This window comes from Specibacter sp. NPDC078692, from assembly GCF_040686835.1.
Taxonomy (GTDB): Bacteria; Actinomycetota; Actinomycetes; order Actinomycetales; family Micrococcaceae; genus Specibacter.
The window spans coordinates 1-48,092 of sequence record NZ_JBFBLV010000030.1; the positions used below are offsets into that span (position 1 = coordinate 1).

Sequence of the window (48,092 nt, forward strand, 5' to 3'; positions counted from 1 at the left end):
TCAATATAAATAAATTGGTATCAATAAAACTTGGCACACTATTGAGTTCTCAAACAACAACCACACCCAGCCAACACACCACAAACCAACAAACAGTCCATGACGATCAGTGCCGAGGCAACTTTTCAAGCTTACCCGCATGACTTCCTGGAAGTCAAATCCATGATTTCGACTGCATTCAAACTTGCATTTGAACACGCATCATCGGGCCTATTTTCAAGGCCACATGAGTTTGTCTAGTTCCGGATCTGAACCATTCGTTCAGCGGAGTACTAACAATAGCACCTGCCTGCTGTGAACACAAAACAACAGGCAGGTGTCCAGAAGATGTCCGGAAGTTAGCGAGCAGAGGGGCCCTTCGGCACCAGGTAGAGGGCGCCCAGGGGCGGAACTCGCAAGCGCAGCGAGGCTTCCTGACCATCCCACGCGAGATCTTCAGCCGTGAGCTCGCCAATGTTGCGTACATCAGAACCGCCATAGACAGAAAGGTCTGTGTTGAGAGCTTCTTCCCATCCACCGAGCTGCGGCAAGCCCACCCGGTAGCCCTCATAGGCAACACCGGAGAAGTTGATGATGCACACCAGCGGGTTACCGGACTTGTCCCAGCGAACGAAGGAGAGCACATTGTTTTCTGTGTCGCCTCCGTTGAGCCAGGTGAAGCCCTCGGAAACATTGTCCAGCTCGTAGAGTGCCGGGGTGCCGGCATAGCTTTGGTTTAAGTCCCTGACCAATTCCTGAATGCCGCTGTGGGCCGGGTTCTCTGCCAGCCACCAATCCAGCCCGTGCTGTTCACTCCATTCAGCTTCCTGACCGAATTCGGTTCCCATAAAGATCAGCTGCTTACCGGGATGCGCCCACTGGAACGCAAGGTAGGCCCGCAGGTTGGCCAATTGCTGCCATCTGTCCCCTGGCATCTTGCGGAGCAATGAGCCCTTACCGTGCACCACCTCATCATGACTGATGGGCAGCATGAAGTTTTCCGTAAACGCGTAGACCAGGGAGAAGGTGATTTGGTTGTGATGCCAGCCTCGGTTGATGGGATCCTCTGCCATGTAGGTCAGCGAATCGTGCATCCAGCCCATGTTCCACTTGATGCCGAAGCCCAGCCCTCCACCACTGGTGGGCGCAGTAACTCCCGGGAACGCTGTGGATTCTTCGGCGATGGTGACAATTCCAGGGTTGCGCCGATAAGCGGTTGCGTTCATTTCCTGCAGGAAGCTGATGGCTTCCAAGTTCTCCCGACCACCGAAGCGGTTGGGGCTCCATGCGCCATCATCACGCGAATAGTCCAGGTACAGCATGGAGGCTACGGCATCCACACGCAGCCCGTCGATGTGGAACTCCTCAAACCAGTAAAGTGCGTTGGCGACCAGGAAGTTACGCACCTCATTACGGCCAAAATCAAAGATCAACGTGCCCCAGTCCGGGTGTTCTCCCAGTTGGGGGTTGGCGTGTTCATACTGCGCCACTCCATTGAACTTGGCCAGCGCCCATTCATCCTTGGGGAAATGAGCCGGAACCCAATCCATGATCACACCAATACCCGCTTGGTGCAGGGCATCAACAAGGTGCCGGAACTGGTCAGGGTGACCGAAACGCGAGGTTGGCGCGTAGTACGAGGTGACCTGGTATCCCCACGAACCACCAAAAGGGTGCTCCGAAACAGGCATCAGCTCAACATGTGTGAAGCCCAGCCACTGCACGTACTCGACCAATTCCTTGGCCAGTTCGACGTAGCTCAGGCCCGGCCGCCACGATCCCAGATGGACTTCATAAACGCTCATGGGCGCATTGTGCGGATCGGACTTGGCTCGCTGCGCCATCCAGTCACCATCTTGGAAGGCATACGTTGATTCCACAACGCACGACGCCGTCAAGGGTGGCACTTCGGTGCCATAGGCCATGGGGTCCGCTTTTTGCAGCCACTGCCCGTTCTCAGAGAGAATCTCAAACTTGTAGCATTCGCCAGCAGCAATGTCTGGGATGAAAAGTTCCCAGATGCCACTGCCGCCTAGGCTGCGCATGGCATGGGCGCGCCCATCCCAGCTGTTGAACCCGCCAATGACACGCACAGCTTGGACGCCAGGTACCCAGACGGAAAAACTCACTCCTGATACCTCACCCAGCTGTGAGTGGTAGCGCTGGACATGGGCTCCAAGGACAGTCCACAACGTCTCGTGGCGACCCTCCGCAATCAGGTGCATGTCCAATTCGCCCACCGTGGGCAGGTATCGGTAGGGATCATCGCAGCGGAGCACGCCGTCGGCGTAGCCAACATCCAAGCGATAATCGGGCACCTTCCCGGAGTTTTCAACGGGAACAACGGCAACCCAAATTCCCCCGTGTTCGTGTGTCATTGGGTATTCCCCGGAATCTGTCACCACTTGTACCCCTGTTGCCAGATGTCGCAGAGTACGGATGGTGGCGAAACCCTCACCGCCTAAATGCGCACCCAGCACTGAGTGCGGGGCGTAGTACGTGCCCTCGGAAATTCTTGCCAAGACTTCCGCGTCGACTGCCATCGGGGCCAGCTTATTAAGTCCCACGTCCACACCACTTTCTCTGGTTTCAAACAATTCCCGCACGGCGTTTACCGGCACCCAGACCCAATCGGGCCGGTTTTGCAGTTCATATGCAACCTCATACAGCGCCTTATCCAGCCACAATGCCATGAATAGCGCCGAATCCTTGTCAATTTTCGTATCTGATCCGCTGTCATATCCAGCAATAAATGCCGCAGAACTACTCGCAGCCCACGCTGCCGCAACGGCGCGGGAAGTTGTTCCGGTGTCCGCAGCCTGCGCTCCGGCGTAGTCGAAGGAGCGCAGCATGCCGGCAATATCGCGCAGCACCACATCCACCCGGCTGCGTTCAGCCAGCGGGCGCAGCGGTTCACCTTCGAAGTCCAGAATGTGCCAGCCATCGCCCGGCGCAGCCGTGTCTTGGTGCAGGATCTGGCCCAGGTGCAGATCGCCGTGGATGCGTTGCAGAGGTGGCAATCGCTTTATTTGGTTCAGTCGAGCTAAAACACCCTGGAGTTGCTCACCATACGGCCCGATAGCAGTTCCCACCAGATCCCAGCTGACCTGTAGCCGCGCACTCAGGGTTCCTATGAAGTCAGCAACACCAGCCGAATCCTGCCTGTGCTCGCCTAGGCTTTGCGCCAATCCAAGATGAACCTGCGCCAACGTCTCGCCGATGGCGTGAGCCTGCTCCGTAAAGTCCTTCCCAGCAGTGGCCGCTTCCAGGGCAACGACCCAAGCATCTCTCGCCGCTGGCACGAAGTCATGGACAACGAACAAGGTTGTGTTTTCTCGCCGAGTTTTCACCGCCAGTCGCAGCGCTGGCACTTGGGTAACTGCTTTTTTGTCAGCCAAACCCGAAAGAGCCACACCGATTTCCTGCTCGGGATGGTTCCCGGAATGCAACACCCTGAAGATTTTTACAATCACGGGACGGCCACCCAGCTCAAAGATGACAGAGCTGTTGGACTGTTCAGTCCCGACCACCCGAACCTTGGAAACCGCTCCCAATCCGACCCGACTCACATCAGACCATTGCGGATGCACCCAGCTGTGCAACCGAGCAGCGACAATGGCGGAGGCGCTTGAAGCCTCATCTTGGAAAGAGTTATCCAGCAAATCCAGCCATGCTTGCAAGAATGCCCGGTCCCCTAGACCGTCGTACACGCTCAAGCCTGCTAGGCGACCTACAAACCCGACGGGGATTCTTTCTGGCACAGATGTGCTTTTAGGCTGCTCAGTCGTATGGAAACTCAAGGGAACTTGAAGTAACTGGCTGGATTCCTCCGGTCCAACCCGGACAAACAGCACGCGGAATCGAACCGTCGGGTCCGCGGACGGCAAGTCCAGCTCGCCTTCAAGGGCCAGCTGAGAATCGCCCGCCAACCCGCCCTTGCGGGGGTACCAGCGCTGGCGCGGCAACCATGAAGCCAAGAGAGCTAAAAGCGCCGAACGATCTGAAGAGTCCTTGAGCGTGTCCGCCATCAGTATCCGAACTCCGATCCGTCAATCACCGGCAGTGCCTGTGTTTGGGTGGACAGGGTGTTAGATGACTGCGAACGCACACGCAACCAAAAGAAATCGTAGGACCCCAGCGTCAAGGTGAGGTGGCCGCCGTCGTCAATTCCGGGGAAAATATCGCCACCAAAAACATCACGCAGCCCGCGGCCAGCCAAACCCGGCAGATTCAGAGTGGCTGCGGAGGGGTGCTGGGACAAGTTGAATACGCACAGGACGGTCTCGGGTGCCTCCCCTTCGGCATTGCCCACGGGCAGCACGCGCAAGAAAGCCAGCACGGATTCGTGTGAGGTGTCCACGTTGTCGTAACGGCCTAGGCCAAAAGCTGGGTGGGCTTTGCGGATCTTGAGGATCTGTTTGTTCCAGTGCAGCAGCGAACTGGTGTGCGCCGTCTGGGCCTCAACGTTGACGTGGTTGTAGTGGTACACCAGCGATTGCACCACCGGCAGGAAGAGCTTGCCCGGGTCGGCATTGGAAAAGCCGGCATTCCGATCCGGGTTCCACTGCATGGGTGTGCGCGAGGCATCCCGGTCATCGAGCCAAATGTTGTCCCCCATGCCGATCTCATCGCCGTAGTACAGGAAGGGACTGCCCGGCAGTGCCAGCAGGAGTGCGTTAATGAGCTCAATCTCGGCGCGAGAGTTATCCAACAAAGGTGCCAGCCGGCGTCGGATACCAATGTTGGCGCGCATGCGAGAATCCGGGGCGTACCAGCCCAGCATGGCCTCGCGCTCGGACGGGGTCACCATTTCTAGGGTCAGCTCGTCATGGTTGCGCAGGAACGTTCCCCACTGAGCGCCCTGTGGAATGGCCGGGGTGTTGGCCATGGTCTCCACGATCGGGGCGGCTTTCTGATCCCGCAACGCGCAGTAGAGCCGGGGCATGATGGGAAAGTGGAACGCCATGTGACATTCGGGCACTTCTTCCGTACCAAAGTAATCCACCACTTCGTGGGGCATCTGGTTCGCCTCGGCGATGATCACCCGGCCGGGGAACTCGGCGTCGACCATGGCTCGCAATTCCTGCAGGAACTGGTGGGTGGCTGGCAGATTCTCGCAGTTGGTGCCGTCCTCGGCGAACAGATAAGGAATAGCGTCGGCGCGGAAACCGTCAATGCCTTGTTCCATCCAGAAGCGCACCACATCAAAAATGGCGGCCCTGACAGCGGGGTTCTTGAAGTTCAAATCCGGCTGGTGGCTGAAGAAACGGTGCCAGAAGAATTGGCGACGGATGGGATCGAACGTCCAGTTGGATTCCTCCGTGTCCACGAAGATGATTCGGGCGTCCTGATATAGCTCAGTGGTGTCGCTCCACATGTAGAAATCGCCATAGGGGCCCTCCGGGTTTTCCCGCGACGCCTTGAACCACGGGTGCTGGTCAGAGGTGTGGTTGATGGGCAGATCGATGATGATCCGCATGCCACGTTCGTGCGCCTGGGTAACCAAGGATTTGAAATCTCTGATGGTGCCGTAGGCTTCCATGACGGCGGTGAAATCGCGGACGTCGTAGCCGCCGTCGAGCAGGGGCGAATCAAAGAATGGCGGCACCCACAGGCAGTCGATCCCCAACCATTGCAGGTAGTCCAGGCGGGAAATCAGCCCAGAAAAATCCCCGGCCCCGTCCTCGTTGGCATCGGCAAAACTCTGCACCAGCACTTCATAAAAGACGGCCTTCCGGTACCAGTGCGGGTCGTGAGCCAATCCGGGCGCGTTCAAGTTGAACTGCGGCGCACTATTGGCATGTGGGAAGGCCATGTGTCATCTCCTAATGTGCAGGATATGTGCTGGTTCTAGGTGTGCATCGAGGCGGAAGTAGTTTTTCTTGCCCCAGTTCCAGGTGGCACCGGTGACCAGATCATCCACCAGGAACGTGCCATCCGGGGACAACCCGTCCAGCTCCAAGGCATCCAGGTCAAGGGTCACTTCGCCTTCACGCATGCTGTGCGGGTCCACATTGATCACCACAATGATGGTGTCCTTGCGGGCAGACTCCGTGGCTGTGGCGGCAATGTTCTTGTGTTTGCTAAACACCAGCACCGCATCATTGGAGCTCTTGTGCAGGCTCAAGTTTTGCAGATCCAGCAGGGCCGGGTGGGCGCGACGGATGGTATTGAGCAGCGTGACAAAGGGGGCCAGCGATTTCCCGGCAGCTTCGGCCGCGGCAAAGTTCCGGTCCTTGAACTCATACTTCTCATTGTCAATGTTCTCTTCGGACCCCGGCCGGGCTACGTGCTCGTAGAGCTCATAGCCGGCATACATGCCCCATAGCGGACTGCCCATAGCGGCGAGGATGGCACGGATCTTGAACGCCGCCGGCCCGCCGTACTGCAGGTATTCGGTGAGAATATCCGGGGTGTTGACGAAGAAGTTGGGACGGAAATACCCGGCCGATTCCCGGCTCACATGCACCAGGTATTCTTCGAGTTCTTCCTTGGTGTTGCGCCACGTGAAGTAGCTATACGACTGCTGAAAACCAGCCCGCCCCAACGCGGCCATCATGGCCGGACGCGTGAAAGCCTCAGCCAGGAACACCACATCCGGGCTCTCGGCATTGATGATGCCAATGAGCCATTCCCAGAACCAGACCGGCTTGGTGTGCGGGTTATCGACACGGAAAATCCGCACCCCGCGCTCAATCCATAGGCGGACAATACGCAGAATCTCGGCGCTGAGCCCGGCAGGATCGTTGTCAAAATTTAGCGGGTAAATGTCTTGGTACTTCTTGGGCGGGTTTTCCGCATACGCAATGGTGCCATCCACTCGAGTGGTGAACCACTCCGGGTGCGCCGTGGCCCAGGGATGATCCGGAGCGCATTGCAGCGCCAAATCCAGCGCAATCTCTAGCTCCAGCTCATTGGCAGCCGTCACAAACGCAGCAAAATCCTCCACTGATCCCAGATCTGGATGAATGGCGTCGTGACCACCAGCCGCCGAACCGATGGCCCACGGCGATCCCGGATCCTGTGGCCCGGCCACCAACGAATTGTTGGGACCCTTGCGGTTGATGGTGCCGATGGGGTGAATGGGCGGCAGATACACCACGTCAAAACCCATGGCCGCGACGGCGGGAAGACGGTTGCGAGCCGTGCGGAAATTGCCGCTGGTCCACTCCCCCGTCTCAGGATTGCGACGTGCGCCTTCCGAGCGCGGGAAGAACTCGTACCAGGCGCCACGTCCGGCGGCATCGCGCTCCACCAGCAGCGGGTATTCGCGGCTTACCGTCACGTGATCACGCAGCGGGAAACGTTCGACGGCGGCACGCACCTCTTTGCCTGTGCCGCCGGCTAGGCGGTCATTGGTATTCAGGGACGAATCCGCCAGGGTGCGCGATGCCTGCTTGAACACGCTGGCGGCTTCCGGTGCGGTGGCTTTGGCTTCCTTGGCGGCGTTGCCTAGCAGCAGCGCACCTTCGGCCAGCATGACCTCAACATCAACATCGGCGTTGATCTTCACTTGGGCGTTGTGGGCCCAGGTGGCAAACAGATCGGTCCAGCCTTCGACGACGAAGCTCCACGTTCCTTCGAAAACGGGAGTCAGCACGCCTTCCCAAGAATCGGTACCTTTCGCTCCGGGCGTCATCTTGGCGCGCTGGACTTCAGACTTATCCGGCGCCAAGAGCACGGCCGTGGCACCCAAGGCGTCGTGGCCTTCACGGAAAATGACGGCACTGACCCGGACATCGGCGCCACGGATGGCCTTGGCCGCAAATTTGCCGTCTTCAAGAACGGGCTGGACGTTGGTGATGGGAATCCGGCCAAAGCGCAGACCCTGCTGCGGATCCGCGGGCACAGTTGCTGTGGTGGGCACAGTTGCTTCGGCGGGCACAGCGGGGGTGATTAGTGCAGCGGCAGGCGAGGGGACCGGCGTCGTACTCGATTTTTCGACGGCGGCAGGCATGGCTGCGCGTCCGGCGGCGTTGGCGGGCACATTTCGCGAAGGCTTAGAAGTACTCACAAACTGAACGTTAGCGACTCCCGGCCAAGATTGCTAAGGTCGCCCGCCATGTAGACGCGTTGGGCCGTCATACGGGGACGGAATTGCCGGTTCGGGGCCGCCTTCGGGCGTGGCGCGTAACAAGCAGCGAATTTGTCACATTTTTGCTCAGCGCGCGGTCGGAGTGGGCTAGTGTGACCGGCATGAAGGCAATTCGCAGATTCACTGTACGCACTGTTGTCCCCGCGCAGATCTCCGCGCTGACCCGGTTGGCGACCAACCTCCGCTGGTCCTGGCACGTGCCCACCCGCGCCCTATTTGAGTCCCTCAGCCCGGAGCTGTGGGAAAAATCCCGCCGCGATCCGCTCGCCATGCTCTCCGCCCTCTCGCGCGAACAGCTGCAGACATTGGCCGCTGATCCAGACGTGGTGGCCCGCGTGACCGCAGCGGCCAGCAGCCTGGAAAAGTACCTGTCCCAGCCCCGCTGGTACCAAAGCCTGGGCGCGGATGCTCCTGAATGCATCGCCTACTTCTCCCCCGAATTCGGCATCACCGAGGTGCTGCCGCAGTACTCCGGCGGACTCGGAATTCTGGCCGGCGACCACCTGAAATCTGCTTCCGATCTGGGTGTTCCGCTGATCGGCGTTGGACTTTTGTACCAGGCCGGCTACTTCAAGCAGTCGTTGTCCAAGGACGCCTGGCAGCAAGAAAGCTACCCGCTGCTGGATCCTGACGCCCTGCCGCTGACCTTGCTGCGTGAGGAGGACGGCACACCCGTGCAGATTCACCTTCCGTTGCCTGATAACCGGTTGCTGCGCGCGCATGTTTGGCGTGCCGATGTGGGCCGGGTCCCTCTGCTGTTGCTCGATTCCAATGTTGCCGAGAACGACGACGCCGCCCGTGGGGTCACCGATCGGCTTTACGGCGGCGGTGGCGATCACCGTCTGACGCAGGAACTGCTGCTGGGCATGGGCGGGGTGAAGGCGTTGCGCGTTCACGCCCGTCTCACCGGCACTGCTGCGCCGGAAGTTTTCCATACCAACGAGGGGCACGCAGGCTTCCTCGGCATCGAACGCATCCGCGAACTCATGGACCCGGCCATCACGCCGTCGCCGCTTTCGTGGAGCGAGGCGCTGGCGGCCGGCCGCGCGTCGACAGTTTTCACCACGCACACCCCCGTACCGGCAGGGATTGACCGCTTCCCGCGCAGCATGATCGAGCACTTCTTCGCGGGTTCTCTGGCGCCGGGCGTTCAGGTCCCTGAAATCCTCGCTCTGGGCGCTGAGAATTACGACGGCGGCGATTCCGAGGTGTTCAACATGGCTGTCATGGGCCTGCGCCTAGCCCAGCGCGCCAACGGTGTGGCCAAGCTGCACGGGGTTGTTTCTCGCGGCATGTTCTCCGGGCTCTGGCCAGGCTTCGATCAGGCCGATGTGCCCATCACCTCCGTCACCAACGGCGTGCACGTGCCCACCTGGATTGACCCGCAGCTGGCCGCGCTGGCGCGGGACCGCTTTGGCGCCGAGGTAGTGGACGGCCCGGATTGGTCCAAGGTGTACGAGGTCAGCGACGCGGACGTCTGGGCCATGCGCCGTCGCCTGCGCTCTGCCCTGGTCGAGGACGCCCGGGCCCGCCTGCGCTCTTCGTGGAAGAAGCGCGGCGCCGCCGACGCCCAGCTGGCCTGGACCGATTCCGCCCTGGATCCGGACGTGCTGACTGTTGGTTTTGCGCGCCGCGTGCCCACCTACAAACGGCTGACACTGATGTTGCGCGACCCCGCCCGGCTCAAGGCACTGCTGCTGCACCCGGAGCACCCGATCCAAATCATCATCGCCGGAAAATCGCACCCCGCGGACGACGCCGGCAAGAAAATGATCCAGGATTTGGTGCAGTTCACCGACGATCCCGAGGTGCGCCACCGCATCATCTTCCTGCCCAACTACGACATCGCCATGGCCCGCACCCTCTTCCCCGGCTGCGACGTGTGGCTCAACAACCCGCTCCGACCGTTGGAAGCATGCGGCACCTCCGGCATGAAGGCCGCCATCAACGGCTCGCTGAATCTGTCCGTCATGGATGGTTGGTGGGATGAAATGTACGACGGCGAAAACGGCTGGGCGATCCCGACGGCCAATACCGGGGCAGACGAAACGGAACGCGACGATATCGAGGCCGCCGCCCTGTATGAATTGTTGGAAACTCAGGTTGCGCCGCGCTTCTACGGCGAAGTGGTGGCTGCTGCTGCCGGGGCTGCAGGACCCTCTCAAGCACACGACGGCGGACTGCCGGCGCACTGGATTTCCATGATCAAGCACACCATCGCCCACCTGGGTCCGGCCGTTTCGGCCAACCGCATGGTGGCCGAATACGTGCAGCGTTTGTACCAGCCAGCGGCTGCTGCTGGGCGTCTTGCTCGCGCCGAGAACTACGCCTCGGTGCGTGAGCTTGCGGCGTGGATTGATCGGGTCCGGCCCGCTTGGCAGGAAGTCCATGTGGAACATGTGGAATCCTACGGGCTCACAGATGAACCGCAAATTGGTGAAACCCTGCAGGTCCGAGCCCACATCATGTTGGGATCGTTGAACCCCGCGGATGTCCAGGTCAACGTGGTGTACGGCACGGCCGGAGAAAGCGATGATCTGAGTTCAACACAGACCCTGGCGCTGGACTCGGTGCAGGACAACGGTGGTGGCCGGTACCAGTACGCGGCCGATCTGCTGATCGACCGATCCGGCGACTTCGGCTATGGCGTTCAGGTGCTGCCCCGCCATACGTCACTGGCTAACCCGGCCGAGCTGGGGCTGATCACCACAGCGTAAGATGTGACCCCCGGTGATTGAGCCTGCCGGTGGCTGAGCCTACCAAAAGCCCGGCCCAGCTACCGCCAAGTCCGGCTACCGCCGGGTCCGCCGCTCGCAGAAAGATTTTTTAGGGCTCGTTCCTCGCCGAAAAAATCCGTGCTCACTATCCGGCCCGGCGTTCGCCGGGCCGGATAGTCCGCTCGGCTGTGGTGGGAACCGGTGGGGACTACGTGCCGGAAAGGTCGTTCCGGAAAATCTGGACGGTATTTGCACAGGCGCGCACGGCGTCTCCTGCTTCGATCAGCGGTTCCGAACGGGACAGCGTGAAGGTGGGTTCGCCGTCGTCCGTCCGAATCGGGGCCTCCGTGGTCATACGCAACATATAGGGCCGCGGCGTGCCGCCGACCTCACTATCGGGATCACTGAAGCGCGGGTTCGCTGGGAGCACCACGTCCTCATCCGTGATGCCGGTGTTGAAGACGACCAAGCCGTCCACCGCGCCATCCGGGGATCCCATGAGCATGGTGAGCACGCGTTCGTGCGGATTTCCCCAGGCTTCCGGGGTCATCGGTTCGCCGTTGGCTCCGAACCAGTGGATGAACGCTTGCCCGCCACGGGTGGGGTAACTGCTGGGCTGGGCGGCGAGGAAATCCTTGCGGATCTTCAAGAGGCGCGTGGTGGCCGCGAGCATGGTCTTGGCCTCGTCGTCCATGGTCCAATCGACCCAGGCGATCTCATTGTCCTGGCAGTAAACGTTGTTATTTCCACCTTGGCTACGGCCAATCTCATCGCCCGCGGTGATCATGGGGACGCCCAAAGCTAGCAGCATGGTGGCCATCAGGTTGCGGCTGGTCCGTGCACGCTGGGCCACTGTGTTGGGGTTGTTGGTGATGCCCTCGACGCCGTGGTTCCAGCTGCGATTGTTATTGGTGCCGTCGCGGCTATCCTCCTGATTGTCCTCATTATGCTTGTGGTTGTAAGCGGTGAGGTCAGCCAAGGTGAAGCCGTCATGGGCCGTGATCAAGTTGACCGTGGCCATGCGGCTACGCCCCGAGGCGGCAAACATCGCGGCCGAGCCGCCCAATGCATCGCCAAACTTCGCCAGCCCATTGTGATGGTACCCGGCCAGCATCGCAGCCCGATCGGTGAGCCAGACATCGCGGACATTGTCACGGAAAGAATCGTTCCAATCGGCCCAACCGGTCGGGAAATTACCGGTCTGCCAGCCACCGTAGCCAACATCCCACGGTTCCGCGATGAGCTTGGTGGAGGCCAGCACGCCGTCGGTAGCTGCTGCGAGCAGGAACGGATGGTTGTTATTGAAGGCGTGCTCGCCGTCGCGCGCCAATGACACGGCAAGATCGAAACGGAAGCCGTCAATATGGAATTCTTCAACCCAATAGCGCAGCGAATCCATGGCCATCTTGATGACGTGCGGATTGCTGAAATTCAGGGTGTTGCCACAGCCTGTGGTGTCGTAATACTGGCCGTCGCGCATACGGTAATACTGCTCTTCGGCGAGGCCACGCCAACTGTACGACGGGCCGCCGGAGCCACCCTCGGCCGTGTGGTTGTAAACCACATCGAGGATCACTTCAATACCCGCCATATGCAGCAGCTTGATCATGCCCTTGAGCTCGGCCTGCACAGCCTGCGGCCCGGCCGCCTGCGCCGCAGCACTGGCGTACTGGACATGCGGGGCAAAGAATCCCAGCGTGTTGTAGCCCCAGTAATTAGTCATGCCCGTGCCGTGCAGATGTGGCTCGTCAATGTGGAAATGCACCGGCAAAAGTTCGACGGCGGTCACCCCCAACTCCTGTAGGTGCGCAATCATCGCGGGGTGCGCCATACCGGCGTACGTTCCGCGAATATCTTCCGGCACCTCTGGGTGGAGCATGGTCTGGCCCTTGACATGGGCTTCGTAAAACACGGTCTCGCGCCACGGCGTGTTGGGACGCTTAACAGTGCCCCAGTCAAAGCCCGAATCCATCCGCACCGAAAGGTACCGGCTCACGCCGTCAGCATCGGTCTGCTCATCGATGTACCGGCCATACGGATCCAGCAAGAGCTGCACGGCTTCGGGATCAATCAGGAGCAATTCCTCCTGGGTGGCATCCATATTCGTGTAGAAGCCGTAGCGCGTTCCCGGCGGCATGTTTTCCACCAAACCGTGGTGCACGCCGTCGGTCTTATCCGCCAAGAGCACTGCTTTCCAACCGCCGCCTGGCGGCTGGAAACACAAAATCACATCACGGTAGGCAGGCGAATACACCGCCACATTGGCGGCAGTCTGACCATGTTCTCTGGGAATGGAGCTGACGCCCAGAGGATAGTGGCGCGACAAGGCCGCACCCAACGTGCTGATCGCCTCAATGACGGTGATAGCCATGGCTAGCTTTGGGCCGAGCGTTGCTTAGAGATCTCGTACAGCGTGATGCCGACTGCCATGGAGGCGTTGAGTGATTCCATGGCCGAGTCGATCGGAATGGAAACAATTTGATCGCAGTTTTCGCGCACTAGGCGGGACAGGCCCTTGCCCTCAGAGCCAACCACAATGCACACAGGCTCCTGCGCCAGTCCCAGAGCGGGCAGCGAAACGTCGCCGTCGCCGTCGAGCCCTAGAACAAAGAATCCCATCTTCTGGAAGGCGGCGATGGCACGGTTCAGGTTGGGAGCCTTGGCAACGGGCACGCGGACGGCGGCACCGGCGCTGGTCTTCCAGGCAGCTGCGGTCACACCGGCGCTGCGACGCTCCGGGATAATGACGGCGTGGCCGGAGAACGCCGAAACGCTACGAATGATGGCGCCGAGGTTGCGGGTATCGGTGATGCCGTCTAGGGCGACGATCAGCGGGGCGTTGGCGATGTGGCCCTTTTTCCACTGGCCGATGATTTCGCTGGCCTTATCTACCGCATCTTCGTAGTCGTACGGCGGAATCTGCAGTACTAGGCCCTGGTGGATGGCGTCTTCGGTGAGGCGGTCCAGCTCAGGCTTGTGGGCTTCGAGCAAGGGGATGCCGCGTTCGGTGGCCAGCTTGATGGATTCGCGCACGCGCTCGTCCATGTCAACGCGGACAGCAACGTAGAGCGCCTTCGCGGGGATGCCTGCGCGCAGCGCCTCAACCACAGAGTTACGGCCGGTCACGAGCTCTTCGGTGGCCTTGCCCTTGGGGCCGCTATTGCGGCGCGGGGAGTTGCTGGTGCCAGCACGCTTGGCAGCGGAGCGATCGGCAAGCTCCTTGTTCTTGAACGCTTTGTGGTACGTACGCTCTTCAGCCTTAGGGGTAGGACCCTTGCCCTCGAGTGCCTTGCGACCAAGCCCGCCAGTGCCCTTGAGGGGACCCTTCTTGAGCTTACGAACGGCGCCGGAACGGGGATTGTTGGCCATGGTGAAACCCTTAAGATTGGTGCGGCACCTGACAACAGGCACCGGCGTACGTCAAACTAAACTGTCAAACTATTGCGTCAGCGGGCACATTTTTGGCACGCCGGATAACGGGAAACAACAAACCCGTAACTAGTAGCTTACGGCCTCGATGCAAATCCCGCGCCACATCCACGAAAAAGTGGCACTTCTCACCGCTGCCCGTGGCTGTCTTCTTCTCCCGGCAAGGCCCATCTGCTATAAGCACCGGCTTCTCGGCAAGGCCCGGCGCGGGAGGGTTGAGGCGAACACTGCGCTAGCGTCCGTGATTTTTCAACCATTGCTGCGATAGCATCCGTGGGGGGGGGCTTTTTGTGGGGCTATTTCTTCAGGGACCAGCTGGAGCCTGTTGCGGAGTCTGCAACCTCGACGCCAGCTGCTGCCAGCAGGTCGCGGATCCTGTCCGATTCGGCCCAGTTCTTCTCCGACCGGGCCTGAGCACGAGCTTCCAGCTGGGCCTTGAGCAGGACTTCCAGCGCGGCCAGCTCGGCCGTTCCGGTGCCGCCCGTGTGCCACTGCGCGTCCAACGGATTGATGCCCAGCGCATCCGTCATGGCCATGGCAGCGAGGAAACCCGCCTCCACGCCGGCGTTATCTCCCGCCGTCAGGGCCGTGTTGCCGGCCCTGACGGTTTCGTGCAGCACGGCCAGGGCAGCCGGGACGTTCAGGTCATCGTCCATCGCCGCACGGAAAGCCGACGGCAGCGTGTTGTTGAACCAGCCAAATTGGCCGTCCGGGTACAGCCTGGCACGGGCTGCCCCCATGAACGTCTCGATGCGGTCGACGGCGGCCGCGGCCTCCGTGAGCGAGCCCGGACGGTAGTCCAGCACCGAGCGGTAGTGTGCCTGACCCAGGTAGTAACGGACCACGAGGGGCCGGGCGATCTCCAGCATTTCGCGTGGGTTGATGGTGTTGCCGATGGACTTGGACATTTTTTCACCTTCATAGGTGACCATGCCGTTGTGCATCCAGAAGTTGGCGAAGCCGTGGCCTGCCGCCTGGGACTGGGCCATTTCGTTTTCGTGGTGCGGGAAACGCAGATCCAGCCCGCCGCCGTGAATGTCGAACTCGGTGCCGAGGTATTTGGTGACCATGGCTGAGCACTCAAGGTGCCAGCCGGGACGGCCGGCGCCCCATGGGGACTCCCACCGGGCAGTCTCCGGATCGCCTTGTTTATGACCCTTCCACAGCGCAAAGTCGCGGGGATCGCGCTTGCCCCGGGGGTCGGCGTCGGGCGCTGCCTGCATGTCATCAATGTTCTGGTGCGTCAGCGAGCCGTACTGCGCCCAGGAGCGGACATCGAAATAGACGTCGCCGGATTCATCCAGGGCCGGGTAGGCGTGGCCGCGCTCGATCAGCGTGGCAATGAGCGCGTGCATCTCCGGAATATGGCCGGTGGCGCGAGGCTCGTAAGTGGGCTTGAGGATGCCGAGCGAGTCGTAAGCATCCTCGAAGGCCTGCTCGAATCGGTAGGCGAGGGCCCACCACGGTTCGTTGTTTTCGGCGGCCTTGACGAGAATTTTGTCGTCAATGTCCGTCACATTTCTAACGACGGTGACGTCGTAGCCGGTGGTCTGCAGCCAGCGGGTGAGCTGGTCGAAGGCGAGGGCAGAGCGGACGTGGCCAATGTGCGGCTCGCCCTGGACGGTGGCGCCGCAGTAATACAACGAAACCTGCCCCTCTTTGAGCGGGACGAAGTCGCGGATAGCGGCGGTGGCGGAGTCATGGAATCGCAGGGTCACGGCTCTAGGGTATCCCTTCAGAAAGATTTACGGGTGCTCGTGCTGGATGACCAGGGCGGTGGCAATAGCGGTGATGCCTTCGCTGCGGCCGGTGAATCCCAACCCGTCGGAGGTGGTGGCACTGACGGATACGGGCGCTCCGGCGGCAAGGCTCAAGGCGGCTTCTGCCTCGCGACGGCGGGGTGAAAACTTGGGCCTGTTGCCAATGAGTTGCACAGCAACATTGCCAATCTCAAAGCCTGCTTCACGCACAATCCGGGCCGCCTCCCCCAATAATTTCGCACCGGATGCGCCGGCGTATTCGGGGCGGTCGGTGCCAAAGTGGGTGCCGAGATCGCCTACTCCGGCTGCCGAAAATAGGGCGTCGGCAGCTGCGTGGGCTACGGCGTCGCCGTCGGAATGGCCGCTAAGTCCGCGTTCGCCTTCCCACAGCAAGCCTGCGAGCCAGAGCGGAGCGGGGGAATGATCGGGGGCGAAGGCGTGCGTGTCGACGCCGATGCCTGTGCGGGGCAAGATCATGGGCTTAGCCTTCAATCCATCGGGGGCGCAGCGGCCCTTCCAGCAGTGCCTCGGCTAGCAGCAGATCGGTGGGCGAGGTGATTTTCAGGCTGTGGGTTGAGCCCTGCACCACGAACACGTCCTCGCCAAGGGCTTCCACCAGCATGGCGTCGTCGGTGATGGCTGCTAGCTCGTCGTCGCTGAGTGTCAGGGCGTGAGCGTGAGCCTGGCGCAGGGTTGCGAGGTCGAATCCTTGGGGAGTTTGGACCGCTCTCAACACGCTGCGCGTGGGCGTGCCCACCACCTTCTCCACGCCGGCGCCCGTGGCGGGCAGAGTTCCTGGTTCCACGGTCTTGATGGTGTCCACCACGGCCAGCGCCGGGATGACGGCTTTGGCACCATCGCGCAGGGCTGCTGCTACGCGGCTGAAGACTCCCGACGGCGTCAGCGGCCGGGCGGCGTCGTGAATCATCACGGTGGTGACGCCCTCCGCCAAGCTGGCCAAGGCTGCGGCCACAGAGTCCGAACGCTCAGCTCCACCCTCGACAACGGTGAAAAGGATACCTTGAGCCTGCGCCAGCTCGGCAGCGGTCTCACAAATGGTCACCAGCTCGGTATCCTCGGGCGGAATGGCGACGCAGATTTGGGCCGCCACACCTGCCTTGACCACGCCACGAATCGCATGGAGCAGCATGGGCTGACCAGCCACCGGAACGCGGGCTTTGGGAACACCGTAGCCTAGGCGCTGCCCGGAACCGGCTGCAACAATAACAACGGCACAGGAGCCTGTCTTGACCTCAATCATGTTCTCTACAGTAGTCCGGTGGGCCCGGTCTTGGTCTAGACGGTACAACTTTGGGCCACCCATGCAAAAACCCCCACACCAAGAGGTGCAGGGGTTTGCATGATTTTCTGGTGGCCGTTAGGAGGCCAGAACCTCGTCCAGCACTTCTGCTGCCTTGTCTTCGTCAGTCTTTTCCGCCAGGGCAAGCTCGGAAATCAGAATCTGACGCGCCTTGGCAAGCATGCGCTTTTCACCGGCAGACAAGCCGCGGTCATGATCACGGCGCCAGAGGTCACGGACGACCTCGGCAACCTTGATGACATCACCGGAGGCAAGCTTTTCCAGGTTGGCTTTGTAACGGCGAGACCAGTTAGTGGGCTCCTCCGTAAACTCGGCACGCAATACTTCAAAAACGTGCGCGAGACCTTCCTTGCCTACAACATCTCGGACCCCAACTAGGTCAACGTTCTCCGCAGGGACTTCAATTGTCAGATCCCCCTGGGCAACCTTGAGCTTGAGATACATCTTCTCTTCACCCCGGACAGTGCGCATCTTGATCTCTTCGATCTTTGCCGCACCATGGTGTGGGTAAACTACTGTCTCGCCGACCTCAAAAAGCATGTGGATTCTCCCTTTCCAATACTCCTAGTTTACCACGGTTAACTAGCCACTCCCTTGAGTTTCCGCAGGTCAGGGGCGACCAGAGCTACGCTGGCGGCGCAATTGTTCCAACAATTGTAAGAATTCTCCATCCCTTGACTATCGCGCCTCAAAGTGCAGTGGAGCACTACCGCTATTCGGGCTCAGGTTTAGGCCCCGGCGGCGGAAGCATGCTTTTGGCGAATTTGCGGATAAGCTGGACAAAGATATTTTGTCTTTTCCATGAGGAGTTACTGACGTGAGAATCGCTGCCGGCATTCGCGGTACCAAACGAGCGCAACGCTTAAGCCTGATTGCCGCCATCGGCATTGGCGCCATGGCCTTCACCGGTTGCAGTGCCATCAACCAGCAAAGCACCACCATGGTGTACTCCGCATCTGATGGAGTTCGCCTAGATATGGGCCAGCTGGAACTGCGCAACGTGCTGATCATCTCCGAAGCAGCGGGTGGACCGGGCCGGGTTGTCGGCACCTTCTATAACCAGGCTGATTCAGACATCACCTTGACCATCAGCGGCGCCCAGGGCTCGCAGACGGAAATCACCGTCGAGCCCGGCATTCCGCTGGTCCTGAATAGCAAGTCGGATAAGTCGATCCTGAGCACCATGGATCAGGCCCCGGGCAGCATCGAATCCCTTGAACTTCGCCAATCCGGTGCCGGTTCCGAGACCGCAACCTTGAAGGTTCCTGTTCTGGATGGCACCTTGGTCGAGTACAAGGACCTGGTTCCCAGCGCAGAGCCCAGCGCCACAGCTTCTGCTGACGCCAGCGCCGAGGCTTCTGCTGCAGCTTCTGCGGACGCCAGCGCCGCACCTAGTGCTGAAGCTACCGTAGCCCCGTAATTCTGTAGTTCAGCTCAGCAAGTTCGCGTTACAGCCGTTATTGGAGCGCACATCTTGTTGCAGCACTAGTTTTTTCTGAAGTGCAAGTGGGACCGGTTGTCGTTGAGACAACCGGCCCCCATTTTTTTGTCCACCCACAGCCAGCACCCGACCGCCACCTATTCCAAATCGCAGATCGCGCGATGAATTCGCGATTTTTGCCGCATCAGCTGCAGTTTGGATCCGGGGTAAAGCTAGAAGCAGGGCAAGAAACCGCATCAGCTGTAGTTTGGATCCGGTCGCAGTGCTTCCAGCGCGGACGCTGACCCGGAATAAGCGACTCCGGGCGGGCACTGGATTGGAATCCTGTGCCCGCCCGGAGACGTTCTTCTACCGGCCTTTGTTAGTGACTGGCCGACATTCTACAAGCTCATTCTCCGCCTAGTAGGTGACAATGGAACCGCCACCATCAGTGACCTGATGCTTGACGGCGGTCTTGGTAGAGGCATCGAGCCACTTCAGTGATTCGGCCGATGCCTCGGGGTCCATGCTGCGTAGGGACTGTGAACCGTTCTTGGTCAAGTAAGCCGGTAGCCCGCCCATGGAGATTTCCGCGTTGATATCCGGGCCGAGGCGAGCGATGACATAGAGGCCTTCTTCCTCAGCCATGGTCAGCAGGAGGTTGATGTCCCTAATACCCGTGAAATCAAACTGGCCAGATTCGGTGGAGTGCAGGCCCCAGAAGAAGTACAGGGACACGGCATTAAAGCCGCTGCCCAGTATCCTCGGGAACATGTCAGGTCAGTCGTCAGTACCGGGCAGGCGCCAATGATGGAATTCGCCATCATAGCCTTGACACAAGGCTCAACCGCTACGGTTCCAGCTTGTAACCCAAGCCGCGCACTGTGACAAGATGCCGCGGGCTGGCTGGATCCAGTTCGATCTTGCTCCGCAGCCGTTTCACGTGGACATCGAGCGTTTTGGTATCGCCAACATAGTCAGAACCCCAGACCCGATCGATCAGCTGTCCGCGGGTGAGGACCTTGCCAGCATTGCGCAGCAACATTTCCAAGAGCTCGAATTCCTTCAGTGGGAAGGAAACATTCTCGCCGCGTACGCTGACCACATGCCGCTCAACATCCATCCGCACCGGTCCAGCATTCACTGTGGAATCCATGAGCTCTTCGGGCTCGCCCTGTCGCCGCAGCACAGCCCTGATCCGGGCGATGAGCTCCCGGGAAGAATAAGGCTTGGTGACATAGTCATCGGCACCCAATTCCAGCCCCACCACCTTGTCAATCTCCGAATCCTTGGCCGTGAGCATGATGATCGGGACACTGGAACGCTGACGCAAGTGCTTGCACACCTCGGTTCCACTCATGCCCGGTAGCTGCAGATCCAGCAGGACCAGATCTGCCCCTGAGCGCTCAAATTCCACCAGTGCGTCCAGGCCGTTGTCTACAACAGAGACCTCATAGCCTTCCTTGGACAGCAGGAACGACAAAGGGTCGCTAATGGAATCCTCGTCCTCAACAATCAAAACTCTGCTCACGCTCGTTGCGCTCCTTTAGATCAATCCGGGGTGCCGGTCACTACGCAGATGCGTACCGACGTCGGACGTTTGGTTGGAAAGTTGGGGCAGCCGCACGGTGAACGTGGAGCCCAGCTTGGGGGCCGACCACAGTGTCACCTCGCCGCCATGGTTGTTGATGATGTGCTTGACGATGCTCAGGCCCAGCCCGGTGCCGCCCGTGTGGCGCGAGCGGGCCGTATCGACCCGGTAGAACCGCTCGAAAATCCGGTCCTGCTCCGCGGGACTCAGACCGTCACCCTGATCGGAGATACTGACAGATACGACGTCGTCAGCCACCGACAATCCGATCCCCACCTGGGTGTTTTCCGGGGAATAGCGCACGGCGTTGTCAATTAAGTTGCGCAGCGCGGTCACGAGTTGGGAGCGGTCGCCATAGACGTCGGCGCGCTTTCGGGGCCCCAGCGCGATGGTGATGTTCCGGCTCTGCGCCGGCGATCTAGTGCGGTCCACGGCCTCGGCAATGACATCGTTTATGTCCACGCTCGTGCCAACCAAAGCCACGTCCTTGCCCTGCACCCGCGAGAGCTCGATGATGTCCTGAACCAGAGCCGCCAGCCGCGCGGATTCGGTCATCATGCGCGAAGCGAAACGGCGGACCGTGGCCTGATCTTCCGGAGCCGATTCCAGCGCCTCGGCTAGCAGCGAGATGGCACCCACTGGCGTTTTCAGTTCGTGCGAAACGTTGGCCACGAAGTCATTGCGGACAGCTTCGGTGCGGGCAATTTCGGTGCGGTCATCCGCCAGGAGCAGGATGTATTCCTCCCCCAACGGAGCCACGCGCACCTGAATGACCAGAGTTCCCTGGCCCGGCGCGGCCCAATGCATGGGGATCTGCTCGACGGGGGTGACTGCAGGGGCTGTTGCTCCGGGCGCGGCGGCGGTTGCGCTAGTACCAGCCGCGCTAGTTACTGCGGGAGCCGGCGTCGTGCTTGACGGTCCCTGAGGGCCCGGATGAGGATGGGCAGCGCTGGGTAAGATGACGCGCGGCAAGATCAGGTCGCGTTCTTCAATGACGCCCGCGCGGCGCACCCGGTGGGCGAGCTCAATCAGTTCCTGGTGGACCACGGTATGACCGCGCACCAGACCAAAGGCGTACGCGCCGGGACTGGCCCGCACCACGCCGTCGACCGTGTCAATAACAATGTAGGCCTTGCCCACAACGGAGAGGACCTCGGCGGCACCATCAGGCAAAGTGGGTTCGCCAATGTCCACGGTGTGTTTGCGCGAACGCTCGCTGATACTAAACGCGAGCATGCCAAAAACACCAAGGGCCAGGCCAATAAGCCCGGCCGACACTCCAACCAGCAAGGGATCCACACCACAACCCTATGTGCTGGCCGCGGCAATTTGCGCAAAACGGGGCCGGGAGCGTCCCCGTTCAACTAACGTTCACCTTGGCGTGCTGTCTCGTTCACGTGCGGGTGGCATGCTATTACTCATAACAGACCCATTTGGGCTGCCCTTGAAAGGAACCACGCGTGCGCAAAGTATTCCAGGCCGAGCTTCACCAAATTGGTGAGGGGCTTATTGAGATCTCCGAATTGGTTGGCGAGGCGGTAAAGAAGGCAACAACAGCTTTCGCCGCGGCCGATCTCCAGAGCGCCCAGGAAGTTATTGCCGCAGACGCTCGAATCGATTTCCTGCAGAATGACTTGGACGAGCGCGCCATTGACGTATTGGCGTTGCAGGGCCCGGTTGCCAGCGATCTGCGCATGATCGTTGGCTCGTTGCGCATGAGCGCCTCGCTGGAGCGCATGGGCGATCTGGCTCGTCACATTGCCCAGTTGACCCGCCTGCGTTACCCCAACCCGGTGATCCCGGCGCCGCTGACGGAAACGTTTGCCGAAATGGCACGGCTGGACATCATCATCGCCGAAAAGGTCACCGAGCTGCTGGATTCCCGGGACTTGGAGCTGGTGGGCCATATTGCCGCTGCCAAGATTGAGATCAACAAGCTCCACAAGTCCGTGTTCACCGTCATGGGAGCCCCGGAGTGGGACGCCTCCGCTGCGACCACCGTGGATGTCACCCTGGCCAGCCGCTACTTCGAGCGCTTTGGCGACCATGGCGTCTCCGTGGCCCGTAAGGTCTCCTACCTGGTGACCGGCGAATGGCAGCCCGAGGATTTCCTAGCCGGCTAATTCCTGGCCGGCCGCAGCTGAAAAATGCGCCCGTCCCCCATTAATGCGCCCGATCTACGGGGCGCATTTGTGGGGGACGGGCGCATTTTTGCTTGGCGCACGCGCCGGGGCGTGAGTTGGGCTCGCTTAAAGTTCGACGGCGGGACGTCACCTGTGAAAGGTGACGTCCCGCCGTCGTTCTTCACCGCCTCCCACCGCTCGCAAGCTCGCGGCGGGGCCCTCGGCGGCTCTCTTAGGCGTTAGTTACTTCTTGCCCTGGTTGGCAACAGCCTGGATGGCAGCCGCGGCAGCATCGGCGTCCAGGTACTTGCCGCCGGGAGTGATGGGGGCGAAGTTCTCATCCAGTTCGTAGACGAGCGGGATGCCGGTGGGGATATTCAAGGAGGCGATGGCCTCGTCGGAGATGCCGTCCAGGTGCTTGACGAGGGCGCGCAGCGAGTTGCCGTGCGCGGTGACCAGAACAGTCTTGCCAGCCTTGAGGTCAACCTTGATGTCTGATTCCCAGTACGGCAGGAGGCGGATCAGCACGTCCTTGAGGCACTCGGTACGCGGCAGGGCGTCGCCCAGATCGGCGTAACGGGGATCGTGGGCCTGTGAGAATTCGCTGTCGTCGGAGAGGACCGGCGGCGCGGTGTCGTAGCTGCGGCGCCAGGTCATGAACTGCTCTTCGCCGAACTCGGCGAGCGTCTGGGCTTTGTCCTTGCCCTGCAATGCACCGTAGTGGCGCTCGTTCAGGCGCCAGTCGCGCTTGACGGGAATCCAGCCGCGGTCGGCCTTGTCGAGGGCCATGTTCGCGGTGTTGATGGCACGCTTCAGGAGTGAAGTGTACAGCACGTCGGGGAGCAGGTTGTTCTCCACCAGCAGCTCACCACCGCGTGCGGCTTCGGCGCGACCCTGATCGTTCAGGTCAACATCCACCCAACCGGTGAACAGGTTCTTGGCGTTCCACTCACTGTGGCCATGGCGAAGCAAAATCAGCGTATAAGTCATGGTTCCATCCTACCGGGCGGGGGCGGAGGGCTCGAATTACTACGCCACACTGAAGCTGCGTACGGTTTGTCCGTAACCATGCGCAGCTCTTTGAGTGGCGTGTGGTTACGACCAAACGGTGCGCAGCAGCAAACAGCATCGGACCCAGCAGCAAACAGCATCGGCACCCATCGGATCCGGCACGGTATAAACGGCGCAGCACCGCCAAATGTGTCCGGTCACACAACCCCGCAAAGGCGGTTTCGTCAAATCCGGTCACGCGCGGGAAATAAAATTTTCTAGTGGTTCAACGTGCGCAAAGGGTCAAGGGTTCCTCGAGCAACCCCTCAGCAGGTCCAGCCCAAGGCATCACGCAACAACGCGGCAAGCCTTTTGGCAACGCCACCCGCGGCACCACCAATCCCAACCGACTACGCCGCGTCGACCGCTGGCTTGCCGGGCCCCAAGCGTGGCGGCTGAAGTGCGAAAGCAATCCGCTAGTGGTGGATTTAGGGTACGGCGGCTCCCCCGCAACAGCTGTGGAACTGTATTCACGCATCCATGCCATCTGCCCCGAAGCACATGTGACCGGCATTGAAATTGAGCCTGATCGTGTCCGCATCGCCAAACCCTTGGAGCATGAGGGACTCGATTTTCAGGTGGGCGGCTTTGAAATTCCTGTTCCCGGCCAGGCCAGCATGGTGCGCGCCTTCAACGTGCTCCGCCAGTACGACGAAGCCGATGTCCGCCTCATCTGGGACACCGTCTGCGCCCGACTTGCCCCACAAGGCATCTTCATCGACGGCACCTGCGATGAGATTGGCCGGCGCAGCACCTGGGTGGCTTTGGGCGTTGACGGACCCCAATCCCTGACGATTTCGCTGCGTTTTGGCGACTTCGAGTTACCCAGCGATGTTGCCGAACGGCTCCCCAAAGCCCTGATCCACCACAATATGCCGGGCGAAAAAATCCACGGCTTCCTGCAAGCTCTGGACAAGCATTGGCTCTCAGGCGCGTCCCTGGCGTCCTTCGGCAACCGGCAGCGGTGGCTGCGCATGTGCCAGAAAATGTACGACGACGGCTGGCCGGTTGTCCGCTCACCCTCTCGTTGGCGTTTGGGTGAGTTGACCATCGCGTGGACGGCTGTTGACCCAACCGCAACCGTGGACTTCACTAGCTAGGAACGGCCACGACGGCTTGTGATGAGCGGAGCAAACCATGAGCGATGCAGCACGTCCGGAGGTTCTCCATTTGGCAGCTTTCGCCGATGGTCACGGCGGAGGAAATATGGCCGGGGTGGTTCTCGCGGCCGCAGATCTTAGCGATGCAGAGATGCTGCAGACGGCCAGGGACGTCGGCTACTCGGAGACAGCCTTTCTCACCAGCGGCCTCGATGTTAACCGTAGTGCTCGGATCCGCTACTTCTCCCCCGGCGCCGAGGTTCCTTTTTGTGGCCACGCCACGGTGGCAACGGCTGTTGCTCTCGCCGAAAAATATGGTCCCGGCCCGTTTTCTCTGATCACCTCTGCCGGTGAAATAGTTCTAGATACGTTCGTTTCCGAGAAGGGCATGACGGCCTCTTTCATGAGCGTCGAGCCATCCGTCACCCCGATTTCACCCACGGTATTGTCCCGTTTACTGGGGCTACTCTCACTCAACGCAGCGCAGCTACATCCGGAATATCCAGCGGCGCTGTCCTATGCCGGAAATACGCATCCAGTGCTCGTTGTCCAAGAGCAAGCCAACTTTGATGGCTTCGTTTTTGATGCGGATGGACTTCGGATCTTGATGGACGAACAGGGGTGGGCAGGGACCGTTACAGTCTTGTGGGTTTCAAGCACCGGAGCTAGGGAAGCCGGCTCTCAAGGATCCGATGCTATGGAACTTGTTGCCAGAAATTTGTTCCCCGTGGGCGAGATTTTAGAAGATCCTGCGACAGGTTCTGCCGCCGCATCAACAGGGGCGTATCTACGAAGCTTGGGAGCTGTAAAAACACCGTCGACCGTGATCATCCGACAAGGCGCGCATGTGGGACGGCCCAGTATTCTTCATGTCAGCATCCCTGCCCAAGGCGGCATAAAGGTGAGCGGGACGGCCACTCGCATTCGCTGATCAGGCCACCGGCTCAGGCCCACCTGATCAGGCTCACCCACTCGGGCCCACCTGCTTAGGAGATTACCAGGAGGAGCCGCGGTTGTTTCCGCCGCGCCCGCGTCCGCGTACCTCGGCCAGGGCCGGACGAACATCGGCCAAATAGACGCCTGCTGCGGTGACGCCCGCAAGAGTGAACAGCATCATCATGCCCATGGGCGGCACCGTCAGATTCATAATGGGGCCAATGATGTAGAGGAAGCCAAAGAAACTGGCACCACCAGTCAATGCCGTCCAGAACGTCTTGTTCCGCTTGTACACTCGCTCAAAAGCGGTCGGTGGGGTACGCAAGCAGTCGGCAAAGGCCCACACCTGAATCCCTAGGGCCAGCAGACCAAGGGCAACGAGGATGAAGAACTCCACAAAATTCAAAAGGTTAGACACAGGCCCAGCTTACAGCCCAGTACTGGAAATAGTCTGTGCCGAGTGGGCCAATGCCTGCTCCAGATCCGTCCAGAGGTCTTCCACGTTTTCAATGCCTACGCTTAAGCGCAGCAGGTTCGCCGGAACAGAAGCTGGTTCGTTGGCGTGACGGCGGCGGCGCTCGATGAGTGACTCCACGCCACCCAGTGAGGTAGCAGGTGTCCACAGCCGCAGCGCCTGGACTACCGAGTCGGCGACTTCTTCGCCTCCGACAATCTGAATACACAAGATCGACCCAAAGCCGCTCATCTGCGCCTTGGCCCTAACATGACCCGGGTCCGAAGGTAGACCGGGGAACAAAACCTTCTCAACGCCGTCGTGCATGTCCAGACGGTTGGCCAGCTCGAGGGCACTGGCCTGCGAGCGCTCGACCCGCAATGCCAGAGTGCGCAAACCGCGCAGGGCCAGCCAGGCTTCGAACGGCCCGGCGATGGCGCCATGGATGGAACGGTGGTGCAGCAGCTGCGCGCGGATCTCGGGGTTGGAGGTGGCCAGCGCGCCCATGATGACATCGGAATGGCCGGCCAGGTACTTGGTCACCGAGTGCAGTACGACGTCGGAGCCCAACTCAAGCGGTTTTTGCACGAGAGGGGTGGAGAAGGTGTTGTCGGTGACCACCAGTGCGCCGACGGCCGCAGCGGAGCGGCACAGAACCTGCATGTCTGCGACTTCCAGCATGGGGTTCGTGGGACTCTCAAGCCAGAGCATGCTGGCCGCCTTGTCCCCGGCTCCGGTGAGGGCTGCGATGACCTCGTCGTTATTGGCGATGTCCACGGTCCGCAAGGTGAAGGAACCCTTGGCTGCCATTTCCTGCGCCATGACCAGCGCGCCCTGATAGGAATGGGCGGGCATGACCAGCACGCCGCCCGCAGGAATCAGTGAGAGTGCGGCAGAAACAGCGGCCAGTCCGGAGCTGAAAATGAGCGCTGGCAGTGTTGCACCCTCCAACTGGGCCAGCGCGTCTTCCAACGGATCCCAGGTGGGGTTGGAGTAGCGCCCATAGGCTCGGTCGCCATCCACCACGGTGCCGGTGCCCACATAGGTGGAGGAGAGCACGATCGGCGGGTTGACTGGGGTGTCGTGCCCACGTTCGGGGCGTCCGGCCGCAACAACGACTGTGTCTGGGCTGAGATGGTCTGGGTGCGAGGCAGGCTGGTAGCTCATATTTTCCAGAGTAGACCGACAGTTCCCGGCAAGGGGAATTTCATGACGCGCTCAAGGGTGGTTTTATGACAAATTACCCCTCCCTCCTTTTGATAATGATTCTCATTAACGTTAGCATCGGGTTATGACCATCACAGAAAATACCCATCCACCCATTTCTACGCCCGCTGCTTCGCCCACCGCGTCGCTCACTTCTCCGCCCCGGCGATCCCCTGCGCCGCGAGGGACCGCACTGCGAAGTTCAACCCTGGCAGGCATGGCGCTCGCGGCAACTCTCGCGCTGGTTTCGTGCGGCAGTGCGCCTGGCGCCCCTGGCACTACACACACCGAGACTTCCGCCAACCATGCGTCGGGCAATCACGATCACGAGAGCACTGAGGTTGAGACCCCCCCAGTCTCGGCTAGTCCTCACGCACGACGGCGGCATGACAGTTCTCGACGCAAGCACCGGTAAGCCTGTGGCTGAGCTGGATCTGTCGGGCTTCAACCGCGTCAATCCCGCCGGTGATGGCAGGCATGTTCTGGTGTCCACCACGGGAGGATTCCAGGTTTTGGATGCGGGCAGCTGGTCTGAGGCACATGGCGAACACCACCATTACTTCACGGGAACCCCAGCCCTGGAAGAGCTGAAGTTTCCGGCAACCACGCCCGGTCACGCCGTCAACCATGGCGGTGTGACAGCCCTGTTCGATGACGGCACCGGCGCTGTCAATATTTTCACCCCCTCAGATTTGGGCGGCGATTCACTACCTCCCACACAGGAGTACAAGACCAGCGCCGCCCATCATGGTGTGGCCGTGCAATTGACTAACGGCCGATTGCTGGTCACGGACGGAACCAGCGAGAGCCGTAAGGGTGCAAAGCTTCTGGACGCACCGGACGCTAAAGGTGCCCGCGCCGTTCTGGCAGAAAGCTCAGACTGCCCCGGCGTTCACGGCGAAGCGACAGCCAAGGGCGAGGCCCTGGTTCTTGGCTGCGAAGACGGCCTACTTCTCATCAAGGACTCCACGTTCACCAAGATCGCCTCCCCGGACGCCTATGGACGAATTGGCAATCAAGCCGGCAGCGACGTCTCCACAGTAGTTCTGGGTGACTACAAGAAGGACAAGAACGCCGAACTGGAGCGCCCAAATTCGTTCTCGCTGACAGATACGGCTTCCGGAAAGCTCACGCTGGTGCCGATAGATTACTCGTACTCATTCCGCTCACTTGCCCGCGGGGGGGACGGAGCTGCGTTAATGCTTGGCACCGACGGCAAACTGCACGTCTACAACCCTGACACCGGAAAGGAGAGCGCAGCCGTGGACATTGTGGCTCTTTGGGAGGAACCGTTGGATTGGCAGCAGCCACGTCCAGCCATCTTCTCGGATGGATCCGTGGCCTACGTGAGTGACCCGGCAAAAAAGCTGGTCCACACCGTGGATCTAGCCTCGGCCAAGGTGACAGCAAGCTACCCGCTGGATCATATTCCCAATGAAATCACGGGAGTCTCCGGCCAAGCGGACTCTGCCCACGCGGCCCACTAGACCAGCACGCCCAACCACCCACTCCTCGGTCCGGGCTTCACTAACCGCCAGCGGCTAGTGAAGCCCGGACTAACTGTTTCAAGAGCACTCCCGCGCCAACAGGACTACCCCACCAACGTCGCAGCGGTATCCGCCACGACGCAACCTTGGGCCAGCGTCACGATGCGTCCAGCCTGAGCCGCATCAGCATCGCTGTGCGTGGCCTCGATAACGGTGACACCACGCGCAACCTCTTGGGCGATGATGTCCCGGATGCGCGCCTGCGTTTGAGTGTCCACGCCAGCGGTAGGCTCATCCAATACCAGCAGCTGCGAATCCTGAACCAGGCCTTGAGCCAACAGCACACGTTGGCGCTGGCCACCGGAAAGCTCACCCAGCTGACTGCGTGCAATATCGCTCAAGCCCAAGGCTTCCAGGGTGCGATCCACCGCGGCCAGCTCCCTCACCCCCAGTCGGCTCAGCCATCCGCGGTTACCCCAACAACCCATAGCCACTGCCTGCCGAACAGTCAGTGGTAACGATTCCGGCGCCGAGCTACGCTGCAGCACCAACGCCGGGCGCACCCCGGGCATCGCAAGAATTTCGCCCCGCGAGGGGCGGAGGACTCCGGCAAGCAACCCGAGCAGAGTGGACTTCCCCGATCCATTGGCGCCTTGAATAGCTATCAACGTTCCGGCGTTGAGACTCAGATTCATCCCGTCCATGACCACACGATTCCCATAGGCGAACGCAACATTCCGCAGACTGATCACGCTCATAACACGTCCCCTCTAATTGATAATGATTCTCATTATAGTATGCTGATGGAATGCACTGGCTCCTTGACCCCTTCACCGTTTCCTTTGTCCAACGTGCCGCCCTGGGTGGATTCGCGGTGGCCCTGCTGTGCGCCATCGTCGGAACCTGGGTGGTACTGCGAGGCATGGCCTTCATCGGCGACGCCATGTCCCACGGCATGCTCCCGGGCATCGCCATCGCTGTGTTGCTGGGCATCAATCCCGTCATCGGGGCAGCGGTCAGCGCGTCAGCCATGGCGTTTGGAATCTCGGCCATGTCCCGTCAGCGGCGTCTCTCTCACGACACCTCCATCGGTTTGCTCTTCGTGGGCATGCTGGCGGCAGGCGTCATCATCATTTCGCGCTCGCGATCCTTCGCCGTAGACCTGACAGGCATCCTTTTCGGCGACGTTCTGGCCGTCACTTGGTCCGATATCTGGCTCTTGTGCGGCGTATTGGCTGGCACGGCTGCGATCGCCACGGTTTTTCACCGCCCCTTCGCTGCCCTGACTTTCGACGCGCGGAAAGCCGTCACCTTGGGCATGCGTCCCGGGCTGGCTACCACTGTCCTCTTACTCCTGGTCACCGCGGCCATGGCCAGTTCTTTTCAAGTGGTGGGCACACTGTTGGTCTTTGGCTTGCTCATTGCCCCACCGGCCGCCGCGCTGCCGTGGGCCAAATCCATTCCAGCCATCATGGCTATCGCCGCAGTCCTGGGCTGCGTTGCGGTCGCCGCCGGGCTCCTGATCTCTTGGCACGCGCGGACCGCCGCCGGCGCCACTATCGCAGCGTCCGCCGTCGCACTGTTCTTTGCATCCAGCATTCTTGCCTCCAGCGTCCATGCCTCCGGCACGGCCCACGCTGCGCGGCTATTCCTGCACCGAAAGGCACTCTCCGCATGACCTGCCACAAAACCAGACGACCTTTCATCACCGCCATGGCCCTGACATCACTGGTGACATTGGCCGCCTGCGCCAGCACGCCCAACGCAGAACCGGGACTCGAGCCAGGGCCAGGACCGGACAGCAGCGCTGTCCCGCACGGCTTCGTTGCCGGCGCCACCGAGGCCGACGAGGCGCAAATCCGTTTGAGTTACCTTTCGGCCGATTCAGGGAACATCACCATGATCGATCCACTCACCGGCGAGGAAGGATTTAGCACAGCTGTCCCGGGAGCCACTTCCTTGAGTCACGACGGCAGGTACGTCTTTGTCCGCACCACACCCAACGCGTCCCTGAAAATGATTGACACCGGGGTCTGGACCCGCGCCCATGGCGATCACAGCCACTTCTACTCCTCCGCCGCGCACACCGTAGAGACCGATTCATCCTTGCCACCAGGGGCCGCCATAGGGGACGGCAACAAGGTGGCCATTTTCGATGACAGCACAGGCACCACCTCGGTCCTGCTGCGCGAAGCACTAGACAAAGGCGAGGCCAAGATAGCGCTCAGCATTCCAGGGACACCGCACACCGGACTGGCGGTCCCTTACAAAGGACATGTGCTGGTGACAAGCACCCCGGGTAGCGATCAGCTCCCCACCTCGGTCTCCGTCTTTGACAACGCTGGTTCCAGCGAATCCCTCGTGAACGCCACGTGCCCATCACTACGCGGTCACGCCATCACCAGTTACGGCGTGCTGTTCGGCTGCAGCGACGGTGTACTTATGGTCAGCGACGACGGCGGTTCTCTCACGGCTGCCAAGATCCCGTACCCTAGCACTCACCCGGGTACGAACCCGGGCGAGCGCATTGAATCCTTTGGGCACAGGCCCGGATCCAGCGAACTGACAGCGCTGGCGGGCACGGCCGGATTGTGGCACCTTGACGCAGCTGCCCAGAAAATCCAGTTCATCAAGAGCCCCGAACCTCTCGTTACCGCCGGCAACGGCACCCCCGCCTTGGCCGTTGGCACGAGCGGAACGGTTTACGCCTTCAATACCAAGACCATCGCAGTGGAAGCACAAGCGGACCTCCTGCCCGCCACGAAAACGGGCCAGACGCCGTCGCTCGTGGTGGACAATAACCGCGCCTACCTGAGCCACCCCGGCACAGCAAAAATCTACGAACTCGACTACCGCGACCACTTGCGTGTGGCGCGCACCTTCCCCACCAGCACCACACCCGCGCAACTCGTGGAGACCGGACTGTGAGGGGCCTGGGCTTGAAAAGAAACAGCATGAGCGCAAAAGCCAAGATTGCTCTGGCAGCGCTCCTAGTTGTCGCCGCCGGAGCGCTCCCCGCCTGCTCAACCTTCCCAGATGGGAACGGGCAGGCAAGTGAGAAGACCGGCAGCGACAAGGCCACCATCATGGTGACGACGAATATCCTGAGCGACATCACGCGCAACATTGTCGGTGACACGGCCGACGTCGTGGTTCTCATGGAGGCGAACGCCGATCCGCATTCATTCGGGGTTTCCGCGTATCAGGCGGGCCAAATGGAGCAGGCTGAACTAATTGTTTTCAATGGTCTGGGGTTGGAGGAAGCGGTGCTTAACCACGTCACCTCGGCTGAAAAGCAGGGCGTTCCTGTCCTCGAGGTGGGCGCTGCGATCGAACCGCTGTCGCATCGGGGCGCAGCGGCGGGCGGCACTCTCGATCCGCACTTTTGGACCGATCCGCAGCGCATTCTCACAGCCATTACGGTCATTGAGGAGGCCGTCGCCCAGCATGTGAGAATCGCTAATCCCCAAGCGCTGCACAGCAATGCCGCCAGCTACCGTGCCGAGGTGGCTGAGCTGGATGCCTGGATGGCTGCGGAATTTGCCGCCGTGCCATCTGACCGGCGCAAGATCGTCACCAATCACCATGTGTTTGGTTACCTGGCGAACCGCTTCGATCTAGAGGTAGTGGGCGCCGTCATGCCCAGCGGCACCACGTTGGCCGCACCCAGCGCCGCCGATCTCAGCGCCTTGGCCACCACCATTCGTGAGGCCGGCGTTCCCGCCATTTTTGCCGACACATCCCAGCCCGAAAAGCTCGCCGAGGTCTTGGCGCAGGAGGCAAAAGTGAAGGTGGAGATCGTTCCGCTGTTTTCCGAATCCCTCAGCGCCCCGGGCGAGGGCGCGGACAGCTATCTCGAAATGATGCGAACCAACACCACCCGTATGAGGACCGCACTAGCGCGATGAGCGTTCGGCGCAGTGGCGCTGTCGCGTGGTGCCGCTGTCTCGCGTGGCTACTGGGCACGTCCGGGTCTCGCAGCTGGCCCCTGTGCCTGTGGATAGTCCCAGCGCGCCCAAGGAATCATTCAGTTTGGGCCGGTAGGCTTATGGCGTGACTGATTCCCCCGCTCTTTCTGCCCCCGCCGCGCCTACACTGGGCCTTTTCATCGCTTTTGAGGGCGGGGACGGCGCCGGAAAATCCACTCAGGCCGCGTTGCTGGCCAAGGCCCTGTCCGACGCCGGCCGCACAGTTCTGCGGACCCGCGAGCCAGGCGGGACTCCCGTCGGCGAAAAGCTGCGCTCCTTGGTTCTGGACCATGGGCAGGGTGAGATCGATGCCCGAACCGAGGCACTCATTTTTGCCGCCGCACGTGCAGCACATGCCACCCAAGTCATCTCCCCCGCAGTGGCCCGCGGCGAGATTGTCATCAGCGACAGGTACGCGGATTCCTCGATCGCCTATCAAGGGGTGGGCCGGGGATTGGGCGCCTCCGCGATCGAAAAACTCAACGACTGGGCCACCGGCGGCTTGTGGCCGGATCTGACGGTTTTGTTGGACGTCTCCCCCGCTGCTGGCCGTGAACGCCGCACTGCCGGCGAGGCTGCAGAGGACCGGATGGAATCCGAACCCGACGGCTTCCATGCTGCCATTCGTGCCGCCTTCTTAGAACGAGCCGCAGCCACCCCGGAACGGTACCTGGTCCTCCCTGCAGATGGAGCCATTGACACTTTGGCCCTCGCCATTGCCGAACGCGTGGCCATGCTGCTCTCGGAGCACGGCGACGGCGCCGGGCTGTCCGGGCTCTCCGGGCTCTCCGGGCTCTCCGGGCTGTCCGGCCACGCCAACCACGCCAACCACGCCAACCAGGAGCGCGCATGAGCGTCTGGGTCGACCTGCAAGGTCAGGAATCGGTGGTGACACAGCTACGGCGGGCCGCCCAGTCCGGCAACCCCACGCACGCATGGCTCTTGACGGGCCCGCCGGGCTCCGGCCGCTCCAACGCAGCCTTAGCTTTCGCGGCCGCGCTGGTGTGCGAACAAACTGAGCTCAACGCCCGAGGCTGCGGCGTATGCAAGGCCTGCCACACCACCTTGGGCGGCACCAACGCCGACGTCACCTTCATCGCCACCGAAAAAACCACGATCACCATCGAAGAGGCGCGGCAACTGGTCCGCAAGGCACACGACAGCCCCTCCTCCGCCCGCTGGCGCGTCATCATTGTGGGCGACGCCGACCGCATGGCCGAACGCACCACCAACGTCCTCCTCAAAGCGATCGAAGAACCGCCGCCGCGCACCATCTGGATCCTGTGCGCCCCGAGCCCTGCCGACGTCCTAGTCACCATCCGGTCCCGCTGCCGCACCCTCACCCTGCGCCTGCCACCGGTTGAAGACGTGGCTGCGTTACTGGTGCGCCGCGACGGGATAGAACCGGCACTAGCTCTTACAGCCGCCCGCGCAGCGCAAAGCCACATTGGCATCGCCCGCCGTCTGGCGCAGGATACTGGCGCCCGCAAACGCCGTGACACCACCGTTCGGCTGCCCCTGAATCTGCGCGATGTCACCACAGCTGTCATGGCCGCCGCCGCCCTGTTGGCTCTGGCTCAGGACGAAGCCTCCTCCTCCAATGAAGAGCGTGACGCCGGCGAGAAGGCCACGCTGTTGCGGAACCTTGGCGCACCCGAGACCGGGACGTTGCCGCCGCCTATGCGCGCCCAGGTTCGCGCCTTGGAAGAGGACCAGAAACGCCGCGCCAAGCGCTCGGTGACGGACCACCTCGACCGGGCCCTGACGGATCTGCTCTCCTTCTACCGGGATGTGCTGGTACTGCAGCTCAACGCCCGAGGAGGCAACGGCGTCGAACTTGCCTCGGTGGAGCTGGTCAACGAGACCCTGCGCGCGGAGCTGAACGAATTTGCCCGCGGCTCGCGCGCCGAAGCCACCTTGGTGCGCATGGATGCCATCAACGCCGTCCGCAACCGCCTGACTACCACCAATGTTGCCCCACTGCTGGCTCTTGAAGCCATGGCAGTCAGCCTGCTCTAAGCCATGAAGGATTTTTCTATGACTGCCCGTAATACACGACGGCGCCACCGCCACTTCCTCAGCCTGTCCCTCACCGCCGCAATGGCTGTGCTGGGCCTGATGCTGGGATCGTGCTCGGTGCTGGCGCCGGAACAGCCTACCGTGAGTTCCGCGGACCCGACGGTGGTGGGCGATGTGCCCGAGGACCTGGCCGATTTCTATACGCAGGCGGTGACGTGGACCTCGTGCAGTGGCGGATTCCAGTGCGCGGAAGTGGAAGTGCCGATGGACTATGAGAAGCCGTCTAAGGAATCGATCAAGCTTGCGGTGACCCGGCTGAAGGCCAGCGGTAAACGGCAGGGCGCCATGCTGGTCAACCCGGGCGGTCCGGGCGGATCCGGGGTGGACATGGTCCAGGACGCCGCACAGGCCTACTTCTCCGAGAAGCTGCGCGACGCCTACGACGTGGTGGGCTTTGACCCGCGCGGGGTGCAACGCTCGGCGCCCGTGAAGTGCCTCGACGCTGCACAAATGGACGCTGCCCGCCAGCAAACTTTCGATCCGTCCACCGACGCCGGCATGGCCTCGTTGGAAGGGGAAGCCAAGCGCCAGTCCGAGCTGTGTAAGGATAATTCCGGTCCGTCACTGCCGTTTGTGGACACCGTCAGCGCTGCTCGCGACATGGATATTCTGCGGGCCGTGGTGGGAGACCCGAAGCTGAACTACATGGGCTTCTCCTACGGCACCAAACTGGGCGCCACCTATGCCGGCTTGTTCCCCGAACGGGTGGGCAAGTTCTCCTTGGATGGCGCCATGGACCCGTCGCTGGACATTGATCAGGTCTCGATGGGCCAGGCCGTGGGCTTTGAAAAGGCCCTGCGGGCGTGGGCTGCTGATTGCTTGGCCGGATCCGATTGCCCCGTGTCCGGAACCGTGGATCAGGCGATGGCTCAAATCCGCGATCTCAACGACGTCTACACTGCCACACCCCAGCAAACACCTGAAGGCCGCGTCGTGACGGGCACCGAATTTGGCGGCGCCTTGGCGTTTGGCATGTACTCCACGGATCTGTGGGCACCCCTGACCGGCGCCTTGAAGCAGGCGTTTGCTGGTGATGCCTCGGGCATGCTGATGCTGGCAGACTTCTCCGCCGACAGGGACTCCGACGGCCAGTACAACTCCAACACCGCTGCAGCGTTCACGGCCATCAACTGCCTGGACTACCCGATGAACTCGGACATTGCCCATATGCGTGAACAGGCCAAATTGCTCAAGGAAGCCGCTCCCACGTTTGGGGATTTGCTGGCCTACTCCGGATTGAGCTGCAAGTTCTGGCCGTATGAGGCAACGGGCAAGCCAGCCGCCATTTCTGCCGCGGGGGCTGGCCCGATCCTCGTTGTTGGCACCACCGGCGATCCGGCGACCCCCTACGCATGGTCTGAGGCTCTAGCCAAGCAGCTAGATTCCGGAGTATTGGTCACGTGGGAAGGCGAAGGTCACACCGCTTACGGGCGTTCCAATGCCTGCCTGACCTCCGTCGTGGACGACTACTTCGTGGACGGTAAAGTTCCCGCCGAGGGAACTCGCTGCTAATTTTTCGGGTGTTTGGGGGCGGGCGGATTTTGTACATCAGGCCCGGTCATATTAGAGTGGTTTCTTGTGTTCGGTACTTGATCCCGTAGGGGTAAAAACCAGCACAGGCCTCCATAGCTCAGTTGGTAGAGCGTTTCACTCGTAATGAAAAGGTCAACAGTTCGATTCTGTTTGGAGGCTCCACGAAAACCCCGCCACGGCGGGGTTTTTTGGTTAAGCCGGCTTCGGCTTGCTGTCCAACGTCAGCCGTCGCTGTAGCCAATTGCCCGGAGCTGCTGTACCCAAGCCCGAAAACCAAGCCCTCGAAACTGCAAGTGATGCGATTCCGCCAGACCGACCACTTTCAAACTGCAGCTGATGCGACAAATCCGCGATTTTCACCGCATCAGCTGCAGTCTCGAATCGGCAGAGTCCCAACAAACCGCATCAGCTGCAGTTTCAAACTGTCCGAAGTGGCGATACCGGAATGCTGGGCAGGTTGAGCACCGGCGTAAATCGATCCGTGAGCTTTGGTCGTTTAGGGAGCTCTAAACGACCAAAGCTCACGGATGAATTCTGGGCACCCTGCTTCGGACCCTCGTCCCCGCGTCCCCGGGCCTCCTCGGACCTCGGGCGGACCTCGGACCTCGGGCTCCCTCCCCGCGGACTCACCTCCAGGTTTTCGACCCTCAGCGCCGCGCCACGGGTCTACCATTGGCCCATGGAGGGAATTTCCCAGCCCTTGAATGCCCCGCACCGGCCACCGGCGCGTGAACCTGGCCGCGTCCACTGGATGGAACTGTTCTTCGATTTGGTGTTCGTGGCATTCGTGGGGCAGCTGGCCCACGGCATTCATGGCGATCCAGGCTGGCCCGAGTTCGGCACCTACCTACTACTCTTCTTCCCAGCGTGGTGGGCGTGGGTCAACATTGTCTCTGTCATCAATCTCCTGCCCTCCCTCACCTCAAGGCAACTGGGCATTGCCATGCTGCTGGCTATGGCGGCGACCGGCCTCATGGCCGCCTCCGCACACGAGGCCTTCGGCGATCGGGCATGGGCCTTCTCACTAGCAAACTGCGCGTTAAGGGTGCTCCTACTGCTCTTATGGCTTTACCAGCACCGGCAAATGTCCACTGTCCCGTCCTGGCGCATCTGGATCTACAACGGCGGAACGGCGGCCTTGTGGCTCATTGCCGTGTTCCTCCCGTTCCAGGCGGCCGTCATCCTCTGGGCGCTGTCCATCACCATCGAAGTGGGCATGGTCGCCATCAGCAGCCGACTCGGGACCCAAAGCGGGCTGGCGGGCATCAACGTGGAGCACGCTGCCGAACGTCTTGGACTGTTCGTTATCATCGTGCTGGGCGAATCGGTGTTGACCATCGTGACCGAGATTTCGCAGGACTGGGCCCCCGGTCCTGGCTTGGCCGCATCGCTGGGTTTTGTCATCGTGGCACTGCTTGGCTGGGCCTTCTTCCAATACGGCATGGGCACTTTGTCCTCCGGATTGGAGCACTTGCGCGAACGCGATGATTTCGCCGGAATCCTGCAAACCACGCTTTTGATGCCGTTCGTCATGGTTGTTGGCGTCACCTCAATTGCTGCCGGCATCGCCACGGCCATCCCGGAACCATTCCACCCGCTACCGTGGGGCGCCGCCATCTCCATCGGCGGTGGCGTGGCCCTCTTCTACAGCATCAACGCGGCCGTCTCTCTTCGTTACGGCCAAAATCCGCGCTCGGTCTTGGCTTGGGCAGCTCCCATGGTCGCGGCCGCGCTGGTCCTGATACCGGTCAGCACAGCGGTTCCAGCCGTCGTCGGACTTGCCTCAGTGGTGGTGCTCCTGGCGCTCGTGACGACCTATGTTGAAGTCAAGGCACGACGCCGGGCACGTTAGTCCCAGGGGAAGATGACGCCTTCGCCCACTACTTTGAGCGACAACTCGGTGCCGGGGCGGGCAAGCATCGCGTTCCAATGCCGGATGGTGATGATTTCCCCGCCGACTGGTTGGTGCGGATCGAGGGGGTGTTCGGCGTCGACTTTGATCGGCTCCAGTTGGATGCGGACGGTGGTTTCGGGGCCGAAGTAATCAGTGTCGACCACGCGCCCACGGATGGGGCCGCCGTTGGCGATGCGGATTTGTTCGGGCCGCAGCATCAGGTGCACTTTGCCCTGGACTGGTGGGCGGCGTACCGGGATTCCGCCGAGCGAGCAGAGCGCCAGGGAGCCTTCCATCCATGCTTCGATGATGACTGCGTCTCCCAAAAACTCTGCCGTGGCCCGGTCTGAGGGGCGGGTGTAGACGACGAAGGGGCTGCCGATTTGAGCTAATTTCCCATCGCGCATAACGGCCACTTGATCAGCGAAACTGAGAGCCTCGGCTTGATCGTGCGTGACGAGGATGGCTGTCACCCCAGCCTGTTTCAGCGTTTGGGAAACCGCACGCCGGGTAGCAACGCGCAAACCTGCATCGAGCGCACTGAACGGTTCATCCAGCAACATCAGCTCCGGCTGGCGAGCCAACGCCCGCGCTAGGGCCACACGCTGCTGTTGGCCGCCGGAAAGTTGGTGCGGGCGGCGCTTGGCATAGGAGGCATCCATCGACACCATCTCCAGCAATTCCCCCACGCGCACCGATGCAGCCTTGCCCCGCAATGGCAGACCAAAGGCGATGTTGGCGCCCACGCTCAAATGCGGGAACAAGGCCCCGTCCTGAGCCACATAGCCAACACTGCGTTTGTGGGCCGGGTTCCACTGAGACGGCCCGGCAACTTCTTTCCCGCCGAGTGCGATCCGGCCCGAATCCGGGGCTGAGAAGCCTGCGATGAGTCGCAACAATGTGGTTTTGCCTGAGCCGGAGGGCCCTACGATCGCAGTGGTGCGACCTTGGACAACGTCCAAATCCACACCTTTAAGGACCTCGGTGCTGCCAAAGCTCTTGCGGACATTGCTGATTTGCAAATGGGCTGGAACATCACTGGTGGCTTGGACAAAGGTTCGGCTCTCGTCTGTGCCGGGCAGGGGGCCGCCCACCATGCGTACGCGCGTGGCGGAGCCGCCAGTGGTGACGCCGCCCGTGACGCCGCCAGTGGTGACGCCACCCGCGGCGGAGCCCATAGCGGAGCGTCCCGCATGGCGCCCATTGGGGTGCGGAGCTTCGTCGGCCGCCGGCATACCGGGCTGCTTGGGGTAGGTGGTCATTGGCCGGCCGCTTTCTTGGATTGCACGAACAAGAGATATGTCATGGGGGCCGAGAGCAGAATCATCAGCAAGGCGTAGGGGGCAGCACCCATATAGTCGATCTCGCTGCTCAGCGACCAGAACGCGGTGGCCAGCGTCCGGGTGCCGTTGGGGGCCAGCAACAAGGTCGCCGTCAGCTCATTGACGATCCCCAGAAACACCAGAGCCGCGCCACCGGCAGCTGCCGGCGCCGAGAGCCGCAACGTCACACGCAAAAACGCCACCAGCGGTGGCTTGCCCAAAGACTGTGCAGCCTCATCGAGCTCATACGGCACTTGAGCTAGACCTGCACGCAGGTTCACCAAGGCTCGCGGCATGAACAACAGCGCGTAGGCAAACACCAGCACCAAGGAGCTTTGGTAGATTGCTGGCACGTTGTGGACGGTGATGGTCACCAGCGCCAGCGCTACCACGATGCCCGGCATGGAACTAGAAATATAGTTCACGGCTTCCAGCACCTTACTGACAGCTCCGGCATGGCGGACCACCAAATACGCCAGGGGAAAAGCCAGCACGATGGTCAACAACGCCCCGGCCAAACCATAGCCAAAGGTTGAGAGCAACGTTTGCAGCAGATCCGAGCGTTGCCAGATGGCCGCTCCCCCAGCAATGAGCCAGCGACCCACATGCCACAACGGAACACCAAGGGCCAGCACCGAAACGGCGATCAGAGCAAGCTGGCTGGGCCCCTGGAAGAGACCAAGCGTCAGCCGGCCGGGGCTCGACTGCACGCCAGCACCCACCCGCGCATACCGGGCGCTGCCACGTGCCTTGGATTCGGCCAGCAGGAGCAGCAGGCAAAACACCACAAGGACGCTGGCGAGCATGTTCGCAGCAGCCCCGTTGAACGTGGAGCGGAACTGGTCATAGATGGCGGTGGTGAAGGTGTCGAACGCGATCATGGCGAAGGCGCCGTACTCGGCCAGAAGGTGCAAGGACACCAGCAGTGCCCCTCCGGCCGTTGCCAGCCGAAGCTGCGGCAGCACCACACGGAAAAAGATCCGCCACGGCCCAAGCCCCAACGACGATGCCGACTGTTCCAACGCCGGGTCCAGTCGGCTCAGCACGGCAGCAACGGGGATGTACACCAGCGGGAAATAGGACAGCACCGAGATCAGCACACCGCCAAAGATCCCGCCCAGAGACGGAATGGCGCTGACCCAGGCATAACTGTTGACGAAAGCCGGGATGGCCAGCGGCGCCGCGAGCAGGACAGCCCACGCCTTGTGTCCGGCAAGGCTGGTGCGCTCCACCAGCCACGCACCACCCACGCCAATCACCACGCACAACGGCACGGTGATGAGCACCAACAACAGCGTATTAAGCAGCAATTCGCCAACACGCGGACGGAACACCAAAGTAGCTACGGTGTCCCACCCAGTGGTGGCGGTAGCGCCCACCACAAACCCCAGCGGTAGCAGGGAGAACGCGGCAATCACCAGACAAAGCACGACGACGGGCCAAGGGCCGAGGCGTGAACCCCGGCCCCCAGCCCACTTGGCTAAGTTGCGCTTAGCCAAGCTGTTGGCACCCAGCCCGGGCGCCGTCGTCGTACGCTGTTTGGAAGTCATTGAAACTAGAGTAGACCTGCCTGCGTCATGAGATCGGTAACCTGCGCAGAGTTCAACTTGGCAGGATCGATCTTGGGGGCTTGCAGATCGGCCAGCGGGGTCAGCTTGTCATTGGCGGCAACGTCAGAGCCCACCGGGTACTCGAAGCTTCCGCCGGTCTGCAGCACGGTCTGGCCTGCCTTGCCGGTGACGTACTCGAGGAACTTCTGTGCGCTGGCTTGATGCGCGCTGGAGGCCAAAACGCCACCGCCGGAGATGGAAACGAAGGCGCCGGGATCTTCATTCTTGAAGTAGTGCAGGGCCACGTTCGTGGAGTTCTCGCCTGTCTTGGCCTGGTCCCCAAAGTAGTAGTAGTGGTAGATGACGGCGCCTTCAACCTCGCCCGCATTGACAGCCTTCATGGCCGTGCTGTTGCCCTTGTAGGACTTGAAGTTTTCCTTCATGGACTTCAGCCAGGACAGCGTAGCGTCCTCACCCTTGAGCTCCAACATGGCTGAAACGATGGCCTGGAAATCAGCGCCCGACGGCGACGCAGCCCAACGGCCCTTCCACGCAGGATCGGCTAGATCCATGATGGATTTGGGCAGCTGGGCTTCGGTCAGCTTGGTCTTGTCGTAGGCAAAGACGGTGCTGCGCGCGGCAATCCCGGTCCACTTGTTGGTGGACGGACGGAACTCGGCGGGAACCTGCTCCTGCACCTTGGCGCTGGTGTCAGCGAAGAGGCCTGCGTTTTCAACCTGCGTCATGGCCGGGGAATTCTCGGTGAGGAAAACATCGGCCGGGGACTTGGCACCCTCAGCGATGATCTGGTTACTCAACTCCAGGTCGCTGCCTTGACGCAGGGTCACCTTGATGCCGGTTTCCTTGGTGAACTCGTCAACCCACGCCTGGGTCAGTGATTCGTGCTGGGCGTTGTAGACCGTGATGGCGTCATCCGCACCGCCGGCAGCGCCAGTGCTTTCCGACGGGGTGGTGGAGCCGCCGCAGGCAGCAAGGGCAAAAATGGATGCGCCTGCAATGGCGGTCAAGGCACTTTTACGCAAAGTCTTCAGGGTGGGCCAGGTCAGCATGGGGGCCTTTCGGCGGTAGAAACAATTAGCGAAGGTAATTTGATCGTAATCGATCCAAGGGCAGGCTAACCTCTCAAATTGCTATTTGTGACGCAGCTCACCATGTCGCTGATGGCTTTTTTAGGATTGTTGTGTCTGCGAGACAGCTTATTGCTGGGTAGGTGACGTTCCGTGGAGCAGTTCCCCTGCACGGGCGACATGCTGACGCACCAGATCGGCTTTTAGTTCCACCGCTTGAGTAGTGCCCACGCCCAGACGCAGCAGCGCCAAGGACTCAGCCGTCGCCGCCAGCGCATTGCCGGCCCGGGACAGTTCCCGGTGGACATCGTTGAGATAGCCGCCGGTCCCGGTGGGGATTTCCATGCCCTCGCTGGGGCCAAGCAGCTGCGCTTCCATGGCCAGGCTGCGCACTACGGGCAGGAGATCAGCGAGCTGGTCCGCAAGCCTCACCATGGCTTCGTAATGATGGGCCCCGGACACCGTCGTCCCATCGGCCGGTCCCGACGCAGCTGCCGACTCCGTTTCTGCCAGTCCCTCAAGCATTTGGTGGAAGCGGTCCAAACCGCGGCGGAAACGGTCGTGGGCGCGGCGCCACACGCCCTTCCCGAGTTCGTTATCGTCCCGCTTGGCCTGCCGGCCTGCACTAAAAAGTCCCTTGAGCATGCGCGTCAGAGGTACTGTCCGGGGCCGCCGGAATCGGCGCCGCCGGCCGAACCGTTATTGGCCGTGCCGTTACTCGCCTCGCCCGGGACAACCTGCTGACCACCTGAGCCCGCTGGCGCGCGCTGCGGCTCACCGTTGGGGCCCACCACCACACCGGGAGCAATGACGGTTCCGGGCGGCAACTGGTGCAGGGCCAACCGGGACGCCGTCTGTTGATTCATCATGGCCTGAGCCGCCATAGTGGTCTGAATGCCGTGGAAGAGTCCCTCCAACCAGCCGACCAGTTGCGCCTGAGCAATGCGCAGCTCGGCATCCGTGGGCGTTCGCTCGTCAGTCAGCGGCAGGCTGAGCCGGTGCAGTTCTTCCACCAGTTCAGGTGCCAGCCCGTCCTCAAGTTCGGCAATGGAAGCGTGATGAATCTCGGCAAGGCGGACCCGTGCAGCGTCATCCAGCGGCGCACTCTTCACCTCATCCAAAAGTTGCTTGATCATGGTGCCAATCCGCATCACCTTGGCGGGCTGGTCCACCATCGCCGCAACATTGGCCGGCTTCTTGGGCTTCTTTTCGGTCGGAGATTCCCCCGCAGGGCGCTCCTCCGTGCCGTCTGCCGTGGTGTCCATGATCTGTCCTTCAGCCGCATCATCTGAGGCCGGGAGCTGCGCCTTTTCAGTCATGCTGCCAGTCTCTCACGGGTACGCAAAACCCGCCCGCACGGACCGCTATTGCCCCGCCCGGGTGCCGGTCGGGCGGTGGTCGGGTGGCGGTCGGGTGCCGGTCGGGTGCCGGTCGGGTGGGAGGGGCGTTCCGCCGTCGTGCATGGCCTTAAACACCGATGACGTGGCACACCGGCGAACGTGGGGGAAATTTCCCCTACGTTCGCCGGCTTGCCACGTCATGACAGCGGAAAATCTAGCAGCAGCGACCTTCAGGGTTGGCGTCCTGGCGGTCTGTCTTGTCGCGCCAGAACTCCTTGATATTCATGGGCTCGGTGGCGCAGCCGGTGGCCTGGTGGTGGTCAAGGTACAACTCGTAAGAATCCTCGCCGAGGACGCCCTTGAGGTACTTGTTGACCGCCGCCAGGCCGCGGCCGGCGCTGCGCAAGAGGTCCATGATTAGTGTCCGGACCGTGCCGACTGCTTGCCGGATTCTGCCCATTCCTTCACGAGCGCCTTCTCGGCGGCGTTGGGAAGGACCGAGGCCGGAGCGAAGATCCGTGATGCTACAGCCGGGTCTTCCTTGCTGGGTCCGCCGCCGGCCTTGATGGCGCGGATGGTGACCAGGATGGCCGTCGCAATGACAATCAGGGACAGCACCACGAAGATGATGGACAGGCTGCCCTGAACGAAGGTGTTCCGGACAACGGCTTCCATAGCCTCGACGGTTTTGGCCGTACCGTGACTGGTTTCGCCGTTAGCCAGCGCAGTCTTGAACGCGGTGTGCTGAGCCCAGTAGCCCACGGCCGGGACCGGCGAGAAGATCTTCTGGAAGGAAGCCACCACTGTCACGACCGTGACGAAAGCGAGCGGCAGCGCCACCATCCACAGGTACTTCACGTGCGTGTTCTTGGAAACGATCACCAGACAGACGGCCAGCGCAATGGCGGCCAGCAGCTGGTTGGCGATGCCGAAGAGCGGGAACAAGGTGTTGATGCCGCCGAGCGGATCGGTGACACCCATGATGAGGATCGCACCCCAGCCAGCCACCATGATGCCCGTGGTGATCCACGACCCCAAGCGCCAGGAGGTGTCCTTGAACTTGGGAACAAAGTTACCGATGGAATCCTGGAGCATGAAGCGCGCAACGCGAGTTCCGGCGTCGACCGCGGTGAGGATGAACAGAGCCTCAAACATGATGGCGAAGTGGTACCAGAAGCTCATCATCGCCTGACCACCGGCCACCTGCTGCATGATGTGTGCCAGACCGACGGCGAGCGTGGGTGCGCCACCGGTGCGGGAGACGATCGACTCTTCACCGACATCGGCCGCGGTTTGGGCCAGCGTGGCCGGATCAACGTGCACGCCGGTCAGGCCCAGCGAGTTCACGAACGCCGCAGCACCTTCAATGGTGCCGCCGGTGGCTGCCCCGGAAGAGTTCATGGCGAAGTAGATGCCGCGGTCAATGGACAGCGCCGCGACGAGCGCCATGATGGCCACGAAGGACTCCATGAGCATGCCGCCGTAGCCAATGTAGCGGGCCTGGCGTTCCTTTTCAATCAGCTTGGGCGTGGTGCCGGAGGCGATCAAGGCGTGGAAGCCGGACAGTGCACCACAGGCGATGGTGACGAACAGGAACGGGAACAGTGCGCCGGAGAAGACCGGACCGTCGCTGCGGCCTGCAAATTCGCTGAACGCCGGGACGTTGATGGTGGGGCGGACCAGCACGATGGAGCCGGCCAGCATCACGATGGTGCCGATCTTCATGAAGGTGGAGAGGTAGTCGCGCGGGGCCAGCAAGAGCCAGACCGGCAGGACTGCCGCGATGAAACCGTAGATGATGATGGCCCAGGCCAAGGTGGTGCGGTCCAAGTGGAATGTGGCAGCGCCCCATTCGGTGGCTGCGACCATGCCGCCGCCAACGATCGCGGCCAGCAACAGTACGACGCCGATCAAGGAGACTTCCATGACCTTGCCTGGACGCAGGTAGCGCAGGTATACGCCCATGAACAGTGCGATCGGGATGGTCATGGAGACCGAGAAGACGCCCCACGGGGATTCGCCCAACGCGTTGACAACAACCAGCGCGAGGATTGCGACGATGATGATCATGATCAGCAAGGTGGCGATGAGGGCAGCGGTGCCGCCGATGACGCCGAGTTCTTCGCGAGCCATCTGGCCCAGTGAGCGTCCGCCGCGGCGCATGGAGAAGTGTAGGACCAAGTAATCCTGAACAGCACCGGCAAGCACGACGCCGACGATGATCCAGATTGTGCCGGGCAGGTAACCCATTTGGGCTGCCAGGATGGGGCCCACGAGGGGGCCAGCGCCAGCAATAGCGGCGAAGTGGTGGCCGAAGAGGACGTTGCGGTCGGTGGGGACGAAGTCCTTGCCGTCGGCCTTGTACTCGGCCGGAGTGGCGCGCTTGTCATTGGGTCGAACCAGGAACTTCTCAATGACCTTGGAGTAGAAACGGTAGGCGATCAAATAGGTACATACTGCGGCGAAGACGAACCAAATGGCGTTGACGGTTTCCCCACGGACCACGGCCAATACAACCCAGGCGACACCGCCCAACAATGCAATAGCTGCCCAAATGGCAATCTTGATCGGGGTCCACTTGTGCGCTTCGGCCTCGGCTTCGAGGTCGACGGCAACGGGTGGCAGATCTGGATCCTGGACTAAGACATCGGCTGATTGCTCAGCCCTGTTCGACGGCAATGTCATGTTTTTCCCTACGCTAAGACTTCACTTACGGCCTTTTGAGAGTAGGCATAGGTTATGGGTCACAGTACCGATGTGGCGTCAATCATGCTAACGAAGCGGCCAGTGGTAGTAACTGTGCGACGAGCGGCCGAATGGGCGCCCAGTGGGCGTGTTGGGTCGGAGCTGGGCTGGTGGCTGGGTAGGTGCTGGTCACAATGAAAAACTTGGGCTGATGTTAGCCACGAATTCGGGTGTGTAACTACCGATTTTGTGGCTAACACCAGCCCAAGTTGTTTCTAGGCGAGACATTAACGAGATCTCGGTGCGCTCAGACCAGGACCACGATGGCGAGCGCGCCTAGTTGCAGCCACGGAAAATAGCGAAAGCCCAAACAGCACAAGTCGCTCTCGCGCCTTACCATTGAGCCCCACGTGGCTGGTGATCCTAGGCGGGCAGCGCTGCGCACCCGTCAACAGCTAGAGCGTCAACGGCTAGAGCGTCAACGGCTAGAGCGTCAACAGCACCTTGCCCACGTGTTCTCCGGAATCAAGGTATTCGTGCGCGGCCGCAACCTGCTCCAGCGGGAACGTCCTATCCACCATGGGCTTGACGGCGCCGCTGGCAACCAGTGGCCAGACATGCTCGCGCACACCTTCCATGATGGCCGTCTTTTCCTCGATGGGCCGGGCGCGCAAGGTGGTGCCAATGATGGCCGCGCGCTTGGTGAGGAGGGCACCCAGGTTGAGCTCCGCCGTCGCACCTCCCTGCAGGCCAATGACCACGAGGCGGCCGTAGGTGGCCAGGGCGGCCACGTTGCGGGCTAGGTATTTGGCGCCCACGACGTCGAGGATCACATTGGCGCCGCGGCCCTCCGTGAACTCCTTGACTCGTTCCACGAAGTCGTCGGTGCGGTAGTTGACCGCTAAATCGGCGCCGAGGTAGCTAGTGAGCATGGCGACCTTCTCATCGCTGCCGGCCGTGGCTATGACGCGGGCCCCGGCAGCCTTGGCGAGCTGGATGGCCATGGCGCCAATGCCGCCCGCGCCGCCGTGGATGAGCACTGTTTCACCGGCCTGCAACTGCGCTGTCATGAAAAGGTTTGAGTGAACCGTGGCAGCAACCTCGGGCAGCCCTGCGGCGGAAATCACATCAATTCCCTCGGGCAAGGGCAGCACTTGACCGGCCGGAACACACACCTGGGCCGCATAACCGCCCCCTGTGAGTAAGGCCACAACCTTCTGGTTAATGCTGAACGGCTTGGTCACGTTCGCGCCAAAGGCGGCAATTCGGCCGGAGACTTCCAATCCCAGAATCTCGGAGGCACCGGGCGGCGGAGGGTAGAAACCGCGGCGCTGCTGCACGTCTGCACGGTTGATTCCCGCGGCAATCACGTCAATAAGCACCTCACCCGGACCCGGCGTCGGCGCAGGGACCTCGGATATAGCCAGAACCTCCGGCCCGCCGGCACCCGTTGTAACAATCGCCTTCATAACCTTCTCCATTGCCGTTTTCACCCTGCGAATCTTCAAGAGGGCCGCCACTCATTTTGGTGGCACGGCCCTGCCTATGAAACACTACTAGGGTAAGGAAGGTTGTCCGAGCGGCCGATGGAGCTGGTCTTGAAAACCAGTGTGCGGTAACCCCGTACCAAGAGTTCGAATCTCTTACCTTCCGCGCTAGAAAAGGGAAGTAATCTCATCACGAGATTGCTTCCCTTTTCGCGTTTCTCTGCCTCCCTCCGGGTCGAAGCGGATTCGAGACAGCAGCTACGGCGATTCCGGCGTTCGAGACTGCAGCTAATGCGCTAAAAATCGCCGATTCGTCGCATTATCTGCGATTTCAACTGCGGAGGACCACCGGCGCCTCAGCTTCGGGTCCTCCCTGGATCGATCCGACTCTTCTATGTCTGTCAAGCCGCGTTTTGAAGGGTTCTATTTTTGGCTGACGCGGTGAGAATGCGGAAGACGTTTCGGGCTAGGTAGCGTT

At 61.3% G+C, this 48,092-nt stretch carries 37 protein-coding genes and 2 tRNA genes; 15 read left to right on the forward strand and 24 right to left on the reverse strand.

Annotation, left to right across the window (positions count from 1 at the left end; translation table 11 throughout):
- Positions 1-338 precede the first annotated feature (338 nt).
- Genes glgB through AB0O97_RS16730 form a run of 3 tightly spaced genes read right to left on the reverse strand, consistent with a single transcriptional unit; the run spans position 339 to position 7,936 of the window.
- A complete protein-coding gene (gene glgB, locus AB0O97_RS16720) occupies positions 339-4,007 on the reverse strand; it encodes a 1,4-alpha-glucan branching protein GlgB (RefSeq protein ID WP_363884168.1) in 3,669 nt (1,222 codons plus the stop codon).
- Entirely contained in the window at positions 4,007-5,794 is a 1,788-nt protein-coding gene (treS, locus tag AB0O97_RS16725) for a maltose alpha-D-glucosyltransferase (RefSeq protein ID WP_363884170.1), read from the reverse strand. Before treS ends, glgB begins: the two co-directional genes overlap by 1 nt.
- 3 nt (positions 5,795-5,797) lie before the next feature.
- Positions 5,798-7,936, reverse strand: coding sequence for an alpha-1,4-glucan--maltose-1-phosphate maltosyltransferase (locus AB0O97_RS16730; protein ID WP_363884211.1), 2,139 nt, complete (start codon positions 7,934-7,936; stop codon positions 5,798-5,800).
- 239 nt (positions 7,937-8,175) lie between these two features.
- Here AB0O97_RS16730 and glgP point away from each other — a divergent pair, with 239 nt between their 5' ends.
- Positions 8,176-10,791 carry an alpha-glucan family phosphorylase gene (gene glgP, locus AB0O97_RS16735; protein ID WP_363884171.1) on the forward strand — a complete coding sequence of 872 codons (2,616 nt, stop codon included), beginning with the start codon at positions 8,176-8,178 and terminating at the stop codon, positions 10,789-10,791.
- A 208-nt stretch (positions 10,792-10,999) separates the two neighbouring features.
- Here glgP and glgX read toward each other — a convergent pair whose 3' ends face one another.
- The 6 genes from glgX to AB0O97_RS16765 form a co-directional block, all read right to left on the reverse strand.
- Complete coding sequence (gene glgX / locus AB0O97_RS16740) at positions 11,000-13,162, reverse strand: glycogen debranching protein GlgX (protein ID WP_363884173.1); 2,163 nt, start codon at positions 13,160-13,162, stop codon at positions 11,000-11,002.
- Positions 13,163-13,164: 2 nt separating this feature from the next.
- Positions 13,165-14,160, reverse strand: coding sequence for a 23S rRNA (guanosine(2251)-2'-O)-methyltransferase RlmB (gene rlmB / locus AB0O97_RS16745; RefSeq protein WP_363884175.1), 996 nt, complete (start codon positions 14,158-14,160; stop codon positions 13,165-13,167).
- Positions 14,161-14,516: 356 nt separating this feature from the next.
- A complete protein-coding gene (cysS, locus tag AB0O97_RS16750; protein ID WP_363884177.1) occupies positions 14,517-15,938 on the reverse strand; it encodes a cysteine--tRNA ligase in 1,422 nt (473 codons plus the stop codon).
- A 27-nt stretch (positions 15,939-15,965) separates the two neighbouring features.
- On the reverse strand, positions 15,966-16,457 hold the full coding sequence (gene ispF / locus AB0O97_RS16755; protein WP_363841474.1) for a 2-C-methyl-D-erythritol 2,4-cyclodiphosphate synthase: 492 nt from the start codon (positions 16,455-16,457) through the stop codon (positions 15,966-15,968).
- A 4-nt stretch (positions 16,458-16,461) separates the two neighbouring features.
- Complete coding sequence (gene ispD / locus AB0O97_RS16760; protein WP_363841477.1) at positions 16,462-17,241, reverse strand: 2-C-methyl-D-erythritol 4-phosphate cytidylyltransferase; 780 nt, start codon at positions 17,239-17,241, stop codon at positions 16,462-16,464.
- Positions 17,242-17,358: 117 nt separating this feature from the next.
- Positions 17,359-17,841, reverse strand: a complete 483-nt coding sequence (locus AB0O97_RS16765; protein WP_363841479.1) for a CarD family transcriptional regulator — start codon at positions 17,839-17,841, stop codon at positions 17,359-17,361.
- A gap of 277 nt (positions 17,842-18,118) precedes the next feature.
- Between AB0O97_RS16765 and AB0O97_RS16770 the strand changes: the two genes are divergently transcribed.
- The gene (locus AB0O97_RS16770) at positions 18,119-18,721 is read left to right on the forward strand and encodes a hypothetical protein (protein ID WP_363841482.1); all 603 of its coding nucleotides are present in this window, start codon (positions 18,119-18,121) and stop codon (positions 18,719-18,721) included.
- A gap of 420 nt (positions 18,722-19,141) precedes the next feature.
- Here AB0O97_RS16770 and AB0O97_RS16775 read toward each other — a convergent pair whose 3' ends face one another.
- The 3 genes from AB0O97_RS16775 to AB0O97_RS16785 all read right to left on the reverse strand — a co-directional run bounded on the left by AB0O97_RS16775 (position 19,142) and on the right by AB0O97_RS16785 (position 21,611).
- Positions 19,142-19,495, reverse strand: a complete 354-nt coding sequence (locus AB0O97_RS16775; RefSeq protein WP_363884179.1) for a beta-galactosidase — start codon at positions 19,493-19,495, stop codon at positions 19,142-19,144.
- A gap of 76 nt (positions 19,496-19,571) precedes the next feature.
- On the reverse strand, positions 19,572-20,252 hold the full coding sequence (locus AB0O97_RS16780) for a response regulator transcription factor (RefSeq protein ID WP_363841488.1): 681 nt from the start codon (positions 20,250-20,252) through the stop codon (positions 19,572-19,574).
- A gap of 15 nt (positions 20,253-20,267) precedes the next feature.
- Positions 20,268-21,611 carry an ATP-binding protein gene (locus tag AB0O97_RS16785; RefSeq protein ID WP_363884181.1) on the reverse strand — a complete coding sequence of 448 codons (1,344 nt, stop codon included), beginning with the start codon at positions 21,609-21,611 and terminating at the stop codon, positions 20,268-20,270.
- Between the two features lie 161 nt (positions 21,612-21,772).
- Here AB0O97_RS16785 and phoU point away from each other — a divergent pair, with 161 nt between their 5' ends.
- Positions 21,773-22,435: a phosphate signaling complex protein PhoU gene (gene phoU / locus AB0O97_RS16790; RefSeq protein WP_363841491.1), complete on the forward strand. Its 663-nt coding sequence runs from the start codon at positions 21,773-21,775 to the stop codon at positions 22,433-22,435.
- Positions 22,436-22,678: 243 nt separating this feature from the next.
- On the opposite strand, the gene AB0O97_RS16795 is transcribed toward phoU, so the two are convergent.
- Positions 22,679-23,425, reverse strand: a complete 747-nt coding sequence (locus tag AB0O97_RS16795) for a phosphoglyceromutase (protein ID WP_363884183.1) — start codon at positions 23,423-23,425, stop codon at positions 22,679-22,681.
- A gap of 347 nt (positions 23,426-23,772) precedes the next feature.
- Between AB0O97_RS16795 and AB0O97_RS16800 the strand changes: the two genes are divergently transcribed.
- Both AB0O97_RS16800 and AB0O97_RS16805 read left to right on the forward strand, forming a co-directional pair.
- Positions 23,773-24,585 (forward strand): class I SAM-dependent methyltransferase, encoded by an 813-nt coding sequence (locus AB0O97_RS16800; RefSeq protein WP_363842164.1) that lies wholly within the window; start codon positions 23,773-23,775, stop codon positions 24,583-24,585.
- Positions 24,586-24,622: 37 nt separating this feature from the next.
- Entirely contained in the window at positions 24,623-25,516 is an 894-nt protein-coding gene (locus AB0O97_RS16805) for a PhzF family phenazine biosynthesis isomerase (RefSeq protein ID WP_363884184.1), read from the forward strand.
- Positions 25,517-25,579: 63 nt separating this feature from the next.
- On the opposite strand, the gene AB0O97_RS16810 is transcribed toward AB0O97_RS16805, so the two are convergent.
- Entirely contained in the window at positions 25,580-25,939 is a 360-nt protein-coding gene (locus AB0O97_RS16810; RefSeq protein ID WP_363841500.1) for a DUF2516 family protein, read from the reverse strand.
- A 9-nt stretch (positions 25,940-25,948) separates the two neighbouring features.
- Positions 25,949-27,142 carry an aminotransferase class I/II-fold pyridoxal phosphate-dependent enzyme gene (locus tag AB0O97_RS16815; RefSeq protein WP_363884186.1) on the reverse strand — a complete coding sequence of 398 codons (1,194 nt, stop codon included), beginning with the start codon at positions 27,140-27,142 and terminating at the stop codon, positions 25,949-25,951.
- A 344-nt stretch (positions 27,143-27,486) separates the two neighbouring features.
- On the opposite strand from AB0O97_RS16815, the gene aztD reads away from it, so the two are divergent.
- Entirely contained in the window at positions 27,487-28,668 is a 1,182-nt protein-coding gene (gene aztD, locus AB0O97_RS16820; protein WP_363884188.1) for a zinc metallochaperone AztD, read from the forward strand.
- Between the two features lie 104 nt (positions 28,669-28,772).
- Here aztD and aztA read toward each other — a convergent pair whose 3' ends face one another.
- Positions 28,773-29,426: a zinc ABC transporter ATP-binding protein AztA gene (aztA, locus tag AB0O97_RS16825; protein ID WP_363884190.1), complete on the reverse strand. Its 654-nt coding sequence runs from the start codon at positions 29,424-29,426 to the stop codon at positions 28,773-28,775.
- Between the two features lie 50 nt (positions 29,427-29,476).
- Between aztA and aztB the strand changes: the two genes are divergently transcribed.
- The 8 genes from aztB to AB0O97_RS16865 all read left to right on the forward strand — a co-directional run bounded on the left by aztB (position 29,477) and on the right by AB0O97_RS16865 (position 38,100).
- On the forward strand, positions 29,477-30,346 hold the full coding sequence (gene aztB / locus AB0O97_RS16830; protein WP_363884191.1) for a zinc ABC transporter permease AztB: 870 nt from the start codon (positions 29,477-29,479) through the stop codon (positions 30,344-30,346).
- Between the two features lie 35 nt (positions 30,347-30,381).
- The gene (locus AB0O97_RS16835) at positions 30,382-31,596 is read left to right on the forward strand and encodes a hypothetical protein (protein WP_363884193.1); all 1,215 of its coding nucleotides are present in this window, start codon (positions 30,382-30,384) and stop codon (positions 31,594-31,596) included.
- A 26-nt stretch (positions 31,597-31,622) separates the two neighbouring features.
- A complete protein-coding gene (gene aztC, locus AB0O97_RS16840) occupies positions 31,623-32,576 on the forward strand; it encodes a zinc ABC transporter substrate-binding protein AztC (protein WP_363884194.1) in 954 nt (317 codons plus the stop codon).
- 145 nt (positions 32,577-32,721) lie between these two features.
- Positions 32,722-33,489 (forward strand): dTMP kinase, encoded by a 768-nt coding sequence (gene tmk, locus AB0O97_RS16845; RefSeq protein ID WP_363884196.1) that lies wholly within the window; start codon positions 32,722-32,724, stop codon positions 33,487-33,489.
- Positions 33,486-34,655, forward strand: coding sequence for a DNA polymerase III subunit delta' (locus AB0O97_RS16850; protein WP_363884197.1), 1,170 nt, complete (start codon positions 33,486-33,488; stop codon positions 34,653-34,655). The genes tmk and AB0O97_RS16850 overlap by 4 nt, the downstream gene beginning before the upstream one ends.
- Before the next feature lie 18 nt (positions 34,656-34,673).
- On the forward strand, positions 34,674-36,227 hold the full coding sequence (locus AB0O97_RS16855; RefSeq protein WP_363884199.1) for an alpha/beta hydrolase: 1,554 nt from the start codon (positions 34,674-34,676) through the stop codon (positions 36,225-36,227).
- 107 nt (positions 36,228-36,334) lie between these two features.
- Positions 36,335-36,410 (forward strand) — tRNA-Thr (locus AB0O97_RS16860).
- A gap of 517 nt (positions 36,411-36,927) precedes the next feature.
- A complete protein-coding gene (locus AB0O97_RS16865; RefSeq protein WP_363884201.1) occupies positions 36,928-38,100 on the forward strand; it encodes a low temperature requirement protein A in 1,173 nt (390 codons plus the stop codon).
- Here the strand turns inward: AB0O97_RS16865 and AB0O97_RS16870 are convergent.
- From AB0O97_RS16870 to AB0O97_RS16905, 8 genes are all read right to left on the reverse strand, one after another.
- Positions 38,097-39,404: an ABC transporter ATP-binding protein gene (locus tag AB0O97_RS16870; protein ID WP_363884203.1), complete on the reverse strand. Its 1,308-nt coding sequence runs from the start codon at positions 39,402-39,404 to the stop codon at positions 38,097-38,099. The genes AB0O97_RS16865 and AB0O97_RS16870 overlap by 4 nt on opposite strands.
- The gene (locus tag AB0O97_RS16875) at positions 39,401-41,014 is read right to left on the reverse strand and encodes an iron ABC transporter permease (protein ID WP_363884205.1); all 1,614 of its coding nucleotides are present in this window, start codon (positions 41,012-41,014) and stop codon (positions 39,401-39,403) included. Before AB0O97_RS16875 ends, AB0O97_RS16870 begins: the two co-directional genes overlap by 4 nt.
- A gap of 5 nt (positions 41,015-41,019) precedes the next feature.
- Entirely contained in the window at positions 41,020-42,084 is a 1,065-nt protein-coding gene (locus AB0O97_RS16880) for an iron ABC transporter substrate-binding protein (RefSeq protein ID WP_363884206.1), read from the reverse strand.
- A 147-nt stretch (positions 42,085-42,231) separates the two neighbouring features.
- Positions 42,232-42,747: a hypothetical protein gene (locus tag AB0O97_RS16885; RefSeq protein WP_363884208.1), complete on the reverse strand. Its 516-nt coding sequence runs from the start codon at positions 42,745-42,747 to the stop codon at positions 42,232-42,234.
- A 5-nt stretch (positions 42,748-42,752) separates the two neighbouring features.
- Positions 42,753-43,367, reverse strand: coding sequence for a bacterial proteasome activator family protein (locus tag AB0O97_RS16890; protein WP_363842167.1), 615 nt, complete (start codon positions 43,365-43,367; stop codon positions 42,753-42,755).
- Between the two features lie 289 nt (positions 43,368-43,656).
- A complete protein-coding gene (locus AB0O97_RS16895) occupies positions 43,657-43,857 on the reverse strand; it encodes a YbdD/YjiX family protein (RefSeq protein ID WP_363841543.1) in 201 nt (66 codons plus the stop codon).
- A 2-nt stretch (positions 43,858-43,859) separates the two neighbouring features.
- Positions 43,860-46,127: a carbon starvation CstA family protein gene (locus AB0O97_RS16900; RefSeq protein ID WP_363841546.1), complete on the reverse strand. Its 2,268-nt coding sequence runs from the start codon at positions 46,125-46,127 to the stop codon at positions 43,860-43,862.
- Between the two features lie 485 nt (positions 46,128-46,612).
- Entirely contained in the window at positions 46,613-47,596 is a 984-nt protein-coding gene (locus AB0O97_RS16905; protein ID WP_363884209.1) for an NAD(P)H-quinone oxidoreductase, read from the reverse strand.
- Between the two features lie 96 nt (positions 47,597-47,692).
- On the opposite strand from AB0O97_RS16905, the gene AB0O97_RS16910 reads away from it, so the two are divergent.
- Positions 47,693-47,780, forward strand: a tRNA-Ser gene (locus AB0O97_RS16910).
- Positions 47,781-48,092: the final 312 nt, after the last annotated feature.

Excerpts from the sequence above, each read along its gene's own strand:
- AB0O97_RS16775 (WP_363884179.1), bottom strand. The coding sequence starts at position 19,495 with ATGTTCCCGAGGATACTGGGCAGCGGCTTTAATGCCGTGTCCCTGTAC.
- aztB (WP_363884191.1), top strand. The coding sequence starts at position 29,477 with ATGCACTGGCTCCTTGACCCCTTCACCGTTTCCTTTGTCCAACGTGCC.
- aztC (WP_363884194.1), top strand. The coding sequence starts at position 31,623 with ATGAGCGCAAAAGCCAAGATTGCTCTGGCAGCGCTCCTAGTTGTCGCC.
- rlmB (WP_363884175.1), bottom strand. The coding sequence starts at position 14,160 with ATGGCCAACAATCCCCGTTCCGGCGCCGTTCGTAAGCTCAAGAAGGGT.
- AB0O97_RS16835 (WP_363884193.1), top strand. The coding sequence starts at position 30,382 with ATGGCCCTGACATCACTGGTGACATTGGCCGCCTGCGCCAGCACGCCC.
- treS (WP_363884170.1), bottom strand. The coding sequence starts at position 5,794 with ATGGCCTTCCCACATGCCAATAGTGCGCCGCAGTTCAACTTGAACGCG.
- AB0O97_RS16730 (WP_363884211.1), bottom strand. The coding sequence starts at position 7,936 with ATGCCTGCCGCCGTCGAAAAATCGAGTACGACGCCGGTCCCCTCGCCT.
- aztA (WP_363884190.1), bottom strand. The coding sequence starts at position 29,426 with ATGAGCGTGATCAGTCTGCGGAATGTTGCGTTCGCCTATGGGAATCGT.
- AB0O97_RS16890 (WP_363842167.1), bottom strand. The coding sequence starts at position 43,367 with ATGGACACCACGGCAGACGGCACGGAGGAGCGCCCTGCGGGGGAATCT.
- AB0O97_RS16765 (WP_363841479.1), bottom strand. The coding sequence starts at position 17,841 with ATGCTTTTTGAGGTCGGCGAGACAGTAGTTTACCCACACCATGGTGCG.
- AB0O97_RS16900 (WP_363841546.1), bottom strand. The coding sequence starts at position 46,127 with ATGACATTGCCGTCGAACAGGGCTGAGCAATCAGCCGATGTCTTAGTC.
- AB0O97_RS16805 (WP_363884184.1), top strand. The coding sequence starts at position 24,623 with ATGAGCGATGCAGCACGTCCGGAGGTTCTCCATTTGGCAGCTTTCGCC.
- AB0O97_RS16815 (WP_363884186.1), bottom strand. The coding sequence starts at position 27,142 with ATGAGCTACCAGCCTGCCTCGCACCCAGACCATCTCAGCCCAGACACA.
- ispD (WP_363841477.1), bottom strand. The coding sequence starts at position 17,241 with ATGATTGAGGTCAAGACAGGCTCCTGTGCCGTTGTTATTGTTGCAGCC.
- AB0O97_RS16875 (WP_363884205.1), bottom strand. The coding sequence starts at position 41,014 with ATGACTTCCAAACAGCGTACGACGACGGCGCCCGGGCTGGGTGCCAAC.
- AB0O97_RS16895 (WP_363841543.1), bottom strand. The coding sequence starts at position 43,857 with ATGGACCTCTTGCGCAGCGCCGGCCGCGGCCTGGCGGCGGTCAACAAG.
- AB0O97_RS16855 (WP_363884199.1), top strand. The coding sequence starts at position 34,674 with ATGACTGCCCGTAATACACGACGGCGCCACCGCCACTTCCTCAGCCTG.
- ispF (WP_363841474.1), bottom strand. The coding sequence starts at position 16,457 with ATGATCTTGCCCCGCACAGGCATCGGCGTCGACACGCACGCCTTCGCC.
- AB0O97_RS16865 (WP_363884201.1), top strand. The coding sequence starts at position 36,928 with ATGGAGGGAATTTCCCAGCCCTTGAATGCCCCGCACCGGCCACCGGCG.
- aztD (WP_363884188.1), top strand. The coding sequence starts at position 27,487 with ATGCGTCGGGCAATCACGATCACGAGAGCACTGAGGTTGAGACCCCCC.
- glgB (WP_363884168.1), bottom strand. The coding sequence starts at position 4,007 with ATGGCGGACACGCTCAAGGACTCTTCAGATCGTTCGGCGCTTTTAGCT.
- AB0O97_RS16870 (WP_363884203.1), bottom strand. The coding sequence starts at position 39,404 with ATGACCACCTACCCCAAGCAGCCCGGTATGCCGGCGGCCGACGAAGCT.
- AB0O97_RS16850 (WP_363884197.1), top strand. The coding sequence starts at position 33,486 with ATGAGCGTCTGGGTCGACCTGCAAGGTCAGGAATCGGTGGTGACACAG.
- glgX (WP_363884173.1), bottom strand. The coding sequence starts at position 13,162 with ATGGCTATCACCGTCATTGAGGCGATCAGCACGTTGGGTGCGGCCTTG.
- AB0O97_RS16795 (WP_363884183.1), bottom strand. The coding sequence starts at position 23,425 with ATGACTTATACGCTGATTTTGCTTCGCCATGGCCACAGTGAGTGGAAC.
- AB0O97_RS16885 (WP_363884208.1), bottom strand. The coding sequence starts at position 42,747 with ATGCTCAAGGGACTTTTTAGTGCAGGCCGGCAGGCCAAGCGGGACGAT.
- glgP (WP_363884171.1), top strand. The coding sequence starts at position 8,176 with ATGAAGGCAATTCGCAGATTCACTGTACGCACTGTTGTCCCCGCGCAG.
- AB0O97_RS16905 (WP_363884209.1), bottom strand. The coding sequence starts at position 47,596 with ATGAAGGCGATTGTTACAACGGGTGCCGGCGGGCCGGAGGTTCTGGCT.
- AB0O97_RS16880 (WP_363884206.1), bottom strand. The coding sequence starts at position 42,084 with ATGCTGACCTGGCCCACCCTGAAGACTTTGCGTAAAAGTGCCTTGACC.